The 55,675-nt window shown below is 68.8% G+C and carries 57 protein-coding genes, 2 tRNA genes, 1 other RNA gene and 2 pseudogenes (2 of these 62 only partly in view); 26 read left to right on the forward strand and 36 right to left on the reverse strand.

Features of this window, described 5'->3' with window-relative positions:
* From AA983_RS12285 to AA983_RS12300, 4 genes are all read right to left on the reverse strand, one after another.
* A protein-coding gene (locus AA983_RS12285) for an NAD(P)/FAD-dependent oxidoreductase (protein ID WP_047312514.1) crosses the window boundary here: on the reverse strand, positions 1–666 show its 5' end (the start). It extends 1,023 nt beyond the left edge of the window; only the first 666 of its 1,689 coding nucleotides appear in the window; it begins with the start codon at positions 664–666; its stop codon lies off the left edge, out of view.
* Between the two features lie 127 nt (positions 667–793).
* A complete protein-coding gene (locus AA983_RS12290; RefSeq protein WP_047312515.1) occupies positions 794–1,603 on the reverse strand; it encodes a nitrilase-related carbon-nitrogen hydrolase in 810 nt (269 codons plus the stop codon).
* Positions 1,604–1,619: 16 nt separating this feature from the next.
* Complete coding sequence (locus AA983_RS12295) at positions 1,620–3,248, reverse strand: acyl-CoA dehydrogenase family protein (RefSeq protein WP_047312516.1); 1,629 nt, start codon at positions 3,246–3,248, stop codon at positions 1,620–1,622.
* An 18-nt stretch (positions 3,249–3,266) separates the two neighbouring features.
* Positions 3,267–4,043 carry a PaaX family transcriptional regulator C-terminal domain-containing protein gene (locus tag AA983_RS12300; RefSeq protein WP_047312517.1) on the reverse strand — a complete coding sequence of 259 codons (777 nt, stop codon included), beginning with the start codon at positions 4,041–4,043 and terminating at the stop codon, positions 3,267–3,269.
* Between the two features lie 103 nt (positions 4,044–4,146).
* Here AA983_RS12300 and AA983_RS12305 point away from each other — a divergent pair, with 103 nt between their 5' ends.
* Positions 4,147–5,328: an acyl-CoA dehydrogenase family protein gene (locus AA983_RS12305; protein WP_047312518.1), complete on the forward strand. Its 1,182-nt coding sequence runs from the start codon at positions 4,147–4,149 to the stop codon at positions 5,326–5,328.
* A 124-nt stretch (positions 5,329–5,452) separates the two neighbouring features.
* Entirely contained in the window at positions 5,453–6,091 is a 639-nt protein-coding gene (locus tag AA983_RS12310) for a DsbA family protein (RefSeq protein WP_047312519.1), read from the forward strand.
* Positions 6,092–6,164: 73 nt separating this feature from the next.
* Here the strand turns inward: AA983_RS12310 and AA983_RS12315 are convergent, their stop codons facing one another.
* The 3 genes and pseudogenes from AA983_RS12315 to AA983_RS15850 all read right to left on the reverse strand — a co-directional run.
* The gene (locus AA983_RS12315; protein ID WP_047312520.1) at positions 6,165–6,977 is read right to left on the reverse strand and encodes an amino acid ABC transporter ATP-binding protein; all 813 of its coding nucleotides are present in this window, start codon (positions 6,975–6,977) and stop codon (positions 6,165–6,167) included.
* The gene (locus AA983_RS15845; RefSeq protein ID WP_047312645.1) at positions 6,974–7,597 is read right to left on the reverse strand and encodes an amino acid ABC transporter permease; all 624 of its coding nucleotides are present in this window, start codon (positions 7,595–7,597) and stop codon (positions 6,974–6,976) included. The genes AA983_RS12315 and AA983_RS15845 overlap by 4 nt, the downstream gene beginning before the upstream one ends.
* 66 nt (positions 7,598–7,663) lie before the next feature.
* Positions 7,664–8,437 (reverse strand): annotated as a pseudogene (locus AA983_RS15850) (transporter substrate-binding domain-containing protein); the annotation flags it as partial.
* Positions 8,438–8,578: 141 nt separating this feature from the next.
* On the opposite strand from AA983_RS15850, the gene AA983_RS12330 reads away from it, so the two are divergent.
* Together AA983_RS12330 and AA983_RS12335 are read left to right on the forward strand one after the other, a co-directional pair.
* A complete protein-coding gene (locus AA983_RS12330) occupies positions 8,579–8,962 on the forward strand; it encodes a hypothetical protein (protein WP_129664815.1) in 384 nt (127 codons plus the stop codon).
* Positions 8,959–9,363: a hypothetical protein gene (locus AA983_RS12335; protein ID WP_047312522.1), complete on the forward strand. Its 405-nt coding sequence runs from the start codon at positions 8,959–8,961 to the stop codon at positions 9,361–9,363. Before AA983_RS12330 ends, AA983_RS12335 begins: the two co-directional genes overlap by 4 nt.
* Positions 9,364–9,390: 27 nt before the next feature.
* On the opposite strand, the gene AA983_RS12340 is transcribed toward AA983_RS12335, so the two are convergent.
* The 7 genes from AA983_RS12340 to AA983_RS15675 form a co-directional block, all read right to left on the reverse strand.
* Positions 9,391–10,506, reverse strand: a complete 1,116-nt coding sequence (locus AA983_RS12340; protein WP_197079014.1) for an aspartate-semialdehyde dehydrogenase — start codon at positions 10,504–10,506, stop codon at positions 9,391–9,393.
* A gap of 31 nt (positions 10,507–10,537) precedes the next feature.
* Positions 10,538–11,581 carry an aspartate-semialdehyde dehydrogenase gene (locus AA983_RS12345; RefSeq protein ID WP_047312524.1) on the reverse strand — a complete coding sequence of 348 codons (1,044 nt, stop codon included), beginning with the start codon at positions 11,579–11,581 and terminating at the stop codon, positions 10,538–10,540.
* Between the two features lie 53 nt (positions 11,582–11,634).
* Entirely contained in the window at positions 11,635–12,900 is a 1,266-nt protein-coding gene (locus tag AA983_RS12350; protein WP_047312525.1) for an aspartate kinase, read from the reverse strand.
* A gap of 74 nt (positions 12,901–12,974) precedes the next feature.
* A complete protein-coding gene (locus tag AA983_RS12355; RefSeq protein WP_156170391.1) occupies positions 12,975–13,715 on the reverse strand; it encodes an MBL fold metallo-hydrolase in 741 nt (246 codons plus the stop codon).
* Positions 13,716–13,871: 156 nt separating this feature from the next.
* Positions 13,872–14,468: a recombination mediator RecR gene (recR, locus tag AA983_RS12360; protein ID WP_047312527.1), complete on the reverse strand. Its 597-nt coding sequence runs from the start codon at positions 14,466–14,468 to the stop codon at positions 13,872–13,874.
* Between the two features lie 11 nt (positions 14,469–14,479).
* On the reverse strand, positions 14,480–14,959 hold the full coding sequence (locus AA983_RS14985) for a hypothetical protein (RefSeq protein WP_052947112.1): 480 nt from the start codon (positions 14,957–14,959) through the stop codon (positions 14,480–14,482).
* 200 nt (positions 14,960–15,159) lie between these two features.
* On the reverse strand, positions 15,160–18,084 hold the full coding sequence (locus tag AA983_RS15675; protein ID WP_047312528.1) for a DNA polymerase III subunit gamma and tau: 2,925 nt from the start codon (positions 18,082–18,084) through the stop codon (positions 15,160–15,162).
* Between the two features lie 133 nt (positions 18,085–18,217).
* On the opposite strand from AA983_RS15675, the gene ffs reads away from it, so the two are divergent.
* Positions 18,218–18,316: signal recognition particle sRNA small type (gene ffs, locus AA983_RS15265), an RNA gene on the forward strand.
* Positions 18,317–18,383: 67 nt separating this feature from the next.
* On the opposite strand, the gene AA983_RS12375 is transcribed toward ffs, so the two are convergent.
* Together AA983_RS12375 and AA983_RS12380 are read right to left on the reverse strand one after the other, a co-directional pair.
* Positions 18,384–19,721: an MFS transporter gene (locus AA983_RS12375; RefSeq protein ID WP_197079015.1), complete on the reverse strand. Its 1,338-nt coding sequence runs from the start codon at positions 19,719–19,721 to the stop codon at positions 18,384–18,386.
* 107 nt (positions 19,722–19,828) lie between these two features.
* A tRNA-Ser gene (locus AA983_RS12380) sits at positions 19,829–19,918 on the reverse strand.
* A gap of 146 nt (positions 19,919–20,064) precedes the next feature.
* Between AA983_RS12380 and AA983_RS14990 the strand changes: the two genes are divergently transcribed.
* Positions 20,065–20,871 carry a LytR C-terminal domain-containing protein gene (locus AA983_RS14990; RefSeq protein ID WP_052947114.1) on the forward strand — a complete coding sequence of 269 codons (807 nt, stop codon included), beginning with the start codon at positions 20,065–20,067 and terminating at the stop codon, positions 20,869–20,871.
* A 92-nt stretch (positions 20,872–20,963) separates the two neighbouring features.
* Here AA983_RS14990 and AA983_RS12390 read toward each other — a convergent pair whose 3' ends face one another.
* Complete coding sequence (locus tag AA983_RS12390) at positions 20,964–22,508, reverse strand: helicase HerA-like domain-containing protein (RefSeq protein WP_047312529.1); 1,545 nt, start codon at positions 22,506–22,508, stop codon at positions 20,964–20,966.
* Between the two features lie 61 nt (positions 22,509–22,569).
* Between AA983_RS12390 and AA983_RS12395 the strand changes: the two genes are divergently transcribed.
* The 4 genes from AA983_RS12395 (at position 22,570) to AA983_RS15680 (ending at position 24,911) form a co-directional block, all read left to right on the forward strand.
* Complete coding sequence (locus tag AA983_RS12395) at positions 22,570–22,863, forward strand: type II toxin-antitoxin system VapB family antitoxin (protein WP_047312530.1); 294 nt, start codon at positions 22,570–22,572, stop codon at positions 22,861–22,863.
* Positions 22,860–23,375: a LytR C-terminal domain-containing protein gene (locus tag AA983_RS12400; RefSeq protein WP_052947115.1), complete on the forward strand. Its 516-nt coding sequence runs from the start codon at positions 22,860–22,862 to the stop codon at positions 23,373–23,375. The genes AA983_RS12395 and AA983_RS12400 overlap by 4 nt, the downstream gene beginning before the upstream one ends.
* 81 nt (positions 23,376–23,456) lie before the next feature.
* A tRNA-Ser gene (locus tag AA983_RS12405) sits at positions 23,457–23,546 on the forward strand.
* 783 nt (positions 23,547–24,329) lie between these two features.
* On the forward strand, positions 24,330–24,911 hold the full coding sequence (locus AA983_RS15680) for a TetR/AcrR family transcriptional regulator (RefSeq protein ID WP_047312531.1): 582 nt from the start codon (positions 24,330–24,332) through the stop codon (positions 24,909–24,911).
* 84 nt (positions 24,912–24,995) lie between these two features.
* Here AA983_RS15680 and AA983_RS12415 read toward each other — a convergent pair whose 3' ends face one another.
* On the reverse strand, positions 24,996–25,505 hold the full coding sequence (locus tag AA983_RS12415) for a ferritin (protein ID WP_047312532.1): 510 nt from the start codon (positions 25,503–25,505) through the stop codon (positions 24,996–24,998).
* 101 nt (positions 25,506–25,606) lie between these two features.
* On the opposite strand from AA983_RS12415, the gene AA983_RS12420 reads away from it, so the two are divergent.
* From AA983_RS12420 to AA983_RS12435, 4 genes are all read left to right on the forward strand, one after another.
* Positions 25,607–26,584: an NAD(P)H-quinone oxidoreductase gene (locus tag AA983_RS12420; protein WP_047312533.1), complete on the forward strand. Its 978-nt coding sequence runs from the start codon at positions 25,607–25,609 to the stop codon at positions 26,582–26,584.
* Between the two features lie 71 nt (positions 26,585–26,655).
* Positions 26,656–26,856, forward strand: a complete 201-nt coding sequence (locus tag AA983_RS12425; protein WP_156170393.1) for a hypothetical protein — start codon at positions 26,656–26,658, stop codon at positions 26,854–26,856.
* 10 nt (positions 26,857–26,866) lie between these two features.
* Positions 26,867–27,394: a PadR family transcriptional regulator gene (locus tag AA983_RS12430; protein WP_047312535.1), complete on the forward strand. Its 528-nt coding sequence runs from the start codon at positions 26,867–26,869 to the stop codon at positions 27,392–27,394.
* Positions 27,395–27,512: 118 nt separating this feature from the next.
* The gene (locus tag AA983_RS12435) at positions 27,513–29,300 is read left to right on the forward strand and encodes an FUSC family protein (protein ID WP_047312536.1); all 1,788 of its coding nucleotides are present in this window, start codon (positions 27,513–27,515) and stop codon (positions 29,298–29,300) included.
* Positions 29,301–29,304: 4 nt separating this feature from the next.
* Here the strand turns inward: AA983_RS12435 and AA983_RS12440 are convergent, their stop codons facing one another.
* The 3 genes from AA983_RS12440 to AA983_RS12450 form a co-directional block, all read right to left on the reverse strand.
* On the reverse strand, positions 29,305–29,628 hold the full coding sequence (locus AA983_RS12440) for a hypothetical protein (RefSeq protein WP_047312537.1): 324 nt from the start codon (positions 29,626–29,628) through the stop codon (positions 29,305–29,307).
* A gap of 128 nt (positions 29,629–29,756) precedes the next feature.
* Positions 29,757–30,446 carry an ABC transporter ATP-binding protein gene (locus tag AA983_RS12445; RefSeq protein WP_047312538.1) on the reverse strand — a complete coding sequence of 230 codons (690 nt, stop codon included), beginning with the start codon at positions 30,444–30,446 and terminating at the stop codon, positions 29,757–29,759.
* Positions 30,443–31,519 (reverse strand): FtsX-like permease family protein, encoded by a 1,077-nt coding sequence (locus AA983_RS12450; RefSeq protein WP_047312651.1) that lies wholly within the window; start codon positions 31,517–31,519, stop codon positions 30,443–30,445. The genes AA983_RS12445 and AA983_RS12450 overlap by 4 nt, the downstream gene beginning before the upstream one ends.
* Before the next feature lie 146 nt (positions 31,520–31,665).
* On the opposite strand from AA983_RS12450, the gene AA983_RS12455 reads away from it, so the two are divergent.
* Both AA983_RS12455 and AA983_RS12460 read left to right on the forward strand, forming a co-directional pair.
* Positions 31,666–32,955, forward strand: a complete 1,290-nt coding sequence (locus AA983_RS12455) for a sensor histidine kinase (RefSeq protein WP_047312539.1) — start codon at positions 31,666–31,668, stop codon at positions 32,953–32,955.
* Entirely contained in the window at positions 32,952–33,584 is a 633-nt protein-coding gene (locus AA983_RS12460) for a response regulator transcription factor (RefSeq protein ID WP_047312540.1), read from the forward strand. The genes AA983_RS12455 and AA983_RS12460 overlap by 4 nt, the downstream gene beginning before the upstream one ends.
* Before the next feature lie 36 nt (positions 33,585–33,620).
* Here the strand turns inward: AA983_RS12460 and AA983_RS12465 are convergent, their stop codons facing one another.
* The 4 genes from AA983_RS12465 to AA983_RS12480 form a co-directional block, all read right to left on the reverse strand.
* Positions 33,621–34,127 (reverse strand): NUDIX hydrolase, encoded by a 507-nt coding sequence (locus AA983_RS12465; RefSeq protein ID WP_047312541.1) that lies wholly within the window; start codon positions 34,125–34,127, stop codon positions 33,621–33,623.
* Entirely contained in the window at positions 34,124–35,266 is a 1,143-nt protein-coding gene (locus tag AA983_RS12470; RefSeq protein WP_047312542.1) for an AI-2E family transporter, read from the reverse strand. Before AA983_RS12470 ends, AA983_RS12465 begins: the two co-directional genes overlap by 4 nt.
* Before the next feature lie 25 nt (positions 35,267–35,291).
* Positions 35,292–35,615, reverse strand: coding sequence for a hypothetical protein (locus tag AA983_RS12475; protein ID WP_047312543.1), 324 nt, complete (start codon positions 35,613–35,615; stop codon positions 35,292–35,294).
* 167 nt (positions 35,616–35,782) lie between these two features.
* Entirely contained in the window at positions 35,783–37,462 is a 1,680-nt protein-coding gene (locus tag AA983_RS12480; RefSeq protein WP_047312544.1) for an FAD-binding dehydrogenase, read from the reverse strand.
* A gap of 104 nt (positions 37,463–37,566) precedes the next feature.
* On the opposite strand from AA983_RS12480, the gene AA983_RS12485 reads away from it, so the two are divergent.
* Entirely contained in the window at positions 37,567–38,079 is a 513-nt protein-coding gene (locus AA983_RS12485; protein ID WP_052947117.1) for a GtrA family protein, read from the forward strand.
* A 37-nt stretch (positions 38,080–38,116) separates the two neighbouring features.
* Here AA983_RS12485 and AA983_RS12490 read toward each other — a convergent pair whose 3' ends face one another.
* On the reverse strand, positions 38,117–38,890 hold the full coding sequence (locus AA983_RS12490; protein ID WP_047312545.1) for a polyprenol monophosphomannose synthase: 774 nt from the start codon (positions 38,888–38,890) through the stop codon (positions 38,117–38,119).
* 67 nt (positions 38,891–38,957) lie between these two features.
* On the opposite strand from AA983_RS12490, the gene AA983_RS12495 reads away from it, so the two are divergent.
* Entirely contained in the window at positions 38,958–39,680 is a 723-nt protein-coding gene (locus AA983_RS12495) for a hypothetical protein (protein WP_156170395.1), read from the forward strand.
* Between the two features lie 44 nt (positions 39,681–39,724).
* On the opposite strand, the gene AA983_RS12500 is transcribed toward AA983_RS12495, so the two are convergent.
* The 4 genes from AA983_RS12500 to AA983_RS12515 form a co-directional block, all read right to left on the reverse strand.
* Entirely contained in the window at positions 39,725–40,228 is a 504-nt protein-coding gene (locus tag AA983_RS12500) for a hypothetical protein (RefSeq protein ID WP_047312547.1), read from the reverse strand.
* A 75-nt stretch (positions 40,229–40,303) separates the two neighbouring features.
* Positions 40,304–41,329, reverse strand: a complete 1,026-nt coding sequence (locus AA983_RS12505; protein ID WP_052947118.1) for an alpha/beta fold hydrolase — start codon at positions 41,327–41,329, stop codon at positions 40,304–40,306.
* Positions 41,326–41,706: a DUF488 domain-containing protein gene (locus tag AA983_RS12510; RefSeq protein WP_047312548.1), complete on the reverse strand. Its 381-nt coding sequence runs from the start codon at positions 41,704–41,706 to the stop codon at positions 41,326–41,328. The genes AA983_RS12505 and AA983_RS12510 overlap by 4 nt, the downstream gene beginning before the upstream one ends.
* Positions 41,706–41,996 carry a YciI family protein gene (locus AA983_RS12515; RefSeq protein ID WP_047312549.1) on the reverse strand — a complete coding sequence of 97 codons (291 nt, stop codon included), beginning with the start codon at positions 41,994–41,996 and terminating at the stop codon, positions 41,706–41,708. The genes AA983_RS12510 and AA983_RS12515 overlap by 1 nt, the downstream gene beginning before the upstream one ends.
* A gap of 76 nt (positions 41,997–42,072) precedes the next feature.
* On the opposite strand from AA983_RS12515, the gene AA983_RS14995 reads away from it, so the two are divergent.
* Positions 42,073–43,569 carry a serine/threonine-protein kinase gene (locus tag AA983_RS14995; protein WP_052947119.1) on the forward strand — a complete coding sequence of 499 codons (1,497 nt, stop codon included), beginning with the start codon at positions 42,073–42,075 and terminating at the stop codon, positions 43,567–43,569.
* A 14-nt stretch (positions 43,570–43,583) separates the two neighbouring features.
* Here AA983_RS14995 and AA983_RS12525 read toward each other — a convergent pair whose 3' ends face one another.
* Together AA983_RS12525 and AA983_RS16025 are read right to left on the reverse strand one after the other, a co-directional pair.
* Positions 43,584–44,552 carry an MFS transporter gene (locus AA983_RS12525; protein ID WP_369798811.1) on the reverse strand — a complete coding sequence of 323 codons (969 nt, stop codon included), beginning with the start codon at positions 44,550–44,552 and terminating at the stop codon, positions 43,584–43,586.
* Positions 44,543–44,743, reverse strand: a pseudogene (locus AA983_RS16025) (MFS transporter); the annotation flags it as partial. The gene AA983_RS12525 and the pseudogene AA983_RS16025, both read right to left, overlap by 10 nt.
* Positions 44,744–44,853: 110 nt before the next feature.
* Here AA983_RS16025 and AA983_RS12530 point away from each other — a divergent pair.
* Positions 44,854–45,294, forward strand: coding sequence for a MarR family winged helix-turn-helix transcriptional regulator (locus tag AA983_RS12530; protein ID WP_047312550.1), 441 nt, complete (start codon positions 44,854–44,856; stop codon positions 45,292–45,294).
* An 8-nt stretch (positions 45,295–45,302) separates the two neighbouring features.
* Positions 45,303–45,743, forward strand: coding sequence for an alternative ribosome rescue aminoacyl-tRNA hydrolase ArfB (arfB, locus tag AA983_RS12535; RefSeq protein WP_047312551.1), 441 nt, complete (start codon positions 45,303–45,305; stop codon positions 45,741–45,743).
* A 57-nt stretch (positions 45,744–45,800) separates the two neighbouring features.
* Here the strand turns inward: arfB and AA983_RS12540 are convergent, their stop codons facing one another.
* The 3 genes from AA983_RS12540 to AA983_RS12550 form a co-directional block, all read right to left on the reverse strand.
* Entirely contained in the window at positions 45,801–46,349 is a 549-nt protein-coding gene (locus AA983_RS12540) for an LURP-one-related/scramblase family protein (protein ID WP_052947120.1), read from the reverse strand.
* Positions 46,350–46,491: 142 nt separating this feature from the next.
* The gene (locus AA983_RS12545; protein WP_047312552.1) at positions 46,492–50,100 is read right to left on the reverse strand and encodes a proline dehydrogenase family protein; all 3,609 of its coding nucleotides are present in this window, start codon (positions 50,098–50,100) and stop codon (positions 46,492–46,494) included.
* A 98-nt stretch (positions 50,101–50,198) separates the two neighbouring features.
* Positions 50,199–50,978 (reverse strand): GAP family protein, encoded by a 780-nt coding sequence (locus tag AA983_RS12550; protein ID WP_052947121.1) that lies wholly within the window; start codon positions 50,976–50,978, stop codon positions 50,199–50,201.
* An 87-nt stretch (positions 50,979–51,065) separates the two neighbouring features.
* On the opposite strand from AA983_RS12550, the gene AA983_RS12555 reads away from it, so the two are divergent.
* The 3 genes from AA983_RS12555 (at position 51,066) to AA983_RS12565 (ending at position 53,674) form a co-directional block, all read left to right on the forward strand.
* Positions 51,066–52,193, forward strand: a complete 1,128-nt coding sequence (locus AA983_RS12555; RefSeq protein ID WP_052947122.1) for a sensor histidine kinase — start codon at positions 51,066–51,068, stop codon at positions 52,191–52,193.
* Positions 52,190–52,846, forward strand: coding sequence for a response regulator transcription factor (locus AA983_RS12560; protein ID WP_047312553.1), 657 nt, complete (start codon positions 52,190–52,192; stop codon positions 52,844–52,846). Before AA983_RS12555 ends, AA983_RS12560 begins: the two co-directional genes overlap by 4 nt.
* 96 nt (positions 52,847–52,942) lie before the next feature.
* A complete protein-coding gene (locus AA983_RS12565) occupies positions 52,943–53,674 on the forward strand; it encodes an AraC family transcriptional regulator (RefSeq protein WP_047312554.1) in 732 nt (243 codons plus the stop codon).
* A gap of 13 nt (positions 53,675–53,687) precedes the next feature.
* Here the strand turns inward: AA983_RS12565 and AA983_RS15000 are convergent, their stop codons facing one another.
* A complete protein-coding gene (locus tag AA983_RS15000) occupies positions 53,688–54,737 on the reverse strand; it encodes a hypothetical protein (protein WP_156170399.1) in 1,050 nt (349 codons plus the stop codon).
* A 98-nt stretch (positions 54,738–54,835) separates the two neighbouring features.
* On the opposite strand from AA983_RS15000, the gene rraA reads away from it, so the two are divergent.
* Positions 54,836–55,351: a ribonuclease E activity regulator RraA gene (gene rraA, locus AA983_RS12575; protein ID WP_047312555.1), complete on the forward strand. Its 516-nt coding sequence runs from the start codon at positions 54,836–54,838 to the stop codon at positions 55,349–55,351.
* A gap of 81 nt (positions 55,352–55,432) precedes the next feature.
* Positions 55,433–55,675 carry the 5' portion of a hypothetical protein gene (locus AA983_RS12580; RefSeq protein ID WP_156170401.1) on the forward strand. 960 nt of this gene lie beyond the right edge of the window, so 243 of the gene's 1,203 nt are visible here — the first part of the coding sequence; its start codon is at positions 55,433–55,435; its stop codon lies beyond the right edge, outside the window.

Here is a 55,675-nt window from a genome sequence, read left to right on the forward strand (position 1 = left end):
GAAACCCGCCTTCTTGAACGCGTCACTCGCCGCGATGAAGCCGTAGAACGTCTGCTCGTCCATGCGCGGCACGAGCTCGTTCCAGATGCGCTTGATCGTGGGCACGTCGCGCTCACGGATGGCGGTCTGCATCTCGAGGAACTGCGCGTCGTCCTCGACCGCGGCGCGCCAGGCGTCGGCCACGTGGGTGAAGAACTCGGGCAGGTCGGCGGGTGTCTCGGCGTAGTGCTTCACGCCGCCCAGCTCGACGACGGTGCTCGGCGTGACCTCCGAGAGCGGGTTGGGGAACGCCTCCGTCTCGAGGCCGACCATGTCGATGTAGTGGTAGAGCGCTTTGCTCGACTCGGGGAAGCGCATGCCGCCGAGGTCGACCGTGACGTCCTTCGCGGCGGCGAAGCTCTCCGAGCGCAGGCGCCCGCCGATGCGGTCGGCTTCGTAGACGACGGGCTTGAGGCCCATCTTCATGAGTTCGAGGGCCGCGACGAGGCCCGAGACACCGCCACCGACGACGGCAACCTCGGTGCCGTACATCTCCTCGGGCACGCTGCCGAGGCCGGCAGGGTGTGCGAGGAAGTGGTCGTAGCTGAAGGGGAAATCAGGGTTCAGCATCGTGATCGGAGGCTGCTTCGCGGCCCCGTCACTCGGAAACTCGGTCACTGCTGTCATGTCACCTTCACCCCTTCGGCGGTCGACTGCCGATCCGCGCGAACCCACGATGCCACAATGAGGCGACGGACGTTGCTCCGAGAGCAACCATCGTCTTCAACCTGTTCAAATGTGAGGTCCGAGAAGCTCAGCCGTCGCGCTCCCAGGCGGCGTACGTCGTCGGGCGGCGACGGCCGAGGTAGTCCACCTCACGGCGAGCGGCGTCGATGTCGTCGCGCGTCACGTCGCCGAGGATGATGCGGGGTGCGGCGTCGCCCGCCGCGAGCAGACCGCCGTTGGGCCCGACGATGACGCTGCCGCCACCAAGCACGAGCCCGTCCTCCTCCCCCGTGTGGTTGGCGTACGCCAGCGCGACGCCGTTCTCGAGGGCACGGGCGCGCAGGAGAACCTGCGGTACGTCATCGAATCCGGCCGCAAGCGCTGTCGGCGCGAGAACGACGTCGGCCCCGGCCAATGCGGCGGCGCGCACGGCCTCGGGGAACTCGACGTCGAAGCAGATGAGCAGTGACACCCGCAGACCCGCGAGCTCCACCGTCGTCGGCGGGGCATCGGAGCAGGCGAAGGCCCGCGGTTCGTCGTCGCCGAACAGGTGCACCTTGCGGTACGTCAGCGCGAGTTCACCGTTCGCGTCGAAGAGCACGGCGCCGATGTACTGACGCCGCTTCTCCTCGCCGAGTTCCTCGACCTGCGGGTAGCTCGCGACGAGTGCCACTTTGCGATGCTTCGCGATGCGTCCCAGCTCCGCGAGGATGCCGCGCTCGGCGGCGGGATCGACGGTGCGCAGCAGCAGCGGCGCGTACCCACTGACGAACAGCTCCGGCGTGACGAGGACGTCGGCGCCGTCACCGGCCGCCCGCGCAGCGGCCTCGTCGATCGCCCGCAGATTGGCCGCCTGATCCCCGACGTTCGCGTTCGCCTGCATCACCGCAATTCGCATGGTGTGAGCCTAAGCGTCAGACCTTCGGCGTCGCCCGCTCGATGATCGCCGCGGTGTCGACGCCACGTCCGAGGGTGCCGAAAGCGTTGCCTGCGACGCCGGCGAGGCGCGAGCCGGTGAAGCCGTCGGCCACTGCCGGGTGACCGAAACGCACGAGCAGCGAGCCCTGCAGCGCGAGGGCGAGGCGTTCGACGACGGTGCGTGCCCGGTACTCGAGTTCGCCGGTGTCGGCGAACTCGTTCTTGAGCTCGGCGACGTAGGCGTCGAAGTGGGCGTCGCCTCCGGCAGCGGCGTCGAGTTCGTCGAAGAGAACCTCGAGCGACTCGGGCTGACGGGCGATGGCGCGCAACGTGTCGAGCGCGGCGACGTTGCCGCTTCCCTCCCAGATCGACAGCAGCGGCGACTCACGGAACAGGCGCGGCATCCGCGAGTCCTCTGCGTAGCCGTTGCCACCGAAGCACTCGAGCGCCTCGACGGCGTGCGACGGCCCGCGCTTGCACACGTAGTACTTGCTCACGGCGAGACCGATGCGGCGCAGCATGGCCGCGCGCTCGTCGCCGGCGTGGGCCTTGTCGGTGAGGCCTGCGAGCCACAGCGCCACCGTCAGGGAGGCCTCGGCCTCGATCTCGAGATCGGCGATGACGTTGCGCATGAGCGGTTGATCGATGAGCGACTTGCCGAACGCCGCACGGTGCGTGACGTGGTGGGCGGCGCGCTGGACGCCCTGCGTCATGATCGTCGCGCTGCCGATCACGCAGTCGAGGCGCGTCACGTTGACCATCTCGATGATGGTGCGGACACCGCGGCCCTCGTCGCCGAGGCGGTAGGCGACGGCGTTCTCGTACTCGATCTCGCTGCTCGCGTTGGAGTGGTTGCCGAGCTTGTCCTTGAGGCGCTGGATGCGGATCGGGTTGCGCGATCCGTCCTCGAGCACGCGCGGCACGACGAAGCAGGTCATGCCGCCGGGTGCCTGGGCGAGCGTGAGGAAGATGTCCGACATCGGGGCCGACGTGAACCACTTGTGGCCCACGAGGCGGTAGGTGCCGTCGGGCTGCGGTGTGGCGCTCGTCGTGTTGGCGCGCACGTCGGAGCCGCCCTGCTTCTCCGTCATCGACATTCCGGCGATGATGCCGGGCTTCGTCGGCGCGTAGGCGAGGTTCGGGTCGTAGCCGCGGGCCGTGAGCAGCGGCGTGTAGCGCGCGGCCAGTTCCTCGTCGGCGCGCAGTGCGGGAACGGCGGCGTACGTCATCGTGATCGGGCAGCCGTGCCCGGCGTCGGCGGTGATCCAGGCCGAGTACTTCGCCGCGCGCACGAGGTGCGCGTTCGGGTCGTCGCTGGCCCACGGCGCCCCGTGGAGGCCGAAGCGCGTCGCGTGCTCCATGAGCGAGTGGTAGGCCGCGTCGTACTCGACCTCGTCGATTCGGTTGCCGAACCGGTCGTGCGTGTGCAGCCGCGGCACGTTGCGCTCGGCGAGGTCGCCCCAGCGCAGTGCCTCACTCGAACCGGCGAGCACACCGACCTCGTCGAGTTCGGCGAGCGACTCGCCCGCATCCGCCTGTTCGAGCGCTTCGCGCAGCACGGGGTAGGCCGCCGGGTTGTAGTCCTCGAGCGGCGTGGACTGGTTGAGCACCTCGTGGGTCTGCATGGTCTCTCCTCGTTCGGATCAGGCGGCGGCGTAGGGGTGGGGGCTGAGGCCGACGGTGCGGCGAAGTTCGGCGCGGTAGGCGTCGTACGTGCGACGCAGACGCTGCGCCGGCCAGTTCTTCGGGGCCAGGCTCTCGGGCAGCATCGGGTCACTGCGCAGATGGCGGACGGTGGCCGCAGCCACGGCGAGACGCGTGGCCTCGTCGACGTCGGGGTTCTCGAAGGCGCGGACGAGTGCCTCGGCGCGAGCGGCCCACTCGTCGAGGTTCCACAAGCGGGCGACGAGGGCCTTCGCGGCCACTTCACCGCCATCGGGAATGGCAGTGAGGTGGACGAGTTCGTCGCGCTCGACGCGGGCCCCGGTCAGGTTGTCCGGGCGCATCCACACGCCCTCACGCAGTTCACCGAAGCGCGCCGCGCTCATGGCCCGACGCAGCTCTCCCCGATCGCTCGCGCTTCGACTGCCGGCCCCGACGACCACGGCCGTCACCCACCCGCCGTCGAATGGTTCTGTCGCCGGGGCGAGTTGCGCGAGCGTCGCCTTCTGGCGCGCGGCGAGCGGGTCGGTGAGTGCGTAGACGCCGTCGGCCGTCGTGAGTTCACCGGCGGCGACGAGCCGCGACAGCGCGACGCGCATCGTCGGGCCACTGATGCCGAAGGTCTCCCCGAGACGCACGAGGTCGGCGCCGCGAAGCTCGGGCGGCTCCGCGCCGAGCAGCAGGCTGAGGGCAGCGGAGCGCGCGCTGAGAGGACGCAGGTCGCGCACCCAGGCCTCGGCACTCGCGGTCTCACTCACGGTCCAAGTATTACGTTTCACCAACGCTCGTGACAAGGGTGTAACACCAATCGGGCGAAGAAGTCCGCCGCGGCGTCGAGGTGAGGTGAGGCACGATGGATTCATGAGTGACTTCTCGCGCAACCCCCAGCTCAACCGCCTCCTCGGCATCGACGGTCTGCTCACCGAGGACGAGCGTGAGGTGCAGGCCCTCGTGCGTCGCTTCTGCGACGACCAGGTGCGCCCGCACCTGCCGACCTGGTACGACGAGGCCACCGTGCCTGCGCGTGAACTGGCGAAGGGCCTCGGCGATCTCGGTCTGCTCGGCATGCACCTCGAGGGCTACGGCTGTGCGGGTTCGACGGCGACGACGTACGGCATCGCCTGCCACGAGCTCGAAGCGGCCGACTCCGGCATCCGCTCGCTCGTGTCGGTGCAGGGCAGCCTCGCGATGTTCGCGATCTGGCGTTGGGGCAGCGAGGAGCAGAAGAACGAGTGGCTGCCCCGCATGGCCGCGGGCGAGGCCATCGGGTGCTTCGGCCTGACCGAGCCGGACTTCGGTTCCGACCCCGGCGGCATGCGCACCTTCGCCAAGCGCGACGGCGACGACTGGGTGCTCAACGGCACGAAGATGTGGATCACGAACGGCAGCGTCGCCGACGTCGCCGTCGTCTGGGCGCAGACGGACGACAAGATCCGCGGTTTCGTCGTGCCCACCAACACTCCCGGCTTCACGGCCACCGAGGTGACGAAGAAGATGTCGCTGCGTGCCTCGGTGACCGCCGAGCTGTCGCTCGTCGACGTCCGCCTGCCCGCCGACGCGGTCTTCCCCGAGGTGCGCGGTCTCAAGGGCCCGCTCTCCTGCCTGTCGGAGGCGCGTTTCGGCATCGTCTTCGGATCGATCGGCGCGGCCCGCGACAGCCTCGAGACCGCCATCGACTACGCCGAGTCGCGCAAGGTCTTCGGCAAGCCGCTCGGCGGCTACCAGCTGACGCAGGGCAAGCTCGCCGACATGACGCTCGAGGTGAGCAAGGGCATGCTTCTCGCACTGCACCTCGGCCGCCTCAAGGACGGCGACGGTGTCACGCCCGAGCAGATCAGCCTCGGCAAGCTCAACAACTGCCGCGAGGCCATTGCCGTGGCGCGCGAGTGCCGCACGATCCTCGGTGCGAACGGCATCTCCACCGAGTACTCGCCGATCCGTCACGCCGGCAACCTCGAGTCCGTCATGACGTACGAGGGCACGAGCGAGGTGCACCAGCTCGTCATCGGCAACGCACTGACGGGCGAGCCGGCCTTCCGCTGACAGTGGCTCACCTCGACATGTGAGTTGCGGTCCGGTGTGTGAGCTGCGCAGCTCACAGATCGGGCCAAAGCTCACAGGCTTAGAGCGGTCGGCACGTTCAGCCGGCGTTGCTAGTCTCACGAGCATGCAGCGCATCGACTTCTACTTCGACCCTTCGTGCCCCTTCTGCTGGATCACGAGCCGTTGGCTCCTCCAGGTCGAGAAGCAGCGCGACCTCGAGATCACGTGGCGCCCGTTCAGCCTTGCCATCAAGAACGACGAACTGGACGAGAACGGCCCCAACGAGAACCCGCACTCCGAGGGTCACCGTGGCAGCCACCGCGTTCACCGCATCATCGCTGCGGCCGCGGAGCAGGGCGCCTCGACGATCGACCTGTACTCGGCCTTCGGCCGTGAGGTGCACACCGCTGGCCGTGAGTTCGACGACGCCCTCGTCACCGAGGTCCTTTCCAACGCCGGTCTGCCCGCCGACCTGGCGAAGGCCGCGGAGGACACGTCGTGGGACGCCCACCTCGAGAGCGAGATGCAGTCCGCGCTCGACGCCGTCGGCGACGACACCGGCGTTCCGGTCATCGTCTTCACCGACGACGACGGCGAGCGCCGCGGCTACTTCGGCCCCGTCCTCAACGCGATGCCGAACGAGGAGGAGGGCCTCGCCATCTGGGACGGCCTTTCCACGCTCGCCCCGGTGACGTCGTTCTACGAGCTCAAGCGCACGCGTCCGGGCGGCGGCCCGGACACGGCCAGCACCGAGGGCCTCTGATCCTCTGGCACCGGCGAACGCCCCGACTCCGCTCGTTCGAGCAGGGTCGGGGCGTTCGCGTACCAGCGCAGCGTCAGCTGAGTGGGTCGAGGATGCGCTTGAGGAACGTCTGCGTGCGCTCCATCCGCGGGGCGTCGATGACCTCGGCCGGCGTTCCGAGCTCGACGACGACGCCGCCATCCATGAAGAGCACCTGGTCGGCCACGTCGCGGGCGAAGCGGATCTCGTGCGTGACGACGAACATCGTGCGCCCTTCGTCGGCGAGTTCGCGCATGACGGAGAGCACTCCCCCGACGAGCTCGGGGTCGAGGGCCGAGGTCGGCTCGTCGAATAGGAGCAGTTCGGGTCGCAGGGCGAGCGCTCGGGCGATGCCGACGCGCTGCTGCTGACCGCCCGAGAGCTGGTACGGGTACTTGTCCGCCTGGTCGGCCAGGCCGACCTTGGCGAGCAGTTCCCGACCGCGTTCCTCGGCTTCGCGCACCGGCTCACCCTGCACGACGACCGGGCCCTCGATGACGTTCTCGAGCGCGCTCTTGTGCGGGAAGAGGTTGTGCTGCTGGAAGACCATTCCGCTCTGACGGCGCAGTGCGGCGACGCTCTTGGCCGACTCGCCGCGGGCGCGGCCGTCACGTCCGCGCGTCACCGCCGAGAAGTCGACGCTCGCGTCGCCGATGCGCACGACGCCGGCGTCCGGCAGGTCGAGCACGTTGAGCGAGCGCAGCACCGTCGTCTTGCCCGAACCGGACGGTCCGAGGAGCACCGTCACCGAGCCTTTGGGCACCGTGAAGTCGATGTCGCGCAGCACCGTGGTGCCGCCAAAGGCCTTGCGCAGACCGGTGATCTCGACGAGGGGGCCGGTCGCTTGGGTGGTCGTGTGATCGGTCATCGGGCCACGTGCCTTCCGAGTCGGTCTTCGAGTCGGGTCTGAACGATGCTGAGGACGAAGCAGAGAACCCAGTAGATGAGTGCAGCCGTGATGTAGAGACCGAGGAACTTGCCCGTCGGAGCGGCCGCAATCTGCGACTGGTGGAACACCTCGGTCACGCCGATCGTCGCGGCGAGCGACGTGTCCTTGACGAGCGAGATGAGCGTGTTCGACAGCGGCGGAACAGCAACGCGTGACGCCTGCGGCAGGACGATGCGCTTGAGTGCCGTGGAGCGGCTCATGCCGATCGTCTCCGCGGCCTCCCACTGCCCCTTGGGCACCGACAGGATCGCCGAGCGGATGATCTCGGCGGCGTAGGCAGCCACGTTGAGAGACAGGGCGATCCCGGCCGAGATCCACGGGTTGAGCTTGAGGCCGAGCTCCGGCAGGCCGAAGAAGATGATGAACAACTGCACGAGCAGCGGCGTCCCGCGGAAGATCGAGATGAACGCGCGGGCCAGCCAGGAGATGGCAGCGTTTGAACTGAGACGTGCGAGGGCGACGCCAAGCGCGAGCACGAGGCCGACGACGAACGCGACGGCGGTGAGCGGGATCGTCACCTTGACCGTTGCCAGGAGCATCGAGCCGAAGTTCTCCTTGATGACGTCCCACGTCGACTGACCGGTGGCCTTCGTCGTGAAGTACTTGTCGTAGAGCTTCTTCGACGTGCCGTCAGCTTCCATCTGGTCGATGACCTTGCTGACGGCCGGAGTGATGTTCGTGTCCTTGCGGGCAGTGAAGACCGACTCGCTCTTGTCCTCGGTCGTCAGGGCGATCTTCAGATCCGAGTTCGGGTGCGTGGCGAGGTAGTACTTCACGGCCAGTTCGTCGTTGACGAAGGCGTCCGCCCGCCCCTGTTCGACGAGGGCGGCGGCCTTGTCCATGCCCTCGACCGACACGATGTTCGCGCCGGCGCCCTTCGCCGTGTTGGCCCAGTCCGAGGTGATGTTCTGGGCCGACTTCTTGCCCTTGAGGTCCGCCAGCTTCTTGACGCTGTTGTCGCTCTTCTTGGTCACGACGACACCCGTGGTCGTGACGTAGGGCGACGACAGGTCGTACTGGGCGATGCGCTCTTCGTTCTTCGTCACCTGGTTGGCGATGATGTCGATGCGGCCCGAGTTGAGGCCGGCGAACATCGAATCCCAGGGCGTCTCGACGAACTGCACCTTCACGCCGAGGCGCTTACCGACCTCGCGGAAGTAATCGACGTCGTAGCCCGTCAGTTCGCCACCCTTGTGAAAGCTGAACGGCGGGTAGACACCCTCGGTGCCGACGCGCAGCGTCTTCGGCAGCTGGTCGTTCTCCGCGGCGTGGGCTGCGGGAGCAGCCGCTCCGGCGAACAGGATCGCTGCGACGAAACTCAGAAGCGCGACGAAGATGCCTCGGGCTCGCAGCGCCCCGAGGCCGTCACGATCGGCCATTCTCACCCGTCGAGAGTACGCTCACGCGCCCATATCTCCTATTTGAGATCCGAGAACGTGACGTTATGGGAGGCGCACCTCGAACCGCAGTCTCTGGACGGGGGCCTGCTCTGAGCGAGGACGTGGGCCTATGGTCGAGGCATGCGAGACGCCCCACCGAATCTCCCCCAGTTGTCCAAGGGCGAGATCGCCACGCTTCAGTACGAATTCACGTGCGCGGACAGCGCGACGAAAGGCCGCATCAACCGGGCCTTGAATCGCGGTGAGGTGCTCACGGACCCCGACGATCTGCGCACTCAGATCGCTCTTCTCGGAAAGGCCCGCTGGTGGCGCATCTGGGCTCGCTGGGTGTTCCTCGTCCTCGCGGTGCTGCAGGTCGGGCGCGTCGCTCTGGACCCGACCGACGTCCCCGCGTGGATCGCCTTCGTAAGCATGATGGGCGTGGCCGCTTTCACCCACCGAGAAGGTGCTGGCCGGAACGCCCTCGAGCGCAAGCTCGGGCTGACGAAGGAGTACTTCAGATGACCGTCGAGAACGGCACCACCCCACCCCGCGAGATGACGCGGATGGAGGCGCCGCGGTTGCTCGGTGAACGCGACGCGATGCCCACCGCAGAACGCAAGCGCATCATGAGGGCAACGCACGCGGGTCGCAGGCTCGACGATCCGCATGAGCGCGACCTTCAGCGCGCCGTGCTCCTCGAGGAGCGCGGTTCGCGGCGACTGACCGCAATCACACTGGTGCTCGGCCCTCTCGTCATGCTTTTCAGCCTGGTGACCACCGTCGCCGGCGGCGAGAGCTTCGGTCTGCGGGACGCACTGGCCGTGATCGTTCTCGCGCTCGCCCCGTTCGTGTTCTGGCAACTGTGGCGTCAGCGCTCACTCGAACGGCAACTCGGTCGAACGCCGGAGACTGACCTGACCTGACACGGTTGTGCCTGCGAGCGACGCCGCTCAGTGAGCCGCCGGCGCTCCGTCGTCCTCACGCACGGCGTACGGGCCCACGCCGATGAGCATTTCGGCCAGCTGCAGCGCGTTGAGCGCAGCGCCCTTGCGGATGTTGTCGCCGCAGACGATGAAGTCGAGCGTGTGCGGGTTGTTCTCCACCTGACGCACGCGCCCCACCCACACCGGGTCGGTACCGATCGCGTCGACGGGCGTGGGCCAGTCGACGCCCTCCTCGTCGGGCATGACGATGGCGCCGTTCGCGCCCTCGGTAATGGCACGACGAGCGTCACTCGGCGTCACCTTCTTGTCGAAACTGACGTGCAGCGTCGACATGTGGGTCGTGACGATCGGGATCTGCACGCACGTCACCGCCACCTTGAGGTTCGGCAGCTGCAGCACATGACGCAGCTCGTGCTTGATGTCGGTTTCCTCGCTGGCCCACCCGCGGCCGGAGTGTCGCCCGATCCACGGCACGACGTTGCTCACGATGGGCGCAGGGAACGGCGAGTCGTCCGGTAGGTCGGCGACGTACCGGCGCACGTCACCGGGCATCTGTCCGACGCGCGGGTTGCCGGTGAGGGCGCCCACCTCCGCGAAGAGCCGCTCGGCGCCCGCGCGGCCGGCACCCGTGACGGCCTGCAGCGACGTCGCCGTCACGTGCGTGAGATTCCAGTGCTCGTGCAGCGTGGCGAGCACGGGCAGCATGATGATGGCCGGGCCGCAGGGCATCGCGACGATGCCGCGCGGCCGGTTGTCGATGGCGCGCGCGTTGACCTCGGGCACGACGAGCGGCACTTCGGGGTCGTCACGGAAGGCCTCGGACGTGTCGACGACGAGCGAGCCCGCCGCCGTCGCGAACGGCACCCACTTGGCCGAGACCTCGGGCGGCGTGGCGAAGATGACGACGTCGACGCCGTAGAAGCTCTCGCTGTCGAGCGCCTCGACCTCGACCTCCTCGGCACCCACGAGCAGGCGACGCCCGGCGTCCTTGTCCGAGCCGAGCAGACGCACGTCCTCCCAGGCGTCGACGCGGGTCGACAGGATCTCGAGCACGGCCTGACCGACCAGCCCCGTGGGGCCGACGACGGCCAGGGTGGGACGTTGCGGCTGAGTCGAGTTCACGCCCTCGAGCATAGGCGCGCAGCCTGGGAAACTACTCTCCGGCAGCGATGAGTTCTGCGATCTGCACCGTGTTGAGCGCGGCACCCTTGCGCAGGTTGTCGTTGCTGATGAACAGCACGAGGCCCTTGTTGTCGTCGACCGAACCGTCCTGGCGGATGCGCCCGACGTAGCTCGCGTCCTTGCCGGCGGCGACGAGCGGCATCGGCACCTCGGTGAGCTCGACGCCGGGGGCGTCGGCGAGAAGTTCGCGCGCCTGCTCGGGCGTGATGTCGCGCTCGAACTCGGCGTTGACCGACAGCGAGTGGCCGCTGAACACGGGCACACGCACGCAGGTGCCGGCGACCGCGAGGTCGGGCAGCCCGAGGATCTTGCGCGACTCGTTGCGCAGCTTCTGCTCCTCGTCCGTCTCGTTCGTGCCGTCGTCGACGACCGAGCCAGCCATCGCAAGAACGTTGTAGGCGATGTTGGCGACGTACTTGTTCGGCGCGCCGAGGTCGACGGCCTCACCGTCGAGAGCGAGCCTCTCGAGGTCGGCCTCCGCGCCCTTGCGGATCTGCTCGGCGAGCTCGCGCACGCCCGCGACACCGGAGCCGGAGACGGCCTGGTAGGTCGAGACGACGAGGCGCTTGAGGCCGGCGGCGTCGGCCAGCGGCTTGAGCACCGGCATCGCAGCCATCGTCGTGCAGTTCGGGTTGGCGATGATGCCCTTCGTCGCGTTCGCGATCTCCTTGCCGTTGACTTCGGAGACGACGAGCGGAACGTCGGGGTCGAGGCGCCACGCCGAGCTGTTGTCGATGACGGTGACGCCCGCTGCCGCGAACTTCGGCGCGAGTTCCTTCGACGTACCGCCACCTGCGGAGAAGATGGCGATGTCGAGGCCGCTCGGGTCGGCCGTGGCGGCGTCCTCGATCGTCACGGCCTCGCCGCGGAAGGTGACGTGCTTGCCCGCACTGCGCGCCGACGCGAACAGGCGCAGGCTCTTGATCGGGAAGTTTCGTTCCTCGAGCAGTTCGAGCACGACGCCGCCCACCTGGCCGGTGGCACCGACGACGCCGACGTTGAGTTCCTTCGCCATTTCGTTCTCCTCCGGGCGCGACGCGCCCTCACACAAGTCTTGGGGTGGGCGCCTCAGCGGCCGGTGCCGCCGTAGACGACCGCTTCGCCGTCGGCGTCGAGGCCGAAGGCGCTGTGGACGACGCGCACGGCCTCGTCCAGTTCATCGTCACTCGTGACGACGGAGACGCGGATCTCGGACGTGGAGATCATCTCGATGTTGATGCCGGCGTCGGCGAGCGACTGGAACAGCGTGGCCGAGACGCCCGGGTTGCTGCGCATGCCGGAGCCGACGAGCGAGAGCTTGCCGACCTGGTCGTCGTACTGCAGCTGCTCGAAACCGAGCTCGTCCTGCATCGCCTTGAGCACCTCGACGCCGCGCCCGGCGTCCTCCTTGGGCACCGTGAAGGAGATGTCGGTCTTCTTCTCCGTGCCGGCAGAGACGTTCTGAACGATCATGTCGACGTTGATGCCGGCACCGGCGATCGCCTTGAACACGGCGGCGGCGCGGCCGGGGCTGTCCGGGATGCCGACGATCGTGATCTTGCCTTCGCTGCGATCGTGAGCCACACCGGCGATGATCGGGTCTTCCACGGAGTCTCCTTCTTTCTGGTTCACGACCCACGTGCCCTCGTGATGACTGAACGAGCTGCGCACGTGGATGGGAAGGTCGAAGCGGCGGGCGTACTCGACGCAGCGGAGCATGAGCACCTTCGCGCCGGACGCGGCGAGTTCCTGCATCTCCTCGTTGGTGATGCGGTCGATCTTGTGGGCCGTCGGCACGATGCGCGGGTCGGCGGTGAAGATGCCGTCGACGTCCGTGTAGATCTCGCACACGTCGGCCTTGATGCCGGCGGCGAGCGCGACGGCGGTGGTGTCGGAGCCGCCACGGCCGAGGGTGGTGATCTCGTTCGTGGCCTGGCTGACGCCCTGGAAGCCCGCGACGATGACGATGTGGCCCTCGCCGATGGCCTCGGTGATGCGGCCCGGCGTGACGTCGATGATGCGGGCCTTGCCGTGCTGCGCGTCGGTGATGACGCCGGCCTGGCTACCGGTGTAGCTGCGTGCGCTGTGGCCGAGGTTGGAAATGGCCATCGACACGAGCGCCATCGACATCCGCTCGCCGGCGGTGAGGAGCATGTCCATCTCGCGGCTCGGCGGGGCCGGGCTGACCTCGGCGGCGAGGTCGAGCAGTTCGTCCGTCGTGTCACCCATGGCCGAGACGACCACGACGACGTCGTTGCCGGCCTTCTTCGTGTCGACGATGCGGCGGGCGACGCGCTTGATGCTCTCGGCGTCCGCCAAAGACGAACCGCCGTACTTCTGGACGACGAGGCTCACAGTGCTGCTCCGGGGGTCGACTGCTTCGGGCGCTTTCGAGTGTAGTGATGGCGCCCCGCGCGTTTTTTCGACGCTCAGATGCTGGTTGGTACGGAACGCGCCAGGTCGACGGTACGGGCGATCGGGCCGCGCCACACGTCGCCGTGGCCCGGGACGATGACGTCCGCGTCGACGGCTGCGAGGGCGTCCAGCGCGGCCAGAACTCCGGCGTCGGAGGCGTTGAAGACCGACGGCAGGAGGTGCGGGGTGTGCGCCGCGGTGAGCGGGTGCGCCGTGACGAGGGCGTCACCCGTCGCGAGGACGCAGTGCTCGGGGAAGAAGTACGCCGTGTGACCAGGCGTGTGCCCGGGTGACGCCACGGGTACCGGCCGTCCGGGCAGGTCGAGCGGGCCGCCGTCACTCCACGTCTGCGCGCCCCGCAGGGGTTCGTCGTGCAGCGCGCCGCTTCGGATGACACGCCCCAGCCACATGGCGACGTTGGGGCGCCACGCCATCCGCACGAGCTCCGAGCCCGAGCCGGGTTTCTCCTGCTCGCCGGTGGCCAGCGGTAGCTCCTGCGCGGCCATGAGGACGGGAACGTCGTGCCGGCTCAGCAAACCCTGGAGCCCACCGATGTGGTCGATGTGCGCGTGCGTGACGAGGACGGCCCGGATGTCTCCGAGGCCGCGGCCGATGCTGCGGAGGTCCGCTTCGAGGCGCGCGATGTCTGCGGGGTACCCGGCGTCGACGAGGGTGAGATCGGAGCCGTCGCGCACGATCATCCAGTTGACATCGGTACCGCGCCCCAGCCACATACCGTCGGCAACTTGTTCCACGACGACCCCCGGGTGCGCGATGCGTCACTCCGATCGGACGCGCCTGACCTCAACCTACGAGTTCGCGGTGCCTCGAAGGGGCGTAAGCGATCGGTCGCCCGAGAACGCGCATGCCAACACCGGCGGAAGTCCGCGAACGGAAGGGTTCGGGGAACGTCAGGCGAAGACGCGTCGGCCCTCGAAAGCGCGGCCGAGCGTCACCTCGTCGGCGTACTCGAGGTCGCCGCCGACCGGCAGGCCGGACGCGAGCCTGCTCACCTTGATGCCCATGGGCCCGATCTGGCGCGCGAGGTAGCTCGCCGTCGCTTCGCCGGTGTGGTTCGGGTTGGTCGCGATGATGATCTCGGTGAGCGTGCTGTCGCCGAGTCGCGCCATGAGTTCGGTGACGTGGAGGTCGCCCGGCCCGATGCCTTCGATCGGGTTCAGTGCGCCGCCGAGCACGTGGTAGCGCCCACGGAACTCTCGGGTGCGCTCGATGGCGACGACGTCCTTGCTCTCCTCGACGACGCAGATCATCGTCGTGTCGCGCTGCGGATCAGCGCACACGCGGCACAGGTTGCTCTCGGCCACGTTGAAGCAGATCTCGCAGAAGTGCACCGTCTCCTTGACGCGTAGCAGCACCTCGGCGAGGCGCCGCACGTCGTCCTCGTCGGCCTCGAGCAGGTGGAACGCGATGCGCTGAGCCGACTTCGGGCCGACGCCGGGCAGACGACCGAGCTCGTCGATGAGGTCTTGAACAACGCCTTCGTACACAAGGAGAAAGGTTACGCGCCGCCACCGACACCCGTGAGCACCCGCGCGACTACGCGCTCGTAACCCCGCCGTGCGAGAGGGGAAGCCAGGGTGGCCGCGAACGTGCCGAGTGGGGTGAGCGGACCTCGCAGCCACGGCACAGCGATCGTCTGCCGCCACTCGACGCGGGTGAGCTCGTTCCCGCCGTCAGCGCTCGGAGCGTCCGGGCGAACACCGCCCGTGGAAACCGGACGGGTCATGCCGCGGGCATCGGTAAGGGCGGGAAGCGGCGTGAAACGGACGTCGACCACTCCCCCGATGACTCGGCCGACCTTCTCGAACACGAGCAGGCGCCCGGGTTCGGCGGCGCGCACGATCATGACGTCGTCGAAGCCGCACGGACCGAGAGCCGTTCGTGCCACGAGCCGCGAACCGACGCGCAGGTTTTCAGGTTTCGGGCCGCTCACGTTCGTGAACGGCACCGCCACACCGTGACGTTCGCTGTCGGCCACACGGCTCCACGCCTCCGGCGCGGGGAGGTCGCACTCGAGCGTGAACGTGAAAGCCGCTTTGGGAAAGCACGCGTGCGGGCCGCTGCCGTCATCCCGGTCGCGCAGCAGAGCATCGGTTCTGCCCCTCACAGGGTCAGTTCGGCGCGAACGATTGCGCCGACTTCCGATCAACCGCGTGCCGAGCCGCCCGGACATCATCATCACGAGCCCTGGTCGGGGCCTTCCTCCTTGATGACCGTGCCGCCGAGCACCGACTTGATGACGGGCAGGCCGACCGCATCGGAGTTCTCGATGTCTTCGTCGTCGATGCTCGCCGACGTGTCGTCGTACGCCGAGCCGCCGTTGACGCGACGCGCATCCTCCTGCTTCTGCGCTGCCTCCCGGGCTGCCTTCTCAGCGCGCTGACGAGGCGTGAGAGTTCGTCCGTCGTCGACCGCGCCCTGCGTGGGCTGGGGCGTGGGAGACGCGAGGTGTCCGGTGGCCTGAGGGTCGGCTGCGGCAGCCGCCTGACCGTCGGGGGTCGCCTCGTCGGACGCCGAGTCACCGGAGGGTTCGACGCCAGCAGTCTCATGCGCGGCTCCGGCCCCGAGCTCCGACTTGGGCGGCAGCGGGTCGTAGACCGCCTCGACGTCGGTTTCGGGCTCCTCCTCCATCCAGTCAGGAGTCGGCTCGTCGGCGTCAGCGGGGCCCGCGTCGACCTCGGGCGCCGGTGAGGACGTGGCAGAGGCAGTCGATGACGGCTGCGCCGGCCCGTCGTTACCGGTTGCCCATTCCGGTGCGGGCGCGGCCTGCGACGACCAGTCGCCGTCGGAGTCGGAGCCCCACGCGCTGCTGCGCGCGGCCGCCGTGGCGAGACCGGCGTCCTGTGACGGCGTGGCCGCCTCACGCGGTGTGCCGTGCGCGGGCGGGTCACCGGCCTGCGCGGGATCGACAGGAACGTGACCTGTCGTGCCCGAACCCTGGTAGCCCGTCCGTTCGCGCCAACCGCCGGGTTTGCCCTGCGACTGCGCCGGGGCGCTCGAGGGCGGCTCGGCCGGAGCAGGCTGCTGCCCACGTGCCTGAGCACCGTCGCTCGGCGAAATCCATTGCTCGCCCTGCGAAGGGGAGTTCCACTGGCCGCCCTGGTCGGAGCCCGCCGACGGCGAGTTCCACTGGGCGGCCCCCCGCTGTGCCTGCGAGCCCCCGCCCTGTGACGGCGACTGCCACGGCTCGGCGGGCTGCTCACTCTGCGGTTGCGCCTGTGGCGCACCACCGTTCATCGCGCGCGCTTCGACCGTGACGTCGACACCGATGGCCTCGATGAGGGCCTGACGCACGACCTCGGGGTGCTGCCCGCGCGACATGGTGGCCGCAAGGCCACTGCTCGACGCTCCGAGCACGAGGCGAGCGCCGTCGAACTCGAGCACCTGCGCGTTCTGGCTCAGCAGTGTCCACGTGACGCGCTTGATGCGGAAGATGCGATCGAGTACGTCCGGCCATGCGCGACGGATGTCGTCGGTGGACATGCCACCGCGCCCGCCGCCGGATGCCGACGTCGGCTGCTGCGGCGCCTGCGACTGCTGGGGCTGCGATGCCTGCTGCGCCTGTTCGCCCTGCCACCCCGGGCCACCGGCCCGCTGGGACTGCTCGAACTGACGCTGCACCTGCTCGCGCTCGGTCTCGTCGACACCGCCGCTCGTGCCCGACGGAGCACCCGCGGCCTCGTCGTCGCGCGCAGCGGCCTGAGCCCGCTGGCCCTGACGCTCGGCCTCACCCCCGCGTACGTCGCCCGAACCGCGCATGACTTCGTCACGCGAGGCAGCGCCCCGATCGGCCTGGTCGGCTTGAGCGCGTGGCTCTTCGCTCGGCACAGCCGACGGTGCCTCAGCGGCAGCACCACTCGGCGGACGCACAGGAGCCGGGCCACCTGGCGAAACAGCCGGCGCGTGCTGCACCGGGCCGGCCGGCGAGCGCGGCGGCAGTTCGCCCATGTCGAGGCGTCGTTCCATGCGGTCGAGGCGCGCCGCGTAACCGTCGAGCCCCGCGATGCCCGGCAACAGAACGCGCGCACACATGAGTTCGAGCTGCAGACGCGGCGAGGTGGCACCCGTCATCTCGCTCAGCCCCGCGTTGATGACGGCGGCCGCCCGCGAGAGCGCGCCGTCGCCGAAGGACGCCGCCTGGCTGCGCATCCGCTCGAGTTGGTCCTCCGGGACGGCACGCAGAACGGCGCCCGCCCCCTCGGCCACGGCCCGCACGACGATGAGGTCACGCAGGCGCTCGAGAAGATCCTCGACGAACCGACGCGGGTCGGCACCCGACTCGATGACGCGGTCGATCTGACGGAACACGGCCGCGGAATCGCCCGCCGCGAAGGCTTCGATGATGCCGTCGAGCAGCTCGTCGTCGGTGAAACCGAGCAGGCCCGCAGCACCCGAGTACGTGAGGCCCTCGGGCCCGGAGCCCGCGATGAGCTGGTCGAGCACCGACAGCGAGTCACGCACCGAACCGCCGCCCGCGCGCGTGACGAACGACAGCACGCCCGGCTCCGTAGCCACGCCCTCGGCGTCGAGAAGCTGCTCCATGTAATCGGTGAGCTTCTTCGGCGGCACGAGCCGGAACGGGTAGTGGTGCGTGCGCGAACGGATGGTGCCGATGACCTTCTCCGGCTCCGTGGTCGCGAAGACGAACTTCACGTGCTCCGGCGGCTCCTCGACGATCTTGAGCAGGGCGTTGAAGCCCTGCGGCGTCACCATGTGCGCCTCGTCGATGATGTAGATCTTGAAACGGCTGCTCGCCGGACCGAACGACGCGCGCTCACGCAGGTCGCGGGCGTCGTCGACACCACCGTGCGACGCGGCGTCGATCTCGATGACGTCGACCGAACCCGCACCTCCGCGCGCCAGCGCCTTACACGAATCGCACACCCCGCACGGCGTGGGCGTGGGGCCCTGCTCGCAGTTGAGGCAGCGCGCGAGGATGCGCGCGGACGTCGTCTTTCCGCACCCGCGCGGGCCGGAGAACAGGTAGGCGTGATTGACCCGCCCGGTGCGCAGTGCCTGCATCAGCGGTTCGGTGACGTGCTCCTGGCCGATGACGTCGGCGAACGTCTCGGGGCGGTAGCGGCGGTAGAGGGCCGTTGTCATGGCGTCAGCCTAGTAGTGGCCACCGACAACCCGATGTTTCCTGGACATGCGGGCACAGGGGCCGCGGCGACCGCTCATCATCGGGGCGGGGAATGCGATTCGCGGACGCCGCCGGGTGCCCGGTAGAGTACGAGCAAGCCCCCCACGTGGTGGTACCTCTCCGAACTCCCCCAGGGCAGGAATGCAGCAAGGGTAGGAGAGCTCTTCCAGGTACGTGGGGGGCGCTTACATGCCGCGGCAGACTCCGCGCGCGAGCGCACACCGCCGCCCGGGCCATCGCACTACGGCAACGCCGAGCGTCATTCCGTCGAGAGCTTCGCGCGCTGCACCTCGAGCGCCATCTCGCCCTCGACGTCGATCTCTTCCGGCGCGCTCACGCCGACGCCGTTGACCTTCGGCGACAGCTGTCGCTCGACGACGATCGTCACCCACGCAGCCACGGCGCATCCCGCGACGAGCGCGACGGCGTACCACCCGGCGAGTGCGTGCCCGATGAGCAGGCCGGCGAACGGCGGACCGACGATCTCCGCGATGTGGAAGGCACCGGCAGAGGCCGAGTTGTAGCGGCCGCGCAGGTGGTCGGGGGCGAGGTCGTTGACCATGGCGGGAAGCGTCGGCTGCAGGAAGGTCTCACCGACGCCGAAGATCGCGGCCGACGCGCACACCAGCACCGAGGCGAGCACGACGTTCGACTCCCCCGCCAGGCCGGCAACGCCGAGCCCGCTCCACGAGATCGCCCACAGCACACACATGACGAGCAGCGCGCGGGTGCGTCGGCGTCCGGCGACGAACTTCAGCACGAACAGCTGCGCCACGACGATGACGGCCGTGTTGGCGGCGTACGCCCACCCGAGCACCTGGGTGGAGATGTGCGCGACCGTCCGCGAGAACGCCTGGAACCCGACGCCGAACTGGGCGTAACCGATGAACGCCGTGACGAACCCGAGCACGACGAGCAGCCGCATCGCCGGGTCGCGCAGCACGAGTCGGTACCCGCCGCTGACCGGCATCGCGCCGTCGTCGCCCGACGAAGCGCCGTGCGCCACCGGGCCGCCGTAGCGCCGCAGCGGGCCGAGGTAGAGCATCAGCGGAATGAGGAACGTGACCGCGTCGATGTAGTAGATGCGCTCGAACGTCCCGGGACGCTCCACGTCGACGACGGCACCGCCCAGCATCCCGCCGATGCCGAGGCCGAGGTTGAGCAGCGTGAAGCTGAGCCCGAAGTAGTGCTGACGTTGGTGGGTGGGCATGACGGTGGCGACCATCGCCTGCACCGCCGGGAAGATGACGCCTGTAGCCAAACCGGAGCAGACGAGCGACGTCGCGGCCACGGGCACGGTGAGCGCGTTGGCCATGAGCACCTGCGCCACGATCTCGAGCGACACCGCGGCGATGACGACGCGGCGCGCACCGAAGCGGTCGATGAGCACACCGCCCGGTCCGACAGCGAGCAACCCGACGATGGCGGGTAGCGCAAGGAGAACACCGGCCGTCTGGAGTGAGAAGTCGCGCACCTCGTGGAGGTAGACGACGGCGAACGGCATGATGAGGCCGGTGCCGACGAAGTCGAACACGAGACTGGTGAGCATCCACTTCGCGGGGCGTGGCAAGTCGCGGAACATCGAAGCGGAGGGCACCGACCAATGGTGCCAGCCCCGCGACCTCTGGCGACACCCGGCCCCCCACGTCGCCCCAAGACACGCGAAGGCCCCGAGACTCTGAAGTCTCGGGGCCAATCGCTGTGTGGCGGAGGATATGGGATTTGAACCCATGAGGGGTTTCATCCCCAACACGATTTCCAATCGTGCGCACTAGGCCACTATGCGAATCCTCCGCCGGAAACCTTACTGCAAACCTGCATTCAACTCCCAATCGTGCCGCCGTGGCGCACCCGGGGAAGCGCTCCTGGGGCCGGTAGACTGACGACGCATCGCGCGTGCGATGACACCCGCCCCTCCAAGGTCGATCAGGAGCCTGCCGATGCCTCGTTACCGCGCTGCGGGCGCCGCCTGCCTCGCCATGGCGCTCACGGTGACGTCGGGGGCCTGCAGCAGCAAGGAAGAGCCGAAGAAGAAGGCTGCGCCCACCTGCCCGGCCGGCAACCCGAAGCCGTCTCGCACCGTCGCCTGGCCGACGATGTACGCCAACGTGTACAACGCGAGCGACTCCAAGGGTGAGGCGGCCACAGTCGCCAGGCGCCTCGGATGGCGAGGCCTCAACCTGCTCGAGGTGGCGAACGACCCGCTCGCCGACGACCGGCCGACACCGAAGTACGCGGAGATCCGGTACGGCAAGTCCGGGCGCACGATCGCCCTCAACCTGGCCACTCAGATCCCGCACGCCAACCTGTACCAGGACGAACGGGCCGACCCGACGGTCGACGTCGTCATCGGCAACGACTTCACGCTGACGCCGCAGCCGCCACGCCCCATCAAGGACGTCAAGGTGGCCGTGTTCAACACGACCTTCCAGAGCGGACTCGCTGCGACGGTGAGCAACCAGCTGGCCAAGCAGGGCTTCCACAGCGAGGCGAAGGCCAACGATCGCGCCTACTACCCAGACGACACGGCCGTCATCGTCTACGACGAGGAGGGCCTGCCCGACGCCCAGCGCGTCCAGATGAGCATCCCCGGCTCGCGACTTCTGCAGGACGAGAAGGCGAACGTCAGCATGACGGGTCGCGACGTGCGCCTCTACCTCGGGTCGAAGTGGCTCAAGGGCGGCAAGGTGGCCCCGCTCTCGCAGGCGACGAAGGCTCCGGGCTCCTCACCGACACCGAGCTGCTGAGGTCGCCGTTCACGCCTCACCTCGACGGTTCAACGGACGAAGCGGGCCGCACCCCCGAAGGTGCGGCCCGCTTCGTCCGTGGGGAAGGCGCGTCAGCGACGGCGGCCCGTACCGAACAGGCTGCGGGTGATCTCGCGGCCGATCTGTGTGCCTGCGGAGCGCATGAACGACTTGAACGCGCTGGAGCGCACGACCTGGCTCACCATGCCGGGCTCCTCCTTCGGCTTCGCTGCTTCCTTCGGAGCGGCCTTGGGCTTTTCCTCGGCGTTGTCGCTCTCGGCGGGAGCCTGGGCGAACTTGTTCTGAAGACGCTCGTACGCGGATTCGCGGTCGACGGACTCGGAGTACTTCGAGGCGATGGCGGAGGCGCCGATGACGCGGTCCATCGTCTCCTCGCTCGCCGGGGCCATCTTCGACGTCGGTGCGAGCATGCGGGTCCACGCGACGGGCGTCGGCGCGCCCTTCTCGGAGAGCACCGTGACGACGGCCTCGCCGGTGCCGAGCGTCGTGAGGAGCTCCTCGAGGTCGTACCCACTCTTCGGGAAGGTACGTACGGTGGCGTTGAGCGCCTTCTGATCGTCCGGCGTGAACGCGCGCAGCGCGTGCTGCACCCGGTTACCGAGCTGACCGAGAACGCCGGCGGGGACATCCTTCGGGGTCTGCGTGACGAAGAAGACACCGACGCCCTTGGAGCGGATGAGACGAACGGTCTGCTCGATCTGGTCGACGAACGCCTTGCTCGCCTCGTCGAAGAGCAGGTGCGCCTCGTCGAAGAAGAAGACGAGCTTCGGCTTGTCGAGGTCGCCGGCTTCCGGGAGCTCCTGGAACAGGTCGGCGAGCATCCACATGAGGAACGTGGAGAACAGCGTCGGCTGCTCCTGGACGCTCGGCAGTTCGAGGCAGGTGATGATGCCGCGACCGTCAGCGCCAGTACGCAGCAGGTCCGAGGTCTCGAACTCCGGCTCACCGAAGAACGCCTCGGCGCCGCCGTCGGCGAAAGCGATGAGATTGCGCAGGATGACTCCGGCCGTGGCCGACGAGAGACCGCCCAGTTCCTTGAGATCGGCCTTCCCCTCGTCGGACGTGAGGTGAGTGATGACGGCGCGCAGATCCTTGAGGTCGAGCAGCGCGAGACCCTGGCTGTCGGCATAGTGGAAGATCAGCCCGAGGCTCGACTCCTGGGTCGAGTTGAGGCCCAGCACCTTCGACAGCAGCGTCGGGCCGAACGATGTGACGGTGGCGCGCACGGGAACACCCTTGCCCTGACCGCCCAGCGCGAGGTACTCGACCTCGAAGCCCTTCGCCTCCCACGTCTGACCCACGTCGGACGCACGCTGCGCGACCTTGTCGTTCGACTCGCCTGGCTCGGCCAGACCCGAGAGGTCGCCCTTGATGTCGGCCATGAAGACGGGTACGCCGTTCGTGGCGAGCTGCTCGGCCATGAGCTGGAGGGTCTTGGTCTTACCGGTACCGGTGGCTCCCGCGATGAGTCCGTGACGGTTCATCATCGCGAGCGGCAGACGCACCTGGACGTCTGGTGCTGCCGTGCCGGCGTCGACGGCAGCCCCGAGGTCGAGCGAGCCGCCCTCGAAGGCGTAACCCGTGCGGATGGCTTCAAGCTGATTGTTTTCGCTCACGCGGCGACAATATCCGGCGCGTGTGTGCACGCGCAGTAGACGACGCGCATAAAATGAGCCCGTGATCTTCAAGGCCGTTGGCGACTCGCGCCCCTACCCCGACCACGGCCTCGTGACGCCCAAGGACTGGTCGCCGATCACGCCGCGTGTCGTCCGCCTCGCAGATCTGACGACCACCCGCGCCACGCTCGATCTCTCGGCCCTGCTTTCGCAGGATTCGACCTTCTACGGGGACATCTTCGCGCACGTCGTCGCCTACAGCGGCGAGCTGTACCTCGAGGACGGCCTGCACCGCGCCCTGCGCGCCGCGTTGCAGCAGCGTTCCACGTTCCACGCCAGGGTGCTTTCGCTGTGAGCTACGTCCGCGACAACGGTCTCGAGCGTGCCCGCCGTCGGCGCGAGCGGCGCTCGTTGGCGATCCTGACGCTCTGCGCCCTCCTGGTCATCGGCTCCGTCGTCTTCGCCGTCACGTTCATGTCCCAGCCGAGCAAGCCGAAGGCCGGCGAGTGCCCCAGCGGCACGACGACATCGCTGCCGCCTCAGGCCACGTTCCCCGTCAACGTCTACAACGCGGGCGGGCCGAAGGGCGCTGCCGGTGACGCCGCCGACGCCTTGCGCACGTACGAGTTCAATGTCGGCACGGTGAGCAACGACCCGTACAAGAAGAAGATCTCCAACGTGGGCGAGATTCGGTTCGGTCCGGGCGGAGCCCAGAACGCCAAGAAGTACGTCGAGCCACGCGTCCCGGGCGCGAGGCTCGTCCAGGACGGGCGCGACGGCGCTGGTGTCGATGTTGTCGTCGGCCCGCAGTTCCCGACGCTCGAGAAGGCCGCGGAGAAGCCGTCCGCCTCACCCAGCTGCTCCTGATCACCAGCGGGCTTACGACATTCCTCACGCCCCGGTCATCCCGTTTTTGACTCAGTGACCCACTGTTGTAATCTTTCTGGCGGTGGCGTGTCCGAGCGGCCTAAGGAGCACGCCTCGAAAGCGTGTGTGGGGGTGACTCCACCGTGGGTTCAAATCCCACCGCCACCGCCAGATACGAATGGACCCCCGCCCAGGACCAGCGACGAAGTCGCCCTGGGCGGGGGTCCATTCGTATCTGATGAAGCACGGGGGATTTGGGAGGAGTGACGCGCGAGCGAGCGACAGCGAGCCCCGCGCGTCACGACGGCTCCCACCGCCACCGCCAGACAGAGAAGGACCCCTCCGGATCAGCGACAAAGTCGCCCGGAGGGGTCCTTTTCTGTCCGATGAAGCACGAGGGAGAAGGCCCACCGCCTGTCGATCGGACCACTCGACGGACCGATGACGCCCACTCCAGCCACTGAGGACGCACCCTCCACCCATAGGGAGGGGCCACACACCCCAAAGTGCCCCTCATTTCCACCAGATCGAAAAGTGGGGACCAAGGTCCCGTCACGCCGCTTTGCGCGCACTCGGGGCCGACAATCCCCCGACGTGACGGGCAAAACGGGCCACCTCACCACAGTTGGACGATTTTCCAACTCCGCGAGCGGAACCCGTTTCGCAGCGCATCCGGGCGATCTCAGTAAGAAGTCACTGTACTCTCTTCCGCCCGCCAACCCGGGGGCGTCCGGTATATTGACCAACAATCAACCATCTGGTTTCTTCAGAGCCTTGCGATCGGGCTGCCACCCATTGTTCGACCAGGGCTCAGGACCCAACAGGGATTCGGACGACCGTCCAAATATTCGCGTATCGTGTGCCATGCCAACGGCACTCGGCGTGGGACCACCAGTCAGCATGATCGCTCGCAGGCGGCACGACCGCACTGCAAGCCCCACAGGAGGATGTTTCATGGCCAAGAACGTGCGTCAGCGCATGATCGTGGGCGCTTGCGACCTGTTGTCGCGACGCGGCCTCCAATCCACCTCGTTCGCGGAGGTCACCCAGGCAACGCGCACCCCGCGCGGCTCGATCTACCACCACTTCCCCGGGGGAAAGCAGGAACTCGTCCTTGCTGCTCTCGATGCAAGCGCGGAGTCCTTCGTGGAGTGGATCGGCTCCATCTGCCGCGTCAACCCCGAGCAGTTCGTTCGTTCGGTGCTCGACGGCTACCGCGCGTACGTTCTCGACGGCGAATTCGAAGTGGGTTGCTCCGCCACCGCCGTCACCGTCGCAGCGGAGAACACCGAACAGCTCGACCGATGCGCCGTGGTCTTCGCCACGTTCGTCGACGCCCTGAGCGACGGCCTCCGCGAGTGCGGCGTCGAGCCCGAGGCTGCCTGCTCCTTCGCCACCCTCGCCTTCTGCTCCCTCAACGGTGCCACGACCGTGGCACGCGCAGCCCGCACGGTTGCATCGCTCGACACCGTCGAGCACCACCTCATCGATCAGGCACGCACGCTTCCCCGCGTGCACGTGGCTGCCACGGCCTGACGCCTCTCCGGCACGTGAAAAGCGGCCGGTACCCGCTCGGATGAGCAGGTACCGGCCGCTTTCTGCGTCCGGAGGAACCTCGGATCAGCCCTCGGTCGAACGCGTGGGGCGCTGGCCGAGCTCCTCGTCGAGGCGCAGGAGGCCAGGGCCGTCGTCCTTGATGAGTTCGACGCGACCGACGATCTCGCTGACCGTCGCCTCTTCCTCGATCTGCTCGGTGAGGAACCAGTTGAGCAGCGGACGCGAGTCGAGGTCACCCTCGGAATCGGCGGAGCGGTACAGCTCGCGGATCGATTCCGAGACCTTCTTCTCGTGCGCGTAGGCCGCTTCGAAGGCGTCGAGCACGGTCGAAACCTCGACGCTCGGAGCCATCTGGGAGCCGATCTTCGGGTGGTTGTCGCGGTCGAGCAAGTGGTCGATGAACTTGTTGGCGTGGACGATCTCCTCGTCCGCCTGGTGCCGCAGCCACGCAGCCATGCCCGGGAGGTCCATAGCGTCGAGCTCGATGGCGAGCTGGCGGTAGACGATCGAGGCCTCGAACTCGAGGGTGATCTGGTCGTTGAATGCCTTTTCGAGATCTGCGCTGAGCTTCATATCTGCATCGTGCCACTTCATTCGGCGTGGCGCAGGTGAGACGAGGCAAGCCTGACCAACCGCCCCGTCCCGCGCGGAGCTTCGTCACATAGGCTCGAAACATGCTCGCTATCACACTGCCCGGGTTCGGTGACGAGAGCGTCCTCACTCCCGCCGACGTCGACACGCCCAGCCCCGCAGACCTCGCCGGCGACGATGTGCTCATCCGCGTCGCGGCTGCAGGCGTCAACCGCGCGGACCTCATGCAGCGTCAGGGTTTCTATCCGCCGCCGCCCGGCGAATCGGAGCTTCCGGGGCTCGAGGTCTCCGGCACGATCGAGGCCGTCGGAACCGACACGCTGGGGTGGAAGGTCGGCGACGAGGTCTGCGCGCTCCTTGCCGGAGGCGGTTACGCCGAGTACGTCGTGGCCCCGGTCGGCCAGATCCTGCCGGTCCCCCACGGCATTGACCTCGTCACCGCAGCAGCGCTCCCGGAGGTTGCCTCCACCGTCTGGTCGAACGTCTTCCTCACGGCCGACCTCCAACCCGGCGAACTCGTCCTCGTCCACGGCGGCGGCAGTGGCATCGGCACGATGGCCATCCAGCTCGCCAAGGCGTCCGGCGCCCGCGTCGCCGTGACGGCTGGCTCGGCGGAGAAGCTCGCCGCCTGCAAGGCGCTCGGAGCAGACATTCTCATCAACTATCGCGAGGACGACTTCGTCGACGCGATGGACGCCGAAGGCGGTGCGAACGTCATCCTCGATGTCGTCGGAGCCAAGTACCTCGAACGCAACATCGCGGCTCTCGCGCCAAGCGGGCGGCTCGTCGTCATCGGCATGCAGGGCGGGACGAAGGCCGAACTCGACCTGTCGAAGCTGCTCGCCAAGCGTGCGCAGATCACCGCGACGGGTCTGCGCTCACGCCCGCGCGAGGAGAAGGCCGCCATCGTCGCGCACGTGCGCGAAAACGTCTGGCCGCTCGTCGAATCCGGCGCGGTGCGTCCGATCGTGCACGCCACCTACCCCCTCACCCGGGCGGCCGACGCCCACCGCGAGCTCGCCGCCTCGCAGCACATCGGCAAGGTGCTCCTCACCGTCTGATCGCTTTCTTCACCCCTGCCGCTGAGCCCACGACGAGCGCATTGCTCGTCGTGGTCCCGCACGTGTCGCCCTTGCGCCCCCCTCAACACATCCTGGCGCGGGACGCCACCGGAACGGCTTACACCGAGAGCGGCGCCACGAGCGTCCCCGGAACCTATGTGGTTCCCTGGTGGCTGCTGCTCATACTGCTCGTCGGCGTGCCCCTGCTCGCCGCGGCGATCTCGATGACGTTCGCCCGGCGCACGCCGCCGCTGACACGCCGCGAAGCATGAGGAGGCTGTCATGAGTGTTCGCAACAGTCTTCTCGCCCTTCTCGACTCCCAGCCGATGTACGGCGCCCAGCTCAAGGCCGAGTTCGAGGCTCGCACCGGCGGTCAGTGGCCGCTGAACATCGGTCAGGTCTACACGACGTTGGGGCGCCTCGAGCGCGACGGTCTCGTCGAGGGCGCCGGTACGCCGGACGCCGACGGGCGCATCCCCTACCGGCTCACCGACGCCGGCCGCGCCGAGGTGCTCGGCTGGTGGGATCAGGCGGTGCCGCGGGACGTCACGCCCCGCAACGAACTGGCCATCAAGTTGGCCCTCGCCGTGACGATGCCGGGCGTCGACGTTCGGGCTATCGTCTCGGCGCAACGGGCGGCGACGTTGACGCACCTGCGCGAACTCAACCGCTCGAAACCGCGCCGGTCGTTCGGTGAGACCCCGCCTGGTGTGGGCGCCGACGAGCTCGTCCTCGAGTCGCTCATCTTCGCCGACGAGGCCGAACTGCGCTGGCTCGATTACGTCGAGGAGCGACTGGCGCGCAGCTGACCCCTGCTCGAACCACACCGTGCGCGGGTCCGGGTCACACCGGGCCCGCGTTCGTGTGTTCGGTATCCGGCGCACGCTCGGTGGCCGTGCACGGCGCCGGGCCGACAAAATAGGAGTCATGTCCCGGCTGACCATGCTCCTCGTCCCGCCCGAGGTGCGGCGCGTCGCGCGACGCCGTGGCGTGACGAAGAGGCGCGTGGCCGACGAGCTACACACCTTCGTCGAGGTGAAGCCCTCTCCGGGACGCTGGAAGGTGGCTGCGCACATCACGACCTGCGTGACGCTCACCGTGCTCACGCTGTCGCTGATCTTCGGTCCCAAGATGGGATTGCTCGGCCTCACCGGAACGTTCCTGTGCACCGTCAGCGTGCGACGCACGTGGCGCCACCGCGTCACGATCCTCGCCTCGATGACACTCGCCTACGCCCTCGCCCTGACCATCGGCGTGAGCGTCGCGGGCAACGCGCTTCTCACCACCCTCGCCCTGACGGCGATTGCCGGCGTCAGTGTGCTGCTCTACCACGCGCTCGTCGGCGACCCGCCCGGGCCGGTGTTCCTCACGATCGGCCCGGCCATCGGCACCTACCTGCCCACGACAGGCGTGGCAGGTTCGACGTTCGTCCTGGCCGCGTCGTTGGGCGCCGTGATGTCGAGCGTGCTCAGCCTCGCGCTGCAGTGGCCGTTCCGGCACACGCCCGAGGACGAAGCCGTCGAGGATGCGCAAGAGGCGTGTGACGAATACTTCGCCACCGACCCCGACGGCGACTTCGTCGAGACGGGCCGCCTGCGCGACGCCGCATACGGCTCGATCTTCAACGCCGCGTGGGCCGTCGCGTTGGCCGCAGGACGCCGCAACCGCAACCCGCACCTGCGTGATCTCACGGCGCAGGTGCGCAAGATGCACATCGCCGTCGTCCAACGCACCGCCGCCACCCGCCTGCCCGACGCCGACATCGCCGTCCCGACGATGCTCCAGGCGCGCTACCTCGGGCGTCCGCCGCGGCGTTACCTGCTCGAGTGGGGGCTGTCCCGCTCTTCCCTGCCCTCGCTCATCGCGCGCCGGGCCGCGCTCGCGGTGCTCGCCACCTGCGTCATCGCGTACGCCCTCGGCGTCTCACACCCGTACTGGGCCGTCATGACAACGGCGCTGCTCGTCTCCCTCAACGGTGACCGACTCTCGCTGACGCACCGCGCCGGCCACCGCTTCGTCGGCACCGTCGTCGGCGTCGGCCTGTTCTTCCTCGTCAGTCTGGCCGGACCGACCGACTGGTGGGTCATCGTCATCGCGCTCGTGTGCGTCTTCCTCCTGCAGTGGTCGGTCGTGAGCAACTACGCGCTCGGTTCGATGTTCATCACACCGATGGCGTTGCTCGTGGCCTCCGTCGGCTCGTCGCACGCACCGACGACCGAGTTGATGCTCGACCGCGTCTTCGAGACGGCGCTCTCGTGCGCCATCTGTGTCGTCATCTTGTGGGCGTTCGCGCGACGTCTGCCGATCCGTTTGGTGCGCAGGCAGTTCCGCCGCTCGCTGCGAGCGCTTCAGCGCGTGCTCGTGCTCATGGCCGACGGCCAGCAGGATTCGGACCGGGGCGTCGCCGCCCGGCGGGATCTCGTCTTCGAACAGCTCGAGGCCGACCACGTGCTCGCGATGGCGGCCACCGATCTGCCGCACACCCTCGGAACGTGGGAGGAGGTGGAGGCCAGCCTCAACTCCACGTCCTACGTGACGCTCGCCGCGTGCTGGACCGCGGACCCACTCAAGCTGCTCGACGCCGAAGCGATGAGCGCCCGCCTCACGCGCCTCATCCACGATCTGCCGCCGATCTCGACGCAGGTCGTCGACTCCACCACGGTGGCCACCGGCCTCGACGAGGTGCTCGCGGTCGGGCTCGCGCGCCGCAGCTGACGCACTACCCGGAGTTCTCGCCGTCCCTCTCGACGACGAACCGTACGACCTCGACCACCGCGTCGTCCGGCATCTCGGCGTAGTAGTTACGTCGCAGAGCTTCCACGAACTCCCGCATGTCGGTGCCGGGCGGAGCGTCCGCCTGCTCGGCCGTGAGGGTCGCTGCCGCGTGGCTCGTGACCGACTCGACCCGGCCACGAAGACTGCGAGCACCGAAGGCGAACCGGGCAGCGCCGGGTGCGATGTTCTCCTTCCATCGCACGGTGGTGGCCTTCGTGCCGACGCTCACGGCGTCGAAGTATCCCTCGGCGAAGTCGACCTGCTGCATGCCGCCAGGATGGCACTCGGCGCCCACGAGATGGGCGAGATCCCGACGTGTTCCCGACCGATGCACGAACGCGCGAGAAGCGACGATCGCTTCCCGCGCGTACGGTGCGCCTGTGAACTCGTTGTACGTCAGGCGGCCTCGGCCCGCTCGGAGCGGCTCAGCCGACCGTCGACCATCTCGTACACGGAGTCGACGGCGGTGAGCGTCGGCAGGTCGTGCGTCACCATGAGCGTCGCGACGCCGGAGTCACGCGTCACGTCGCCGATGAGGCGCATGACGGCAGAGCTGCGCTCGGAGTCGAGCGCCGACGTCGGTTCGTCGACGAGGAGCAGCTCGGGTGAGTTCATGAGCGCCCGGGCGATACCCACGCGCTGACGCTGACCGCCCGACAGCTGCGCCGGACGACGGCTCGCGGCGTCCTTGAGGTCGACTGCCTCGAGCAGTTCCATCGCGCGATCCTGGACGGCCTTGCTCTTGCGCCCGTCGAGGCGGGCCACGGCTGCGAGTTGTTCCGCGGCGGTGAGCGACGCGATGAGGTTGCTCTGCTGGAAGACGAAGCCGATCAACGACAGGCGCACCGCGGCCGCGTCCTTGCGCGACAGGCCCGAGACGACACGGCCACCGATCGCGACGCTGCCCGAGTCCGGCGTCTGCAGCAGACCCGCCACGGCGAGGAGCGACGACTTACCCGAACCGGACGGGCCGGTGACGGCGGCGAACTCGCCGGGTTCGACGCTGAGGCTGACGTGGTCGACCGCGGTGATGCGGCCGGCGCCGTCGGGGAAGGTGAGAACGGCGTCATCGACGATGAGGCTCATCGTGCAGCTCCTAGCGCTGAGTTGGGGTCGACGGTCGCGATGCGGCGCAGGCTGACGAGCGCGCCGAGAAGACCGAGAACCATGAGAAGGACGAGGGGGACGAGGGTCGTCGTCGGGCTGACGACGAAGGGGACGACGTCTCGGGCGAGCAACCCGCCGACGGTCGCGATGAGCGTGCCGAGGCCACCGCCGATGAGGAGGAGAATCGCGGCCTGACCGAGGGCGTCACGCACGAGGTAGCTCGTGCGGGCACCGATCGCCTTGAGCACGGCGAGGTCCGGCGTGCGCTGGATGGTCCAGATCGTGAAGAACGCTCCCACGACGAGGGCCGAGACGAGCATGAGCATGACGCGCATGAGCGTGAGCGAACCGTTCTCGGCCTGGTAGGCGGAGATGGTGGACAGGGAATCGTTCGGTGTCATCGCCACGAGGTCGCTCTGCTTCTCGAACGCTGCAGCATCGAACGAACCGTCCGTCTTCAGCAGGGCGAGCGAGGTGCCGCCCGCGGTCTGGACGCCCGCAGCCTTGGCGTCGGCCTGTGTCATCCAGACGACGGGAACGTGCTGGTAGGACGCGTCGTCGCTCAGCGCCTGAACGCGAACCGATTTGTCGCCGAACGTGATCGAGTCACCGGCCGCGACGTTCGCGTCCTTGCCGAGGCCCGAACCGACGACGACCGAGCCGGGACGAACGCCCGACGGCGCGGCGAACGATCCGTCCTCGACGACGAAGACCGTGACGGCCGAGCGGACACCGTCGACGCTGACGCGGCTCTGCGCGATCGCCAGTGACGTCGCCTCCGTGACGCCGGGCTGGTCGGCCGCGTCCTTCACCGCGGACGACGCGACGCGAGAGGAGTCGAAGCCGACCTTCTGCCCCTGGGCCGGCTGCGAGAAGGCGATTTGGGAGACGCCGCGCTCCGGCATCGTCGAGACGGCGGCAACGCTCTCACGCCCGAGGCCCGCCGCGAGCCCCGTCAGCATGACGACGAGCAGCGTGATGAGAGCGACCACGCCGCCGATGAGCGCGAACCTGCCCTTGGCGTGGCGCAGGTCGCGGGATCCGAGAAACATCTCAGCCTTTCCGAACAAGCGGTGCGGGAGTGAATATCTCCATTCCATCGCCGTTCCCGCGCGCACACATCGACCGCTCGGCGAGGCCCACCTCAACCGTTCGGTTGATACCGCCGCGCGCCTTGCCAAGGCAGAATGAAGGGACGATGAGTGCCGACCCGCCGCCGTCCGCCACAGCCCGACGCCCCGAGACGGCGCGCGCAATCCGCGCCATGCAGGCCGCCATGCACGTGCTCTTCGTCCTGCTCTTCGTCGTCGGGCTCGCGCGTGCGCTTCTCACGCAGACGACGACGGCGCCGCACCTCGCGCTCCTGTTCGTCGCGTCGGCGCTGTTCATGGGCCTCTACTGTTTCGGCCTCACGCTGGAGCGCCGTCCGGTCTCCGACGCGCGCCGCGAACAGCTCGCCCAGGTGTGGATCTCAGCGCTCGTCGTGGCGTGGATCGCGCTGCTCGCCGTGGCTGCCGACTTCGCGTGGCTGGCGTTCGCGTTCTACTTCCTCGTCCTCTACGTCGCGCGACGCGCGCTCGCCGCGGCCCTGGTCGCTGTCGTGCTCGTTGCGAGCGTCGTCGCTCTCGCGAGCTCGAACTCGACGCGGGGACCGGGCAGCGTCATCGGCCCGTTCATGGGCATGCTCGTCGCCCTCGGTATCGCATGGGTGTACGTCCAACTGCGGCGGGAGAACGACGCCCGCAACCTCCTCGTCGACCAACTCGTCGCTGCGCAGGACGACGCCCTCGCCGCCCAGGAGGAACTGGCGCACGCGCAGCACCGCGCCGGGGTCCTCGCCGAACGCGAGCGACTCGCCCGCGACATCCACGACACCCTCGCCCAGGGCTTCTCCAGCATCCTGCTCCTCGCGCGCGCCGGGCTGGCGCGCGAGGACGGCGAGGGCACGCTGCTGCGTCAGATCGAGGAACAGGCCGCGGAAGGGCTGACGCAGGCCCGCGAGGTCGTCCACGCCCTCGCTCCGACGGAACTCGCCGATGCTCCCCTGTTCGCGGCCCTCCGCCGCCTCGCCGAGCGCCTCGGCGAACAGACCGGCATCGCAGTGTCCACGACGTGCGACGGAGAGGCCCGCCCGCTGCCGTCCCCCGTCGAGGTCGCGTTGCTGCGCATCGCACAGAGCGGTCTCGCCAACGTGCGCATTCACGCCCAGGCTTCGCGCGCCGGGGTGACGCTGACCTACTCGCCCACCGACGTGACGCTCGAGATCATCGACGACGGTGTCGGCTTCGACGAGGCCGCCGTCGAGCGCGCCCCGCTCGGTGGCAGCGGATTCGGCCTGCGTGCCATCCGCGAGCGCCTCGTCGAACTCGGCGGGCAGCTCGAGGTCGAGTCGGCCCCCGGTGAAGGGGCGGCGCTCTTCGTCAGGATCCCGACGGCCACCTCGCCTGCCGCACCATCGCCCGTCACGACGAACGGAGGCGCCCTGTGACCACGGTGCTGCTCACCGACGACCATCCCGTGGTTCGAGCCGGCCTGCGGGCCCTGCTCGTGGCGTCGGGCATCGACGTTCTCGCCGAAGCGAGTGACGGCGCGGAGGCCATCGCCGAACTCGATCGGCTCACGGCCACCGGAACACCGCCCGACGTCGTCCTCATGGACCTGCAGATGGGCGACGGCATGGACGGTGTGAGTGCGACGGCGGCCATCCGTGGCCGCGGATGCGCCCCCGCGGTGCTCATCCTCACGACCTACGACACGGACACCGACATCCTGCGCGCCGTCGAGGCGGGCGCCGGCGGCTACCTGCTCAAGGACGCCCCACCGGAGACCCTCGTCGACGCCGTCCACCGCGCGGCACGCGGCGAGACGGTGCTCGCACCGGCCGTAGCGCAGCGCCTCGTCACCCGCCTCGCGCAGCCGACAGCCTCTCTCACGGCGCGCGAGGTGGACGTTCTGGAACGGGTCGCCGACGGCGCGACGAACCGCGCGATCGCCAAGGCACTCTTCGTCTCCGAGGCCACCGTGAAGACCCACCTCGTGCACATCAACGAGAAGCTCGGGTCCACCTCCCGCACGGACGCCGTCGCCAAGGCCCGCACTGCCGGCATCCTGCGCTGACGGAATTCGGTGTGGTGAGGCAATCACCATGTCAGTTCAGGAGGGGTCGACGAGGTGACCCGGCTGCGGAGCCACGCGCGCGAGTTTCACGGCGTGTTGGATGCGGCGCGTCGAGTCGTCGGGTTCGGGCAGTTCCTCGAGGGCGAACCAGCCCGATTCGAGGGCCTCACTGGCCACCTCGACGTGCGGTTTCGTTTCGCAGTGGACGCGGAAGATGACGTCGATGTGCCGAATCTCCGGCACGAAGTACGTGGCCATCGCGCCACCCGGTTCGATCGTCAGGCCGGTCTCCTCGCGCACCTCACGGATGACGGCGTCGCGCGGCTGTTCACCGCCGTCGATGAGCCCGCCGGGCAGCGACCAGCCCTTGCGGTGCACCTGACGCAGCGCGAGCACCCGACCGTCGTACTCGATGATCGCAACGGCACCCGCCGTGAACGTCGGCTGGATCGCGTGGACGATGCGGTGGCTGATGCCGACCGGCAGCCACTTGTAGAGGCGCAGCGCCGCCATCCGCAGGGGTGAAGGGTTCGCAGCGTTCACAGTGACTCCTCGACGAGGTTCTCAAGGCGCGCCTCCGGGACGTGGTCGAGGTCCTCGTCCACCTCTCCCGAGACGTGGTAGCGGCGCATCACCTTGACCATGTTGTTGACGACGGCGATCAGCGGCACCGCGGTGAAGGCGCCGAAAGCCCCTCCGAGCACGGTGCCGGCGGTGACGCCGAGCAGGATGACGAGCGGGTGGAGATCGACGAACTTGCCCAGAATGATCGGGTTGACGAGATTGCCGAACAGCTGGATGACGAGGGCGAGCGCCACCATCATCACGATCGCGGTGACGATGCCCTTGCTGACGAGAGCGATGACGAACAGCAGGACCGCCGCGACGAGCACGCCGACGAGCGGCACCAGGGAGCCGAGGAACAGCCCCACGGTGAGGGGGACGGCCAGTGGGACACCGGCGATCCACATGACCGGCAGCATCGCCCCGGCGTTGAGTACGGCGAGCAGGACGAGCGATCGCATGTAGACGACGAGCGTCCTCCATGCTGCCGCGCCGGCGAGATCCGCATAGTTGTGGGCGGGGCGCGGGAGCACCCGCACGCACCAGCGCCAGATGGAGCCGTCGTCGGCGAGAAGGAAGAGAACACAGAAAAGCGTCAGGACGAAACCCGACAGCGCGCCTGCCGCCTGACCGAGATAGCCGCCGGCCTGTGCGGTGATGTCGCCGGAGTGCTCGCTCACCGTTTTGGCCAGATCGACGGTGTAGGTGTTCGCAGTGGCCGGGTCGAGGCCGAGCGGACCGTCGACCAACCAGTCACGCGCACCGCGCTGGGCGCCGCCGAACTGACTCGCGAACTCGCCGCTGGAACCGGCCACCTGGGCCCACACGAACCACACGAGCAGCGCGATGAACCCGAATCCGACGAAGAAGGAGATGACGGCCGAGAGCCCGCGCCCGAGGCCTCGGCGCACGAGCCACGCCACGAGCGGCTGCAGGAGCGCCGCCACCATGATGCCGGTGACGAGCGCAACGGTCACGAGGCCGAGCTTTGCCAGGGCCCAGAACACGAGCGCCACTGCGGCTGCGACGAGCAGGAGGTAACCCGACCAGGCACCCGCGAGGCGGATGCCGAAGGGGACGCTCGCGCGCGCCTTGTCAGGGGAAACCGGCTCGTTCATCGGGCCAGTTTCCCACGTCGAGCGCTCAGGCCGGACGGCTCAGTTCGAGGGCCTCGTACTCGGAGGGGGCAATGAGAACCGGGCCGATGGTTCGCCAGAAGTACTCCACTTCCTCGTGCAGGCCCTGCTCGTGCCCGGTGGCCTGCCACGTGAGGTGCAACCCGAGCAGGGCCCCGGTGAGCATCCGCGCCATGCGTTCGGCGTCGATCCTTTTGGCAAAAGCGCCGTCGCAGTCCAGGCTCTCGATCATGTGGCGCGCCATCGACTCCCACATGTGGAAGGACGCCGGGCGTCCCTCGCTGTAGGTTTCACGCTCGACGGCGAGCCGGGCCGTGGCCTGAAAGGACATCCGTGGCCAGGGCGTCGCACACGACATAACCGAGATTGATCAGCTTCTGCGCGCCGCGTCCGGGCACCGACTCGGCGGCCTTCACCATCCAATCTCCGTGGGCCGCAAGTACCGCGTCGGCGACTTCTTCCTTCGTCTCGAAGTGGATTATTAGGCCGAAGGCCGAATCACCCCGCCGCCGCTTGCCCGGCCGCGCGCCCGGAAAACAGGCAGCCGCCGAGGAACGTCCCCTCGAGTGCGTTGTATCCGTGCACGCCTCCACCTCCGAACCCAGCGGCTTCACCGGACGCGAAGAGACCCGGGACGGCGTTCCCGTCGGCGTCCAACACGCGAGACTGCAGGTCGGTCTGGATGCCGCCGAGGCTCTTGCGGGTCAGGACGTGCAGCTTGATACCGACAAGTGGGCCGGCCTTCGGGTCGAGAACCCGGTGCGGCGAACTCACCCGGGCGAGCTTGTCCCCGAGATAGTTGCGGGCGTTGTGGATCGTCATGACCTGAACGTCCTTGGAGTACGGGTTGCCCATTTGCCGGTCCCGCTCCTCGATCTGCGTGCGCACAGCGTCGGCGTCGAGCAGCGGTTCGTCCGTGAGTGTGTTCATCTTCGCCACGAGTTCGTCGATCGTGTCGGCGACGACGAAATCGGCGCCGTGTTCGACGAAGTCGGCCACGGCCTTCGGCGCGCCGGAGGCCAGGCGGGCCTTGACGACTTCCTTGCGACTGCCCGAGGTGAGGTCGAGATTCTGCTCCGAACCCGAGAGCGCGAATTCCTTCTCCAGCATCTTGCTCGTCACGATGAACCAGGAGTGGTCGTACGCGCTGATCGCAGGGTCGGTACGCAGGTGGCGCAGCGTGCCGAGCGTGTCGAAACCGGGCAGGCAGGGCTGCGGCATGCGCCGGCCGATCGCGTCGAACCACAACGGCGACGGGCCGGGCAGGATACGGATGGCGTGCTGCGGCCACACGGGGTTCCAGTTGCGGATGCCCTCGGTGTAGTGCCACATGCGGTCACGGTTGACGAGGCGCGCGCCGGCACTCTCGGCCACGTCGAGCATGCGTCCGTCCACGTATTCCGGCACGCCGGTGATCATCGACGACGGCGGGGTGCCGAGGCTCTCGGGCCACCAGCGACGCACGAGGTCGTGATTGCCACCGATTCCGCCGCTCGCCACGATCACAGAGGGTGCTTCGAGCTCGAAGTCACCTTCGGCATCGCGGTTCGAGGCGACGCCACGCTCGGCTTCGTCCGGCGCGAGCACCGTGCCGCGCACACCGGTGAGGGCGCCGCTCGTCGTCACGAGCTCGTCGACGCGGTGGCGGTGGAAGAAGGTGAGCAGCCCGCGCTTCTCGGCGTCGAGCGCCTTCTCGACGAAGGGCCCGCTGACGCCCGTGCCCGTCCCCCAGGCGATGTGGAAGCGCGGCACCGAGTTGCCGTGGCCGTCGGCACGCCCGTCACCGCGCTCGGCCCAGCCGACCATCGGCGTGAGGTTGATGCCGTTCTCGCGCAGCCACTCGCGCTTGCCGCCGGCCGCCCACTCGACGTAGGCACGAGCCCAGGCGCGCCCCCACGTGTCCTCGGCGTTCTCGCCGTCGAGGCGGTCCCACTGAGCACTGTTGCACCAGTCGGCCCACGCCAGCTCGAGGCTGTCGCGCACACGCAGGCGACGCTGCTCAGGAGAGTCGACGAGGAAGAGACCGCCGAAGGACCAGTGAGCCTGCCCACCGAGGTTCGCCCGGTTCTCCTGCTCGACGACGGCGACGCGGCGCCCTCGCGCCGTCAGCTCCGCGGCCGCCACGAGACCGGCGAGCCCTGCTCCCACGACGATCGTGTCGAACGTTCGTTCAGTCATGCCCCATCACTCCCTCTGCATCGTTGCCGTCACGATAATTGAGGCCTCCTGTCACCCGGGCCGTTTACCGTCGAGCCGAGGGGGCGCCGCTAGACTCGGGCACCATGACGACCCAGGACACCGCGGCTTCGAAACCCGAAGCGGAACAGGAGCCCTCGTCGTCCACCTTGTCGACGTTCTGGCGCGAGGTAAGCACGTTCGGTTTCGTCGGCGCCTTCGCCGCCGTCATCGACCTCGGCCTGTTCAACGTCCTCATCCACGGTGCGCTGAGCGACAAGTACACGACGGCGAAGATCCTCTCGGGTGCCGTCGCCACCGTCTTCGCCTGGCTCGGCAACCGGTACTGGACGTTCCGCGAACGCGAGGGGCGCCCGGTCCATCACGAGGTGGCCCTGTTCTTCGGCGTCAACGGCGTCGCGCTCGCGGTCACCTCGGCGTGGGTCGCGTTCGCCCACTACGTCCTCGACGTGACGAAGCCGTTCTGGGTCAACGTGCACGTGGTTCTGGGCATCGGCCTGGGCACGCTCATGCGGTTCGTGCTCTACCGCACGGTCGTCTTCGGCAAGGCCGCCGAACAGGGTGCACCGCCCACGCACCGCGACGCACACGAGAAGTAGCCGCGACGCAGCCGCTACCTGCACCCGGCGACCGCGATCAGCGTCCCGGCAGGAGCGCCTTCATCTGACGGGCTCGATGCTGCAGACCGCTCGTCGTCACGAGCGTGAAGGCCTCGGCGATGATGTCGCGCGACATCTTCGAGACGCCGAACTCTCGCTCCGCGAAGCGGATCGGGTGCTCGACGACGACGCCGCCGGCCTCAAGGACACGCAGGGTGAGGTCGACCTGGAAGCCGTATCCGCTCGTCGTGATCCCGTCGAGGTCGATGGCCCGCAACATCGGGGCGCGGTACACGCGGTACCCGGCCGTGGCGTCGTGGACGTGCGTACCGAGCAACGCGCGCACGTAGAGGTTGGCTCCTCGGCTGAGGACCTCGCGCTGCTTGGGCCAGTTGACCACCGACCCGCCCTTGATCCAGCGCGAGCCGATGACGAGGTCGGCTTGGCGAGCCAGCTCGAGCATCGCCGGTAGTTCCTCTGCGGGGTGCGAGCCGTCGGCATCGATCTCGACAAGAGCGTCGTAACCGCGTTCGAGACCCCAGGCGAATCCTGCGAGGTACGCCTTCCCGAGCCCCTCCTTGCCCCGACGGTGCAGCACGTGGATGTGCCCGCTCGAGGCGGCGAAATCGTCGGCCATCTCACCGGTGCCGTCGGGCGAGTTGTCATCGATGACGAGGATGTCCGCATGCGGAACAGCGGCATGGACGCGCTCGAGGATCCGGGGAAGGTTCTCGCGCTCGTCGTAAGTCGGCAGGAGCACGAGCACGCGATCGATCGCGGGGCGCTCCTGCGCCGAGGGCAACGCGGGCATGGGTAACTTTCGTCAGGCGACGGGGACGAGACAGCAAACGTAACTCATGGGCCGCACAATGGTGAGCATGCCCGCGCCGATCAGCCTCGATGACGCCGTCCGTCGCCTCTACGACGGACCGGCAGCCGATTTCGTGAGGGTCCGCAAGGAACTCGCGGCTCGGGCGAAGAGTGAGGGCGCCGCCGATGTCGCCCGCGCGATCACGGCGCTGCGCAAACCCACGGTGGCCGCGGAGACCGTCAATCACCTTGAGGATCAGCCGCTCGGTGAACTCCTCGCCGTCGGCACCGCCCTACGGGCTGCTCAGACGCGCCTCGACACCGACGAGATGAAACGCCTCACGTCCGAACGTCACCGCCTGCTCGACGCCGTCCTCGCAACCGTCTCCGTCTCACCGGCGGTGCGCGACGAGGTTCGCTGCACGCTGCTCGCCGCGACAGCCGACCCCAGCGCCGAGGCCGCCGTCGCGAGCCGCACCCTGGTGCGGGGCCTGCGCTATTCGGGGTGGGGTGAGGTTGACCTGTCGGACGCGCTCGCACATCGGGACGCAGCCGCGCGCGGCCGTGCCGCTCTTCGCATCGTGGACACCGACTCAGCCGACCGGGAGGCCGAGCGAGAGGCTGCCGCGCGGGACGCCGAACGTCGCACGGCGATGCAGGAGGTCGAGCGGGCCCGCCGCCGGTTGAGCGCTGCGGTAGACGCTTATGACGCCGCGAAGGCGGCCCGTGACAGCGCACAGGCCGCCCTCGCGGCGGCGGAGACTCGCGTCAGAGCCCTCGACGAGAGGTGAGGAGCCCGGGAATCGGGCAGCTCGACCCTGCCCGATGAAGTGCGTCAGGCCGACTTCTTCGTCGCCGACGGGAACATCTGGCCGCAGTAGGACGTGAGGTCGTCTACCGCGTCGTTGTAGGTGTTCGTGTCGACGGTCTTCGAGGGCGCCTTGGCCTTCGTCAGCGTGCCGACCTTCTTGGCGACGGCGTCCGCCTTCTGCTTGAAGCTGGCGTTACCGGACTTCTTGCCCTGCTCGCGCAGTTCGTCCGCGAGCTTGCCCATCGAGGTCGACGCCTTGCTGAGGTCGGCCGCCTTGCGCGAGTCGACAGCCTTGTTCCAGGTGGAGTTGGCCGAGACGACCTTCTTGTTCGTGTCGATGCAGGCTGCGCGCAGGGCCGGCGTCGCGCCGGGCTTGCCCGCGTTCGTCGTCGCGCTGGAGGTCGTGACAGTGGGGCTGGCGTCGTCGCTGTTCGCACTGCCGCAGGCGGCCATCGTCACCGCGAGCCCGAGGCTCGCCGCGGTTGCCGGCAGGATGCGGCGAGTTCGGGTGAAAGCGTGGTGGTGCACGGTTTTCCTCTCGTCGGGCCCGTGGTTCTGGCCTCTCGGTCGGTCATGGGTTCATCGCCCACGAGTCACCTACCGTTACATATTCGTGATGTTTCCGCGAATCCGGCCCGCAATGACGGCAGCCGTCCAGGTCGCAGCCTCGAACATCGGCACGTGACCGACGCCCTCGGCCTCGACGTAGTTCCACTCCGGAACCCTCGCGAGCGCCGCGCGCACGCCGCGGGCAGGCACGAGCGCGTCCGCGTCTCCCTGGAGGAACGTGACGGGCACCGTCACCTCGGCCAGCGCGCGGCGGTAGCTTCGCGATGCTCCTGCGATGACGATCGACTGCGCAGCACGCACAAGGGAGGGCACCGCGCTCTGGATCTCGGTGAGTGCCCGCGCCTCCTCGACGGCCCGGCGCCACACCCAGCGCGGCACGCGACGACGGTCGGCCACCACAACAAGTACGCCGTCGAGGCCCATCTGGTCGGTGCCGCGACGCTGGACGTAGCGCGGCACGACGAAGCGCGCGAGGGGCGGGCACATGTAGAGCGCGAAGGTGAGACCGACCCGGGGGTTCGGACGCACCTTGGGGCCGAACGGCACGACCGCGTCGACGAGCACGAGCCGCTCGAGCTGCGGGTGGCCCTTCGCGGCGAGCAGCAGCGAGATCATCCCGCCCATCGAGTTGCCGACGAGTACGACGTTTCGCGCGTCCACGACGTCGAGGTAGGCGCTCAACAGGTCGACGTTGTCGCCGACCGCGGAACGGCCGGCGTCGGCCTCGGTGCGCCCGAAGCCGGCGAGGTCGGGTGTCAGTACCCGCCCGAGGCGCGCGAGGTAGGGCCAGACGGGCTCCCAGTTCGCGAGGCTCCCGCCGAGACCGTGGACGAGGACGTAGGTGGGCCCCGAGACGTTGTGGCCGCTGTCGCGGTGATGCACCGTGACGCCGTCGACCTCGACGGTCGTGATGGGCGGCAGGTCGGGTTCGGGTTCGTCGACGTTCGTGGCGAGAGACTCGGCGAGCAGCGCCTCGGCCGCGGCAGCGTCGAGAACGTCGGCGTCGGCGGCCAGGGCTGCGCTCGAGTTGCCCGGTTCGTTTTCTGAGGCGGGACTCACGAGCTCTCTCCGATCTGCTCTCGCAGCGCCTGCGCGAGCACCTGAGCGTGGTTGTCACCGGTCGGGTCACCGGCGATGAGGAGGAGGACGCGCCCGTCGGCGCCGCAAACAGTCTCGGCGAGCTTCTCCAGCCCGTCGGCACCGTCACCGTCGGCCAGCTCGGCTCGGTAGCGGTCGGCGAACTGCTCGAAGCTCAGATCTCCTCCGTGGAACTCCTTGCGCAGGTCCGTGCTCGGGGAGGCGTCCTTCGCCCACTCGTCGAGGTCTGCTCGTTCCTTCGAGACTCCGCGGGGCCACAACCGGTCGACGAGCACGCGCATCGCCTCACCGTCACGCGCGGTGTGGACCTTGCCCACCTCGATGTCGGGGGTGGCCATCAGCGGTGGGCGGCGACGGCGTCCGCGAGGCTGCCGAGCACCGGGTCGTAGGAGCGGACGACGCGTTCGACGATGACCCCTTCACGGCGGAACGGGTCGCCGTCGAGACGCTGCTCGACCTGCTCGGCGCTGTCGGCTGCGACGAGCAGCAGCGCGCCGGCCGGGTCGGTGAGCGGCCCGGAGAGCAGGAGGCCCTCGCACTGCGCGAGGAACTCGCGATGCTCGGGGCGGTGGGTGTCGCGCGCGGCGACGTCGTCGCTGTAGCGGTAGGAGACCGCGAAAATCGCCATGCCTTCGAGCCTACTCGCCAACAGTGACACCGGGCAGACCATAAGATCGAGGCGACCGGGCAGGGAGGGAAACCACGTGTCGGAGAGTTGGCAGCTGGGCAGCCGGTACGTGCTCGAACGTCGAATCGGCGCGGGCGCGATGGGTCAGGTGTGGGCCGGTCGCGATGTCGACGGCCGCCCCCTCGCGTTCAAGCTGTTGCGCCCCGAGATGGCTGACGACCCCACCGTCGTCGCGCGTTTCCTCCAGGAACGCAACCTGCTCGTCAATCTGCGCAGCCCTCACGTCATCCGCGTGCACGACCTCGTCGTCGAGGGCCCGCGCCTCGCCATCGTCATGGATTACATCGGCGGGCCGTCGTTGCGCGGCCTGCTCCAGCAGCGCGGCAATCTTCCGCCTGCGGAGGTGGCGTCCCTCGGTTCGCGGATCGCGGCCGGCCTCGCAGCGGTGCACGGTGCGGGCGTCCTGCACCGCGACCTCAAGCCCGAGAACGTGCTTCTCGACGAAACCCCGAACGGCCTCGAGCCGAAGTTGGCGGACTTCGGCATCGCCTCGCTCGCCGTGACGGCGACGGGGCACGTCGGCACGGCGAACGTCATCGGCACCCCGCAGTACCTCGCGCCCGAGCTCGGCGACGGGTTGCCGAGCGGACGTGCCAGCGACCTCTACGCCCTCGGCATCACGCTGTACGAAATGGCGTGCGGCATCGTGCCGTTCAGCTCCGATTCGCCGGTCGCGCTCCTGCGGATGCACGCCGACCACGCGCCCGGACGCCCGGACGGCATGCCGGACGAGCTGTGGCACCTCGTCGCGGCGCTCATGGCGAAGAACCCGGGAGACAGGCCCGACGACGCCTCCGCCGTCGCGGCGCAGCTGGCCGACATGGTGCCGCGCTTCGCCGGGATGCCGGCCCCCGCTCCCCTGCACGCCTCTCCCCCCACGCGACTCATCGGTTCGGCACTGCCGACCTCCGGAAGCTCTCCCGAGACCGTCTCCGACGATGACGACGAGAGCACGTCGCACCGTCGCAGCATCGCGCTCGGCGTCGGGCTCGTCGTCGGGCTGTGCCTCGTCGCGCTCGTCGCGTGGCTGTTGTTGCGCGACACCGGCTCGGAGCAGACGAAGTCGAAACCATCGGCCACCACCTCCTCGTCGACGACACGGGCGCAACCGACGGTGGTTCCACTGTCCAGTCGTCTCGCCGGCTCGGAGGCGGAGAAGAACAGCGCCACGATCGACGGGCGTGACTTCGACGACGCCGTCGTCGCCCGCGATCTCACGCCCCCCACCTGCACCCGTCCGGTGCGTTTCACCCTCGACGGTGAGTTCACGCAGATGGAGTTGCTCGCCGGCTTCAACGCGCGCCCCAACCCCTCGGGGGACACCGGCACCGTCGTCGTGCGCATGGACGGCGACACGAAACAGACCGTGAACTTCTCGAGCGAAAAGGCGAAAGCACTCTCGCTCGACGTCACGGGGGTGCGCAGCCTCGTGCTCGAGCTGAGAGCGCAGCGCTGCTCGCCGCAGGATCATCAGAGCATTGCACTCGCCGAGGGCAAGCTTCGCCGCCAGTAGGCGCAACTCGGCGGTCAGCAGGCCACTGCCGCCGCTGCCGTCGAGCGGGCGCTGCTGCGGGCGTCGGCGAACAGGAGCACTCCGAGGCCCGCGAACGCGAAGCCTGCGCCGACCCAGAGCGGCGAACCGAAGCCGTGGCCGGCCGCGATGGCGAGGCCGCCGATCCACACGCCGAGGAAGTTGCCGACGTTGAACGCGGCGATGTTCGCGCTGCTCGCGATCGTCGGCGCTTCGTCGGCGTAGCGCATGACACGCATCTGCAGGCCGGGCACCGTGCCGAACCCGAAGAAGCCCATGGCGAGCAGGAGTGCTGCCGCCGCCACCTTGTTGCCCGGCACGAGCGCAAAGACCACGAGAACGATGCCGAGCGCGAGCGTCCACGTCGTCAGGGTGCGGCGCAGGGCTGCGTCGGCGAGGCGCCCACCGAGGACATTGCCGCCGAAGAGGACGAGGAGCCACGGCACTGCGCCGTCGTCGAAACCGGTGACGCGAGTCAGCAGCGGCTCGATGTACATGAACGCACCGAACATGCCGCCGAAGACGAGCACTGTCATGCCGAGGGAGTACCAGACCTGGGCCCGGGAGAAGACGGCCAGTTCGGCCCGGAGGCTACGTTCGGACGACTCGGCGCGGGCGTCCGGAACGAGCGCTGCGATGCCGGCGAAGGAGACGACTCCGACGACGGCAATGGTGGCGAACGTCGCCCGCCAGCCCCACTGTTGACCGACGAAGGTGCCCATCGGCACGCCGAGGACGTTGGCAAGCGTCAGCCCACCGAACATGATGCTGATGGCGCCGGCCTGCTTCTCCTTGGCCACGAGGGCCGAGGCGAGCACGGACCCGATGCCGAAGAAGGCGCCGTGCGCGAGGGCCGCGACGACACGTCCGGCGAGGAGCGCGGCGTAGCCGGGGCCAGTGCCGAGATCGCGTTGCCCACAACGAACAGCACCATGAGGAGCAGCAGCGCACGCTTCGGCGCCCACTTCGCGAGGAGCGGCGGCAGCGCCAGCGCACCGAAGACGACCGCGAGGGCGTAACCGCTCACGAGGTAGCCGGCCGTGGGCACGGAGACCCCGAGGTCGTTCGCGACCGGGGTGAGCAGGCCGGCGATGACGAATTCGGTGAGCCCGATGCCGAAGCCACCGAGGGCCAGGGCGAGCAGTCCGACAGGCATGAGTGCAACCTTTCGAGGTTCATTCCATGCGGCAAGATACCGCGCGTGCAACTAACTTGCGTGACGTTAGTTGCACACGCGCTCTATTGCAAGCGGCGTACACTGAATTCATGGGTATCGCTGACACCGCCGTCGAGGTCCGCGCCTCGGGCTGGCGCACGCTCGCCGCACTCCACGGACACATCGAGACCTGTCTCGAGAAGGAGCTCGTCGCGGGCCACGGCCTGACCGTCGTGGAGTACACGGTGCTCGACGCCCTGTCGCGCCAGGACGGCACGTTCCACCTCCGCATGGCGCAGGTGGCGCGCGCAGCAGCCCTCTCCCCCTCCGCGACGACGAGGCTCGTCAACCGACTCGAAGACCGCGGTTACCTCACGCGCATCATCTGCGCGGACGACCGGCGCGGCATCTACACGGAGCTGACGCCGGAAGGTCGCGCCGCCTACGAGAAGGCCCGCCCCACGCACGACCGTGTCCTCGCCGCCTCGCTCGAATCAGCCCGGGAAAAGCCAGAACTCGCCGACCTCGTCGCCTTCGTCGAGAAGCACTGACTTCTGACGTGGACGATCTGTCGGTGATGCCGGGGCCTGGCGCCCCGCGTGGCCTGCGCGTCCCCGCTGCCGAGCTGCAGGAGCAGTTCTCCCACGCCTCCGGCCCGGGCGGTCAGGGCGTCAACACCACCGACTCGCGCGTGCAGCTCAGCCTCGACCTCACGACGACGAGCGCGCTCGACGACACCCAGCGCGCCCGCGTGCTCGCAGCCCTCGACGCGCGGCTCGCGGCCGGGGTGCTCACGGTGACCGCAGCCGAGCACCGCTCGCAACGCCGCAACCGCACAGCCGCCCGCGAGCGCCTGGCTGCCCTCCTGCGTGAGGCGCTCGCCCCACCGGTGCCTCGCCGGCCGACGAAGCCGACGCGCGGTTCGAAGCGGCGGCGCCTCGAGGCGAAGAAGCAGCGCAGCGTGACGAAGCAGCAGCGTCGCAAGCCCGGCCTCGACTGAGACGCCTGACCCGGCGCCCGGGGGACGCTCACCCGGTTCAGCCGAGGAGAAGCCGGATTAACCCTGTTGGCCCTTGGCTCGGATGAGGTCTAGCGCGACGACCGCGCCCAGTGTCGCGGCGCGAGTCGGGCCGGGAATCCCCGGCGTGAACCCGAGGACGTAACGCTCCTTGCCGAGGAACGCCGCGCCGATGCCCGGCCACCGGCGCGACACGCGAGCCACCGGTCCACCGGGGCCGACCACCTCGAACTCGCGCTCGAAGAAGCTGCCCGACAACTGCAGCGTCGCGTCCGGGAGGTTCACGGTGAGCCGCTTGGAGAACAACGTGAACTCCTTGACCACCTCGCCGAACTGCTGACCGCTTGGGTCTAAGAGCACGTAGCGGTCGCGCTCGAAGTTCATCACGTCGTCGATGCGCATGAACAGGGAGCCGTCGGTGTCCAGAATGGTGAGTTCGCGGTTGCCGAGGGCGAAGCGCTTCAGCGCACCACCGTCGGTGCGGATGCGCCCGATCGGCTGCCCACCGGCGTCCATGATGGCGAAGTCGTTACCCATGAAGCTCTTGACCTGGTCGATGACGAGAACGTCCGACTGAAGAAGTGCCACGGATTCATGGTGCCCGATTCCCGACACGAGATGGTGGCCGCGCGGCTGCCACCGTCACTCCCCGACGCCGCGACACCGGGGCGATGACACGAGAACGCGCCCCACAGCGTCGGCTGCGAGGCGCGTCCTCTCGTGGCGTCGATCAGCGCACGAGCTCCGGCGGCACGTGACCGAAGCGGTGCAGGGTGCGGCTGATCGCCTGCTCGCGCAGGAACGTCAGCAGCTCACGACGGCCGGTCGAGAGCACCTCGCCGAACAGCGGCGTGATGCTGGCGCCCTGGTCGGCAGCAGGTGCCTCGGCGAGCGCCGCAGCGGTCTCACCGTCGGCGTTCGCGCCGACCATGCGGATACGCAGCGACTCGCCGTCGAGCGCCTGCGCGCGAGCCCACGACACGAACTGCGCGGAGCTCTCCACCTCGCCGACGCGGTCGAGCCACGCGAGCGCCTGGCGGCCCTCACCCGTCTCCTCGAGTCGCTTGAGCGCCGGCTGCAGGGCGATGTCCCACGACAGGCGAACCGACGAACCGACGAGGTGCGCGGCCAGCACGAGACGCGCCACCTCGACGAGGGTGCGGTCGGCTGCCCGGTCATCGGCGTCGAGACCCTCGCTGAGTTCCGCGCGCACGACGACGCGCGGCTGCGGGCGGTAACGGAAGATGTTGCTCTCCGCGCGCAGCGACGACGGGTCGGACTCGATACCGAGTTCCTCACGCCACGCGTAGGCGTCCGAACGAAGCGACGCGAGCAGCCACGCCGCGTCGTCCTCGGTACGCGCGAGGGGCGCGAGGATCTCCTGCAGGTCCCGCACGCGCGGCATGACCGGCGCACCCTGACGAGCAACGCCGTCCGCCACCCACGTACCGAACTGTGCGACGTAGTTGGGGCCACCGGCCTTGGCGCCCGGGCCCATGACCGATTCCTTCCAGCCACCGAAGCTCTGGCGCTGCACGATGGCGCCGGTGATGTGGCGGTTGACGTAGCCGTTGCCGGCCTCGACGTGCTCGCGCCAGTACTCGATCTCGTCCTCGTCGAGGCTGTGAATGCCTGCCGTGAGGCCGAACTGCGTCGCGTTCTGCAGTTCGAGCGCCTCCTCGAGGGAGTCGGCGTGCATGAGGCCGAGCACGGGCCCGAAGACCTCGGTCATGTGGAAGAAGGAGCCGGGCTTCACGCCGTCCTTGAGGCCGGGCGACCACAGGCGACCCGTCTCGTCGAGCTGCTTCGGCTCGACGAGCCACGTCTCGCCCTCCTCGAGGGTCGTGAGCGCCTTGAGCAACTTGCCCGACGGCGGCTCGATGACCGGGCCCATCGTCGTGCCGAGGTCGCTCGGCCAGCCGACGCGCAGCGACTCCACGGCGTCGATGAGCTGCTCACGGAAACGGCGCGAGGAGCCGACCGAGCCGACGAGGATGCCGAGCGAGGCCGCCGAACACTTCTGACCGGCGTGGCCGAACGCCGACTTCATGAGGTCGGCGGCCGCAAGGTCGAGGTCCGCCGCAGGCGTGACGACGAGGGCGTTCTTACCGCTCGTCTCGCCGAACACGCGCGGGCCACCGGCGTGACGCGAACGCCAGCCGGCGAACAGGCGCCCCGTCTCGATCGAGCCGGTGAGGATGACGGTGTCGACGTCCTCGTGGGACACGAGCGCCTTGCCGTTCTCGTTCTCCTCGACGCGCACGACCTGGGCCACCTCGCGCGGGATGCCGGCGGCCCACAGGGCCTCCATCGCGACCTCGACGCAGCCGACCGTCTGCGGCGCCGGCTTGATGATGACGGCCGATCCGCTCGCGAGCGCCGCGAGCACGGAACCGATAGGAATGGCGACGGGGAAGTTCCACGGCGGCGTGACCAGCGTCAGCTTGTGAGGCTCGAATCGCGCTCCGTCCGAGGCCATTCCGCTGACGAGGTCTTCGCACCTGTCGGCGTAGTAGCGCGCGAAGTCGATGGCTTCGGAGACCTCGGGGTCGACCTGATCGATCGTCTTGCCACCCTCGGCGGCCGCGACGGTGATGAGGTCACCACGACGCTTCTCGAGTTCGCGTGCGGCCTCGCGCAGCAGCGCGGCACGCTCCGCGTTGGGGCGAGCGGACCAGGCCTCGTGCGCGCCGACGCCACGGCTCACGACCTCGTCGACGGCCTCGAGCGACGTGAGTTCGGGCGAGGTCAACGGCGCAGGTTCACGCGTCACTGCCGCGAGCGCCCACTCACGCACGGCCGGCAGCGCCGGGTCGGAGTCGGCGGTGTTCTCGAAGTAGTCACCGATCGGCTTGCGCTCGGCGCTGCGGCGCGGCCCGACGGGCGTCGAGGCCAGAGCGTCCACGGACTCGCGGAAACGACGCTCCTGATCCTCCATGGGCGTGAGGCGACCGGTGCCGGTGAGGCCGTTGCGCACGTACTTGTACTTGTCGTCGGCCTCGTCGTCGTGGCTGAACATGGCGTGCAGGAAGTTCTGCTCGGCCGCGTTCTCCTCGAGACGGCGGATGAGGTAGGAGACTGCGACGTCGAAGTCCTCCGACTTCACGACCGGCGTGTAGAGCAGCACCGTGCCCACGTCGGCCTTGACGGCGCGCGCCTGCGAGGGCGCCATGCCCTGCAGCATCTCGACGTCGAGGTGGTCGCTCACGCCACGCTTCTCCGACAGCAAGTGCGCGACGGCGACGTCGAAGAGGTTGTGCGAGGCGACACCGAGTCGGCAGACCTCCATCGCGTCGGGGCGCGTGGCGCGCTCGATGAACGCGAGGTAGTTGGCGTCCACGTCCTCCTTGGAGGTGTACGGTGCCTGCTCCCAGTCGTGCACCTCGGCCTCGACGCGCTCCATCGCGAGGTTGGCCCCCTTGACGAGACGCACCTTGATGCCGGCGCCACCGGCCGCCTTGCGCTTCTTCGCGAAGTCGATGAGTCGCTCGAGCGCGGGCACGGCGTCGGGCAGGTAGGCCTGCAGCACGATGCCGGCCTCGAGGTCATGGAACTCGGGCTCGGAAAGGAGTCGCGTGAACAGCTCGATCGTCAGGTCGAGGTCGCGGTATTCCTCCATGTCGAGGTTGACGAACTTCTTGGGCGAGGCCTCGTTCGCCACCCGGTAGATCGGGCGCAGGCGCTCGAGGGCGCGCTCGACCGTTCCCTCCGTGTCCCAGGTCGAGATCTGCGAGACGAGGCAGCTGATCTTGATCGAGACGTAGTCGACGTCGTCGCGCGCGAGCAGCTTGCGGGTCGACTCGGTGCGACGAGCGGCCTCGGCCTCACCGAGCACGGCTTCGCCGAGCAGGTTGATGTTGAGGCGGAACCCGTCCGCCTGCGCCTTGGCGAGGTGCTTGCCCAGCGTCGGGTCACTGGCGTCGACGACGAGGTGACCGACGAGCTGACGCAGGCGCTTGCGCGCGGCGGGCACGACGACGGGCGGCGCGAGGGTGGCGACGCGCGAACCGATGCCCATGAGCGCGGCGTCGATGCGCCCCATGAACCCGGTGGCCTCGTTGGACGACAGGCGCGCGAGTTCGCGCGCGGCCGCCGTGTTGTCCTCGGGACGGGCGACGCGGTCGACGAACTTCACCGCGAGGTCGAGGCCCTTCTCGTCACGCAGCAGCGCGCCGAGCTGATCGCTCGTGCGCTTCTCGGCCTTCGTCTGGCCGGCTTCGGTGGCGTCGCCCCACTTCTTGGCGAGGGCGACGGCTTCGTCCGCGAGGTCGCGCAAGACGGCGGTGGGGTCGATGTCGGGCGCCGCGGGGGTGTGCGGCGCGTCAGTGATCTGGCTCATACCGTCAGTGTTCGCCCTACCGGTCCGTATGTCTTGCCCAAATGCCGCAGCGTGGCCGCGGATTGCGCGCAATGACGGGGCAGAAGCGAATGTTCCGGTCACGTCCAGGGCGGGCGGGCGCCGGCCATCCACGCGTGGCGCACGAGGAGGAACCCGATGATGGCGAGCGCCCAGGCGAGGTTCTCGTGGCTCGTGCGTTCGATCCAGGCCCCGAAGCGCTGGAGCGGTCGCTCGATGCGCTCGTGCAGGATGAGCCTCGCCGCCAGGCACAGGAGGGCGGGCACCACCATGACGAGGCAGTACGCGACGAGCGCGAGGCCCCGCTCCGGCGTCGACATCGGTGCCGCCGAGAGCAGACCGATCGCCGCGAGATAGGGCACCATCGACGCCGCTTCGACGAGGACGGCCACCACGGCGAGGGCCACGACGGCCTTGACGCCGGCGTCGCCGTCGGCGCCCATCGCCCGGTCGCGCCAGGTGGTGATCCTGCGCATGAGGCGTCCTGGTTCGGCGTCCTTCTTCGTCGGCATGCACACGCCGACGAGAAACATGGCGGCTCCGACGGCGAGCAGAACGTGGGCTCCGCTCGACCCTGCGAACCAGGCCGAGATCCGTTCGAGGAAGACGAGGGCACCGGCGAGCAACGCGAAACCGAGCACGACGTACGAGCCGACGACGGCCGCAAGGTAGGTGAGCATCCGACCCACGCGTGGCCGTCCGGGCATGAGGAGAAACCACACCGGGATGACGAGGGTACCGAGACTCGTCGCGTCGACGAGCGCGAGCACCACGAGGGTGAGAGCGAGTTCGAGGTCCATGCGCTCAGCGTGCTCGCGCGCGCCGTACTCGCGCGTCGGCAGGAAGTGCCGTTCACGCACACCGGCGTCATCCTTTCGACGGACGCATGAGGGCCGGTGGCGTGCTGCAATGACTGACGTGGCACCGCCGAACCTGCATCCGCTCCCGTGACGAGCCGTGACCTGCGCGGCGCATTCGGCATGTTCGCGCTGGGTGTCGCCCTCGTGCCGATTGGTCTTGTCGAGACGTGGACGGACACGCCGTGGACACTCGAACGGTGGTGGCATCTCGCACCCCTCGCGGTGCTCTGTGCGCTCATGGCCGTTCGGCGTGGGCGCCCGCTCACCGCGCTCGGCGTCGGCGTTCTCGTCTTCGTCGCCGAGGGGTTCTTCGGCGGGAGCCTCGCGTCGTTGCTCGTGTTCATCGAACTCGTCCACGCGGCCGGGCGTTACGGACGAGGCCGGATCGCCGACCGCCTCGCCCACGTCATCGTCGCCGTCATCGCAGCCGTCGGTGTGCTGACGCTCGTGGCGACCCGCGACCTACGCGTCGCAATCATGGCGGCGCTCACTGTCTTCGCGGTCCTCGGCACGTCGTACTGGTGGGGCGAGTCGGCGAAGCAGCAGGCCGACCTCGTCGAGGCCGAACGAGCTCGCGCCGAGGATCTGGCGCGCATGGCGGCGCTTCGCGAGGAGCAGGCCCGTCGAGGCGAGCGCGAGGCGATGGCCGGCGAGATTCACGACGCACTGTCGGGCAACCTCGCGGCCATCACGATCCACGCCGAGGCGGGCCTCGCGAATCCGGAGGTCGCACCGCAGGCTCTGCAGGTGGTCCGGACGACGTCGAAGCAGGCCATGGGCGAACTGCGCTCGATGCTCGCCGTTCTGCGGCCTGACGGCGGCCCGGCGATGCCACCGTCGAACCTCGAGGATGCGGTGGACGCAGCCCGCGGTCGCGGCCTCGAGATCGATGCCCGGTACGAGCCGGCACTTCTCGGCGATCTGCCACCCCAGGTCGCGCACGCGGCCTACCGGGTCGTCCAGGAGTCGCTGACCAACGTCGAGCGTCACTGCCCCGGAGGGCAAACCGAGCTCGTCGTGACGCGTGACGGCGACCTCACCATCACCGTCGACTCGCCGTGTGGAGTCGGTCCGAGGAGCGACGGCGGGTACGGCCTCACGTCGATGTCGGAGCGTGTCACCTCGCTCGGCGGCGTTTTCGAGGCCGGTCCGCACGACGGAGGGTGGCGCGTTCACGCCGTCATTCCGCTCGACTCTGGTGAGGTGGTGGCATGACCGACATTCGCGTCCTGCTCGCCGACGACCACACGGCGATCCGCTCCGGGCTGCGCCTCATCCTCGACGGGTGCGACGGCATCGAGGTCGTCGGCGAGGCGCGCGACGGCGCCGTCGCCATCGCGCAGGCGCGCAGCCTGCGCCCCGACGTCACGCTCATGGACGTGCGAATGCCGGGCACGGACGGCATCGCGGCGACCCGCGAGATCGTCGCGAACGGTTGGTCACGCGTTCTCGTGCTCACGAGTTTCGAGATCGACGAGTACGTCGTCGGAGCCCTCGGCGCCGGCGCCGACGGCTATCTCGTCAAGACGATCGACGCCGTCCCTCTCGCCGACGCGGTGCGTCGCGTCGCCGCCGGTGAAGCCGTGCTCTCGCCTGAGGTGACGCGCCGCGTCATCACGGGCTTCGTCGCGACCGAGCGCCCGCCTGCAGTTGACGAACGATCAACATTGTCAAGCGATCTCACCGACCGCGAGCGCGAGATCCTCGCAGCGCTGGGCGAGGGATTGTCGAACGCCGACATCGCGTCGTCGCTCTTCATCGCCGAGTCGACGGTGAAGACCCACGTCTCGCGCATCCTGACGAAGCTGGGGTGCACCACCCGGGTTCAGGCCGCCATTGCGGCCCGCCGCGCCGGCCTCGTCCCCTGAGCGCGTCGCGTCCGGGTGATTCTGTAGACATTCGGCGTCGTATACAGCGCGGAACGTCTACAAAATCCCGGGCTGAAGCACCCGTATTCTTGATCCATGCCCGACGGCCCCGAACTCAGCGCCCTCGCAGGCGCTTTGGGGCCCGCGGTGCTCGAACTCGTCGACCACCTTCCCGGCACGATGTTCTGCGTCAAGGGCGCCGACGGCCGTTACATCGCGGTCAACCCCACCTTCGTCAAACGCACGAACAAGCGCTCCCGCGCCGAGGTGCTCGGGCGCCGGGCCGGTGAACTGTTCGTCGCCGAACTCGCCGACCGCTACGAGGAGCAGGACGCCCGCGTCCACTCGAGCGGACGTCCCCTGTTCAACGAGTTGGAACTCATCCGCGCACCGGGCGGCCCGTTCCGCTGGCACGTCACCGCCAAGGTGCCGCTGCGTGACGAGGACGGGCGGGTGACGGGCGTCGTCAGCATGTCGCAGGACGTCGGGGAAGGTGCGGCGGACGACAGGACGATGACGTCCCTCGGTGCCGTCGTCGCGCACATCCGCGCCCATCTCGGCGAGAACGTCACGTCCCAGGATCTCGCCCGCGTGGCGGGATGCTCGGTCGACACCCTCGAACGCCGCTGCCGTCGGGTGTTCGGGCGTTCGCCCGGCCAACTCATCCTCTCGACGCGCATCGACGTGGCCCGCGGGCTGCTCACCGGCTCCGACATGCCGCTCGCCCAGATCGCCGACCTCTGCGGCTACGCCGACCAGGCGGGGTTCAGCCGTACGTTCACCCGCCTCGTCGGCATCCCGCCGGGCCGTTACCGCAAGTCCATGTGACGCCGAACGGGCGTCACGACGCCGAGTTCTCTGCCATGTTGTCCGGGTTGTCGGGGGCGCCGGGGTTGTCGTCACGGCCCGTCGCGAGATAGGCGTGACGCACCCGCAGGGCCTCCTCGACCTCCTCAAAGGCGGGGTCGACGAACGTTCGGCGGTACGTCGCATCGCTCGTGGAGACGGCGGTGAAGTTCAGCCCACTGACTGCAGCCATGATGATGCTCACCTGCACGAGACTCTGACTGACCGGCAGCACCGACCACGTGCCGGTGAAGGACACGGGCGCGGACCCCATCCAGGCCGTGGCCGTCGCGTCGGGCACCGCGAGCCACCCGATGCCGACGAAGAAGCAGAAGACGACGGCAGCGAGCAGGACGTTCTGCACGAGTGTCACGACGAAACCGAGGACGAGCACGTTGATTCGCTCGCCGGGACGCAGGCGCGGGGCGCCGGGCTCGGCTCGCGCGAAACGGTCCTGACGGTCACCGAGCACGTCGCGTGAGACGAACAGTGCGAACACCACGCCCAATCCGTTGACGACGAGCGCCAACAGCCACGTCCTGCCCATCGAGAGGTGGCGGACGACCTGCCACACCTCGGCGTTGAAGAACATGAAGAGCGTCGTGAGCGTCATCACCGGAAGGACGCGTCCGACCATCGTCCCGAGGGTGCCGAGCTCGCGCCCCACGCATCGCAGGGCCCACAGGCCGACGGCGCCGGCTCCGACGTAGGCGGCGAGCACAACAAGGATCACGAGGACGAGCCGTTCGGGGAAGGAAGCCACCCAGGCGAACACGGCGAGCCACACAGGCGAAAGCACGAGAACGCTCATGGTCACGAGGATGTCGGCCTGCGCGCTCCCCGCGACCTGCTCGACAGGCGTCGACCCGAGACCCTCCGCCACGCCCACGAGGTGTCCAAGAGCAACTACGACGACGAGCACGGTGAGCAAGGGCGCGGCGCAACGCCCGGACAGCCCCCGAAGCCGGTCCTTCGGCCGCACGAACATCGGGACGCCGGAAGCGAAGAGTTGGGCACGCAGCTGTGCGTCGGACGAGTGGGTCACGTCACCATCCTGACCGACCGCGCGCACTGCGCCCCATCACGAGCGCTCGACTTCTAGGGTGGTACCCACGTCAGGCCGCACCCACACGAGAGGCACCCATGTCCGAGACGAACGCCGGAATCACGACCGCTGACCTCTACGACGAACTCGAGGACGCCCTCGACTCGTGCTCGACGCAGTTCCGCCGCTTCGGACGCAAGGCCCGCTTCCACGGCACGATCGTCACGGTCCGCTGCTTCCGCGACAACCAGATCGTCAAGGAGACCCTCAACTCCCCCGGCGAGGGCAAGGTGCTCGTCGTCGACGGCGACGCCAACGTCGAGAGCGCCCTCATGGGCGACATGATCGCCGAGGCCGCGGTGAAGAACGGCTGGGCGGGCGTCGTCATCAACGGAGCCATCCGCGACAGCGTTGCCGTCGACGAGCTCGACCTCGGCGTCAAGGCGCTCGGCACCAACCCGCGCAAGTCGGCCAAGGCCGGCGAGGGCGAGAAGGACGTACCCGTCAGCTTCGGCGGCGCCACGTTCACCCCGGGCGATCACCTGTGGAGCGACGAGGACGGCGTCGTCGTCACCTCAGCAGAGAACGCGAAGCGCCTCTCCACCGTCGCCTGACACCGACCGGCGCGCCCTGCGACTCGACTGATCGCCCCTCGATAGGTGGCACCGGGCACGGCGCTCGCCTACCTTTGGATCATGAGTTCCACAGTCGCGTGCATCGGTTTCACCGACCCTTCGTCGTTGGCGAGCATCGTCCGTGAGAAGGGCGAGCCGGTGCACGAGCTGTCGAGCACCAACCTCTGGGTCGACTCCAGCGGCGCAACGCTGTTCCTCGACCGCAACGCGCAGTACGCGCGCCCCGGCTTCTCAACGCCTGTTCGCACGCCGTACCGCGGCATCACGCCGATGGAGAACGGGCTCGCGCAGGTCGTCTTCACC

The organism is Dermacoccus sp. PE3, assembly GCF_001021715.1.
Lineage (GTDB): Bacteria > Actinomycetota > Actinomycetes > Actinomycetales > Dermatophilaceae > Dermacoccus > Dermacoccus abyssi.

Bases quoted from the DNA above. Each gene is read 5' to 3' on its own strand.
- AA983_RS12490 (WP_047312545.1), bottom strand. From the start codon at position 38,890: ATGCCCGCGTTGCCCTCGGCGCAGGAGCGCCCCGCGATCGATCGCGTG.
- AA983_RS12495 (WP_156170395.1), top strand. From the start codon at position 38,958: ATGCCCGCGCCGATCAGCCTCGATGACGCCGTCCGTCGCCTCTACGAC.
- AA983_RS12440 (WP_047312537.1), bottom strand. From the start codon at position 29,628: ATGCAGCAGGTCGACTTCGCCGAGGGATACTTCGACGCCGTGAGCGTC.
- AA983_RS12450 (WP_047312651.1), bottom strand. From the start codon at position 31,519: ATGTTTCTCGGATCCCGCGACCTGCGCCACGCCAAGGGCAGGTTCGCG.
- AA983_RS12435 (WP_047312536.1), top strand. From the start codon at position 27,513: ATGTCCCGGCTGACCATGCTCCTCGTCCCGCCCGAGGTGCGGCGCGTC.
- AA983_RS12470 (WP_047312542.1), bottom strand. From the start codon at position 35,266: ATGAACGAGCCGGTTTCCCCTGACAAGGCGCGCGCGAGCGTCCCCTTC.
- AA983_RS15845 (WP_047312645.1), bottom strand. From the start codon at position 7,597: ATGCTCCTGGCAACGGTCAAGGTGACGATCCCGCTCACCGCCGTCGCG.
- AA983_RS12480 (WP_047312544.1), bottom strand. From the start codon at position 37,462: ATGACTGAACGAACGTTCGACACGATCGTCGTGGGAGCAGGGCTCGCC.
- AA983_RS12430 (WP_047312535.1), top strand. From the start codon at position 26,867: ATGAGTGTTCGCAACAGTCTTCTCGCCCTTCTCGACTCCCAGCCGATG.
- AA983_RS12305 (WP_047312518.1), top strand. From the start codon at position 4,147: ATGAGTGACTTCTCGCGCAACCCCCAGCTCAACCGCCTCCTCGGCATC.
- AA983_RS12415 (WP_047312532.1), bottom strand. From the start codon at position 25,505: ATGAAGCTCAGCGCAGATCTCGAAAAGGCATTCAACGACCAGATCACC.
- AA983_RS12445 (WP_047312538.1), bottom strand. From the start codon at position 30,446: ATGAGCCTCATCGTCGATGACGCCGTTCTCACCTTCCCCGACGGCGCC.
- AA983_RS15680 (WP_047312531.1), top strand. From the start codon at position 24,330: ATGGCCAAGAACGTGCGTCAGCGCATGATCGTGGGCGCTTGCGACCTG.
- AA983_RS12515 (WP_047312549.1), bottom strand. From the start codon at position 41,996: ATGGCGATTTTCGCGGTCTCCTACCGCTACAGCGACGACGTCGCCGCG.
- AA983_RS15675 (WP_047312528.1), bottom strand. From the start codon at position 18,084: ATGACAACGGCCCTCTACCGCCGCTACCGCCCCGAGACGTTCGCCGAC.
- AA983_RS12485 (WP_052947117.1), top strand. From the start codon at position 37,567: ATGACGACCCAGGACACCGCGGCTTCGAAACCCGAAGCGGAACAGGAG.
- AA983_RS12345 (WP_047312524.1), bottom strand. From the start codon at position 11,581: ATGGCGAAGGAACTCAACGTCGGCGTCGTCGGTGCCACCGGCCAGGTG.
- AA983_RS12560 (WP_047312553.1), top strand. From the start codon at position 52,190: ATGACCGACATTCGCGTCCTGCTCGCCGACGACCACACGGCGATCCGC.
- AA983_RS12420 (WP_047312533.1), top strand. From the start codon at position 25,607: ATGCTCGCTATCACACTGCCCGGGTTCGGTGACGAGAGCGTCCTCACT.
- AA983_RS12330 (WP_129664815.1), top strand. From the start codon at position 8,579: ATGCGAGACGCCCCACCGAATCTCCCCCAGTTGTCCAAGGGCGAGATC.
- AA983_RS12475 (WP_047312543.1), bottom strand. From the start codon at position 35,615: ATGTCCTTTCAGGCCACGGCCCGGCTCGCCGTCGAGCGTGAAACCTAC.
- AA983_RS12290 (WP_047312515.1), bottom strand. From the start codon at position 1,603: ATGCGAATTGCGGTGATGCAGGCGAACGCGAACGTCGGGGATCAGGCG.
- AA983_RS12310 (WP_047312519.1), top strand. From the start codon at position 5,453: ATGCAGCGCATCGACTTCTACTTCGACCCTTCGTGCCCCTTCTGCTGG.
- AA983_RS14990 (WP_052947114.1), top strand. From the start codon at position 20,065: ATGCCTCGTTACCGCGCTGCGGGCGCCGCCTGCCTCGCCATGGCGCTC.
- rraA (WP_047312555.1), top strand. From the start codon at position 54,836: ATGTCCGAGACGAACGCCGGAATCACGACCGCTGACCTCTACGACGAA.
- AA983_RS12295 (WP_047312516.1), bottom strand. From the start codon at position 3,248: ATGCAGACCCACGAGGTGCTCAACCAGTCCACGCCGCTCGAGGACTAC.
- AA983_RS12530 (WP_047312550.1), top strand. From the start codon at position 44,854: ATGGGTATCGCTGACACCGCCGTCGAGGTCCGCGCCTCGGGCTGGCGC.
- AA983_RS12335 (WP_047312522.1), top strand. From the start codon at position 8,959: ATGACCGTCGAGAACGGCACCACCCCACCCCGCGAGATGACGCGGATG.
- AA983_RS12565 (WP_047312554.1), top strand. From the start codon at position 52,943: ATGCCCGACGGCCCCGAACTCAGCGCCCTCGCAGGCGCTTTGGGGCCC.
- AA983_RS12545 (WP_047312552.1), bottom strand. From the start codon at position 50,100: ATGAGCCAGATCACTGACGCGCCGCACACCCCCGCGGCGCCCGACATC.
- AA983_RS12315 (WP_047312520.1), bottom strand. From the start codon at position 6,977: ATGACCGATCACACGACCACCCAAGCGACCGGCCCCCTCGTCGAGATC.
- AA983_RS12455 (WP_047312539.1), top strand. From the start codon at position 31,666: ATGAGTGCCGACCCGCCGCCGTCCGCCACAGCCCGACGCCCCGAGACG.
- AA983_RS12510 (WP_047312548.1), bottom strand. From the start codon at position 41,706: ATGGCCACCCCCGACATCGAGGTGGGCAAGGTCCACACCGCGCGTGAC.